At 67.1% G+C, this 54,150-nt stretch carries 64 protein-coding genes and 1 rRNA gene (1 of these 65 only partly in view); 46 read left to right on the top strand and 19 right to left on the bottom strand.

What is annotated here, in order from left to right:
* The 27 genes from AACX88_RS11865 to map form a co-directional block, all read left to right on the top strand.
* Positions 1–107 carry the end of an extracellular solute-binding protein gene (locus AACX88_RS11865; RefSeq protein ID WP_339393206.1) on the top strand. The gene continues 1,204 nt to the left of window position 1, outside the view, so 107 of the gene's 1,311 nt are visible here — the last part of the coding sequence; its start codon lies beyond the left edge, outside the window; its stop codon occupies positions 105–107.
* 8 nt (positions 108–115) lie between these two features.
* A complete protein-coding gene (locus tag AACX88_RS11860; RefSeq protein ID WP_422614439.1) occupies positions 116–997 on the top strand; it encodes a carbohydrate ABC transporter permease in 882 nt (293 codons plus the stop codon).
* 2 nt (positions 998–999) lie between these two features.
* Positions 1,000–1,836: a carbohydrate ABC transporter permease gene (locus AACX88_RS11855; RefSeq protein ID WP_339393205.1), complete on the top strand. Its 837-nt coding sequence runs from the start codon at positions 1,000–1,002 to the stop codon at positions 1,834–1,836.
* Between the two features lie 94 nt (positions 1,837–1,930).
* A complete protein-coding gene (locus AACX88_RS11850; RefSeq protein WP_339393204.1) occupies positions 1,931–3,313 on the top strand; it encodes an ABC transporter ATP-binding protein in 1,383 nt (460 codons plus the stop codon).
* A 1,042-nt stretch (positions 3,314–4,355) separates the two neighbouring features.
* Positions 4,356–4,664, top strand: coding sequence for a 30S ribosomal protein S10 (rpsJ, locus tag AACX88_RS11845; protein ID WP_009379191.1), 309 nt, complete (start codon positions 4,356–4,358; stop codon positions 4,662–4,664).
* Between the two features lie 11 nt (positions 4,665–4,675).
* Complete coding sequence (gene rplC, locus AACX88_RS11840; RefSeq protein WP_009379192.1) at positions 4,676–5,350, top strand: 50S ribosomal protein L3; 675 nt, start codon at positions 4,676–4,678, stop codon at positions 5,348–5,350.
* 5 nt (positions 5,351–5,355) lie between these two features.
* Positions 5,356–6,009 (top strand): 50S ribosomal protein L4, encoded by a 654-nt coding sequence (rplD, locus tag AACX88_RS11835; protein WP_131248318.1) that lies wholly within the window; start codon positions 5,356–5,358, stop codon positions 6,007–6,009.
* On the top strand, positions 6,006–6,305 hold the full coding sequence (gene rplW / locus AACX88_RS11830; RefSeq protein ID WP_009379194.1) for a 50S ribosomal protein L23: 300 nt from the start codon (positions 6,006–6,008) through the stop codon (positions 6,303–6,305). The genes rplD and rplW overlap by 4 nt, the downstream gene beginning before the upstream one ends.
* 30 nt (positions 6,306–6,335) lie before the next feature.
* Positions 6,336–7,172, top strand: a complete 837-nt coding sequence (gene rplB, locus AACX88_RS11825) for a 50S ribosomal protein L2 (RefSeq protein ID WP_131248317.1) — start codon at positions 6,336–6,338, stop codon at positions 7,170–7,172.
* Positions 7,173–7,187: 15 nt separating this feature from the next.
* Positions 7,188–7,469 carry a 30S ribosomal protein S19 gene (gene rpsS, locus AACX88_RS11820; RefSeq protein WP_009379196.1) on the top strand — a complete coding sequence of 94 codons (282 nt, stop codon included), beginning with the start codon at positions 7,188–7,190 and terminating at the stop codon, positions 7,467–7,469.
* A 40-nt stretch (positions 7,470–7,509) separates the two neighbouring features.
* Complete coding sequence (gene rplV / locus AACX88_RS11815; RefSeq protein ID WP_131248316.1) at positions 7,510–7,896, top strand: 50S ribosomal protein L22; 387 nt, start codon at positions 7,510–7,512, stop codon at positions 7,894–7,896.
* Entirely contained in the window at positions 7,896–8,711 is an 816-nt protein-coding gene (rpsC, locus tag AACX88_RS11810) for a 30S ribosomal protein S3 (protein WP_009379198.1), read from the top strand. Before rplV ends, rpsC begins: the two co-directional genes overlap by 1 nt.
* 3 nt (positions 8,712–8,714) lie before the next feature.
* Positions 8,715–9,131, top strand: a complete 417-nt coding sequence (gene rplP, locus AACX88_RS11805) for a 50S ribosomal protein L16 (RefSeq protein ID WP_009379199.1) — start codon at positions 8,715–8,717, stop codon at positions 9,129–9,131.
* A 2-nt stretch (positions 9,132–9,133) separates the two neighbouring features.
* Positions 9,134–9,385 (top strand): 50S ribosomal protein L29, encoded by a 252-nt coding sequence (rpmC, locus tag AACX88_RS11800; RefSeq protein ID WP_009379201.1) that lies wholly within the window; start codon positions 9,134–9,136, stop codon positions 9,383–9,385.
* A complete protein-coding gene (rpsQ, locus tag AACX88_RS11795) occupies positions 9,385–9,672 on the top strand; it encodes a 30S ribosomal protein S17 (protein ID WP_009379203.1) in 288 nt (95 codons plus the stop codon). Before rpmC ends, rpsQ begins: the two co-directional genes overlap by 1 nt.
* A 151-nt stretch (positions 9,673–9,823) precedes the next feature.
* Complete coding sequence (gene rplN / locus AACX88_RS11790) at positions 9,824–10,192, top strand: 50S ribosomal protein L14 (protein WP_009379205.1); 369 nt, start codon at positions 9,824–9,826, stop codon at positions 10,190–10,192.
* A 2-nt stretch (positions 10,193–10,194) separates the two neighbouring features.
* Positions 10,195–10,563, top strand: a complete 369-nt coding sequence (gene rplX / locus AACX88_RS11785; protein ID WP_009379207.1) for a 50S ribosomal protein L24 — start codon at positions 10,195–10,197, stop codon at positions 10,561–10,563.
* On the top strand, positions 10,563–11,132 hold the full coding sequence (gene rplE / locus AACX88_RS11780; protein ID WP_009379209.1) for a 50S ribosomal protein L5: 570 nt from the start codon (positions 10,563–10,565) through the stop codon (positions 11,130–11,132). Before rplX ends, rplE begins: the two co-directional genes overlap by 1 nt.
* A gap of 70 nt (positions 11,133–11,202) precedes the next feature.
* On the top strand, positions 11,203–11,601 hold the full coding sequence (gene rpsH, locus AACX88_RS11775) for a 30S ribosomal protein S8 (RefSeq protein WP_009379210.1): 399 nt from the start codon (positions 11,203–11,205) through the stop codon (positions 11,599–11,601).
* Positions 11,602–11,618: 17 nt separating this feature from the next.
* Positions 11,619–12,155, top strand: a complete 537-nt coding sequence (gene rplF, locus AACX88_RS11770; protein WP_339393203.1) for a 50S ribosomal protein L6 — start codon at positions 11,619–11,621, stop codon at positions 12,153–12,155.
* 2 nt (positions 12,156–12,157) lie between these two features.
* On the top strand, positions 12,158–12,538 hold the full coding sequence (gene rplR, locus AACX88_RS11765) for a 50S ribosomal protein L18 (protein WP_009379213.1): 381 nt from the start codon (positions 12,158–12,160) through the stop codon (positions 12,536–12,538).
* Complete coding sequence (gene rpsE, locus AACX88_RS11760; protein ID WP_339393201.1) at positions 12,535–13,203, top strand: 30S ribosomal protein S5; 669 nt, start codon at positions 12,535–12,537, stop codon at positions 13,201–13,203. Before rplR ends, rpsE begins: the two co-directional genes overlap by 4 nt.
* A complete protein-coding gene (gene rpmD, locus AACX88_RS11755; RefSeq protein ID WP_009379218.1) occupies positions 13,203–13,385 on the top strand; it encodes a 50S ribosomal protein L30 in 183 nt (60 codons plus the stop codon). Before rpsE ends, rpmD begins: the two co-directional genes overlap by 1 nt.
* A 1-nt stretch (position 13,386) precedes the next feature.
* Complete coding sequence (gene rplO / locus AACX88_RS11750; RefSeq protein ID WP_009379220.1) at positions 13,387–13,839, top strand: 50S ribosomal protein L15; 453 nt, start codon at positions 13,387–13,389, stop codon at positions 13,837–13,839.
* A 311-nt stretch (positions 13,840–14,150) separates the two neighbouring features.
* Positions 14,151–15,452, top strand: coding sequence for a preprotein translocase subunit SecY (gene secY, locus AACX88_RS11745; protein ID WP_339393200.1), 1,302 nt, complete (start codon positions 14,151–14,153; stop codon positions 15,450–15,452).
* Between the two features lie 31 nt (positions 15,453–15,483).
* Positions 15,484–16,050, top strand: coding sequence for an adenylate kinase (locus AACX88_RS11740; RefSeq protein ID WP_339393199.1), 567 nt, complete (start codon positions 15,484–15,486; stop codon positions 16,048–16,050).
* On the top strand, positions 16,047–16,883 hold the full coding sequence (gene map / locus AACX88_RS11735) for a type I methionyl aminopeptidase (RefSeq protein ID WP_339393198.1): 837 nt from the start codon (positions 16,047–16,049) through the stop codon (positions 16,881–16,883). Before AACX88_RS11740 ends, map begins: the two co-directional genes overlap by 4 nt.
* Positions 16,884–16,944: 61 nt before the next feature.
* Here the strand turns inward: map and AACX88_RS11730 are convergent, their stop codons facing one another.
* Entirely contained in the window at positions 16,945–17,190 is a 246-nt protein-coding gene (locus tag AACX88_RS11730; protein ID WP_339393197.1) for a hypothetical protein, read from the bottom strand.
* A 105-nt stretch (positions 17,191–17,295) separates the two neighbouring features.
* On the opposite strand from AACX88_RS11730, the gene AACX88_RS11725 reads away from it, so the two are divergent.
* A complete protein-coding gene (locus AACX88_RS11725; RefSeq protein ID WP_339393196.1) occupies positions 17,296–18,192 on the top strand; it encodes a PaaX family transcriptional regulator in 897 nt (298 codons plus the stop codon).
* Here AACX88_RS11725 and AACX88_RS11720 read toward each other — a convergent pair.
* Positions 18,155–19,333 carry a MalY/PatB family protein gene (locus tag AACX88_RS11720; protein WP_339393195.1) on the bottom strand — a complete coding sequence of 393 codons (1,179 nt, stop codon included), beginning with the start codon at positions 19,331–19,333 and terminating at the stop codon, positions 18,155–18,157. The two genes, AACX88_RS11725 and AACX88_RS11720, sit on opposite strands and share 38 nt — an antisense overlap.
* Positions 19,334–19,505: 172 nt before the next feature.
* Between AACX88_RS11720 and AACX88_RS11715 the strand changes: the two genes are divergently transcribed.
* The 8 genes from AACX88_RS11715 (at position 19,506) to rplQ (ending at position 27,283) form a co-directional block, all read left to right on the top strand.
* Entirely contained in the window at positions 19,506–22,466 is a 2,961-nt protein-coding gene (locus AACX88_RS11715) for an alpha/beta fold hydrolase (protein WP_339393193.1), read from the top strand.
* A 130-nt stretch (positions 22,467–22,596) separates the two neighbouring features.
* Positions 22,597–23,856, top strand: coding sequence for an MFS transporter (locus AACX88_RS11710; RefSeq protein WP_339393191.1), 1,260 nt, complete (start codon positions 22,597–22,599; stop codon positions 23,854–23,856).
* 277 nt (positions 23,857–24,133) lie between these two features.
* The gene (infA, locus tag AACX88_RS11705) at positions 24,134–24,355 is read left to right on the top strand and encodes a translation initiation factor IF-1 (protein WP_009379245.1); all 222 of its coding nucleotides are present in this window, start codon (positions 24,134–24,136) and stop codon (positions 24,353–24,355) included.
* A gap of 63 nt (positions 24,356–24,418) precedes the next feature.
* On the top strand, positions 24,419–24,532 hold the full coding sequence (gene rpmJ, locus AACX88_RS11700) for a 50S ribosomal protein L36 (protein ID WP_009379247.1): 114 nt from the start codon (positions 24,419–24,421) through the stop codon (positions 24,530–24,532).
* Between the two features lie 179 nt (positions 24,533–24,711).
* The gene (gene rpsM, locus AACX88_RS11695) at positions 24,712–25,080 is read left to right on the top strand and encodes a 30S ribosomal protein S13 (protein ID WP_009379249.1); all 369 of its coding nucleotides are present in this window, start codon (positions 24,712–24,714) and stop codon (positions 25,078–25,080) included.
* Between the two features lie 51 nt (positions 25,081–25,131).
* On the top strand, positions 25,132–25,536 hold the full coding sequence (gene rpsK, locus AACX88_RS11690; RefSeq protein ID WP_009379251.1) for a 30S ribosomal protein S11: 405 nt from the start codon (positions 25,132–25,134) through the stop codon (positions 25,534–25,536).
* Between the two features lie 155 nt (positions 25,537–25,691).
* Positions 25,692–26,690, top strand: coding sequence for a DNA-directed RNA polymerase subunit alpha (locus tag AACX88_RS11685; RefSeq protein WP_009379253.1), 999 nt, complete (start codon positions 25,692–25,694; stop codon positions 26,688–26,690).
* Positions 26,691–26,713: 23 nt separating this feature from the next.
* Complete coding sequence (gene rplQ, locus AACX88_RS11680; protein ID WP_339393190.1) at positions 26,714–27,283, top strand: 50S ribosomal protein L17; 570 nt, start codon at positions 26,714–26,716, stop codon at positions 27,281–27,283.
* Between the two features lie 785 nt (positions 27,284–28,068).
* Here the strand turns inward: rplQ and putP are convergent.
* The 5 genes from putP to purU all read right to left on the bottom strand — a co-directional run bounded on the left by putP (position 28,069) and on the right by purU (position 35,079).
* Entirely contained in the window at positions 28,069–29,589 is a 1,521-nt protein-coding gene (gene putP, locus AACX88_RS11675) for a sodium/proline symporter PutP (protein WP_339393189.1), read from the bottom strand.
* A 143-nt stretch (positions 29,590–29,732) separates the two neighbouring features.
* Complete coding sequence (locus AACX88_RS11670) at positions 29,733–32,075, bottom strand: nitroreductase family protein (protein ID WP_339393188.1); 2,343 nt, start codon at positions 32,073–32,075, stop codon at positions 29,733–29,735.
* Complete coding sequence (locus AACX88_RS11665) at positions 32,072–32,494, bottom strand: hypothetical protein (protein WP_339393187.1); 423 nt, start codon at positions 32,492–32,494, stop codon at positions 32,072–32,074. The genes AACX88_RS11670 and AACX88_RS11665 overlap by 4 nt, the downstream gene beginning before the upstream one ends.
* Positions 32,481–34,142 carry a phenylacetate--CoA ligase family protein gene (locus AACX88_RS11660; protein WP_339393186.1) on the bottom strand — a complete coding sequence of 554 codons (1,662 nt, stop codon included), beginning with the start codon at positions 34,140–34,142 and terminating at the stop codon, positions 32,481–32,483. The genes AACX88_RS11665 and AACX88_RS11660 overlap by 14 nt, the downstream gene beginning before the upstream one ends.
* Positions 34,143–34,227: 85 nt before the next feature.
* Positions 34,228–35,079, bottom strand: a complete 852-nt coding sequence (purU, locus tag AACX88_RS11655; RefSeq protein WP_339393185.1) for a formyltetrahydrofolate deformylase — start codon at positions 35,077–35,079, stop codon at positions 34,228–34,230.
* A 159-nt stretch (positions 35,080–35,238) separates the two neighbouring features.
* On the opposite strand from purU, the gene glyA reads away from it, so the two are divergent.
* Positions 35,239–36,513: a serine hydroxymethyltransferase gene (gene glyA, locus AACX88_RS11650; protein WP_339393183.1), complete on the top strand. Its 1,275-nt coding sequence runs from the start codon at positions 35,239–35,241 to the stop codon at positions 36,511–36,513.
* Complete coding sequence (locus AACX88_RS11645) at positions 36,513–37,394, top strand: bifunctional methylenetetrahydrofolate dehydrogenase/methenyltetrahydrofolate cyclohydrolase (protein WP_339393182.1); 882 nt, start codon at positions 36,513–36,515, stop codon at positions 37,392–37,394. Before glyA ends, AACX88_RS11645 begins: the two co-directional genes overlap by 1 nt.
* 57 nt (positions 37,395–37,451) lie before the next feature.
* On the opposite strand, the gene AACX88_RS11640 is transcribed toward AACX88_RS11645, so the two are convergent.
* Positions 37,452–38,384 (bottom strand): LysR substrate-binding domain-containing protein, encoded by a 933-nt coding sequence (locus AACX88_RS11640; RefSeq protein WP_339393181.1) that lies wholly within the window; start codon positions 38,382–38,384, stop codon positions 37,452–37,454.
* A gap of 72 nt (positions 38,385–38,456) precedes the next feature.
* On the opposite strand from AACX88_RS11640, the gene AACX88_RS11635 reads away from it, so the two are divergent.
* Positions 38,457–39,125 carry a LysE family transporter gene (locus tag AACX88_RS11635; RefSeq protein ID WP_339393180.1) on the top strand — a complete coding sequence of 223 codons (669 nt, stop codon included), beginning with the start codon at positions 38,457–38,459 and terminating at the stop codon, positions 39,123–39,125.
* A 63-nt stretch (positions 39,126–39,188) separates the two neighbouring features.
* On the opposite strand, the gene AACX88_RS11630 is transcribed toward AACX88_RS11635, so the two are convergent.
* Entirely contained in the window at positions 39,189–39,674 is a 486-nt protein-coding gene (locus AACX88_RS11630; protein ID WP_339393179.1) for a GNAT family N-acetyltransferase, read from the bottom strand.
* Between the two features lie 85 nt (positions 39,675–39,759).
* Between AACX88_RS11630 and AACX88_RS11625 the strand changes: the two genes are divergently transcribed.
* Positions 39,760–40,572 carry an exodeoxyribonuclease III gene (locus tag AACX88_RS11625; RefSeq protein WP_339393178.1) on the top strand — a complete coding sequence of 271 codons (813 nt, stop codon included), beginning with the start codon at positions 39,760–39,762 and terminating at the stop codon, positions 40,570–40,572.
* A gap of 85 nt (positions 40,573–40,657) precedes the next feature.
* Here the strand turns inward: AACX88_RS11625 and AACX88_RS11620 are convergent, their stop codons facing one another.
* The 4 genes from AACX88_RS11620 to AACX88_RS11605 are packed head-to-tail and all read right to left on the bottom strand — an operon-like array spanning position 40,658 to position 43,874.
* The gene (locus AACX88_RS11620) at positions 40,658–40,981 is read right to left on the bottom strand and encodes a DMT family transporter (protein ID WP_339393226.1); all 324 of its coding nucleotides are present in this window, start codon (positions 40,979–40,981) and stop codon (positions 40,658–40,660) included.
* Positions 40,981–41,361 (bottom strand): DMT family transporter, encoded by a 381-nt coding sequence (locus tag AACX88_RS11615; protein WP_339393177.1) that lies wholly within the window; start codon positions 41,359–41,361, stop codon positions 40,981–40,983. The genes AACX88_RS11620 and AACX88_RS11615 overlap by 1 nt, the downstream gene beginning before the upstream one ends.
* Positions 41,362–41,418: 57 nt before the next feature.
* The gene (locus AACX88_RS11610; RefSeq protein WP_339393176.1) at positions 41,419–41,658 is read right to left on the bottom strand and encodes a CstA-like transporter-associated (seleno)protein; all 240 of its coding nucleotides are present in this window, start codon (positions 41,656–41,658) and stop codon (positions 41,419–41,421) included.
* The gene (locus AACX88_RS11605) at positions 41,655–43,874 is read right to left on the bottom strand and encodes a carbon starvation CstA family protein (protein WP_339393175.1); all 2,220 of its coding nucleotides are present in this window, start codon (positions 43,872–43,874) and stop codon (positions 41,655–41,657) included. The genes AACX88_RS11610 and AACX88_RS11605 overlap by 4 nt, the downstream gene beginning before the upstream one ends.
* Before the next feature lie 222 nt (positions 43,875–44,096).
* On the opposite strand from AACX88_RS11605, the gene trpS reads away from it, so the two are divergent.
* Both trpS and AACX88_RS11595 read left to right on the top strand, forming a co-directional pair.
* Positions 44,097–45,095, top strand: coding sequence for a tryptophan--tRNA ligase (gene trpS, locus AACX88_RS11600; RefSeq protein ID WP_339393174.1), 999 nt, complete (start codon positions 44,097–44,099; stop codon positions 45,093–45,095).
* Positions 45,096–45,106: 11 nt separating this feature from the next.
* Positions 45,107–46,156 (top strand): App1 family protein, encoded by a 1,050-nt coding sequence (locus AACX88_RS11595; protein ID WP_339393173.1) that lies wholly within the window; start codon positions 45,107–45,109, stop codon positions 46,154–46,156.
* Here AACX88_RS11595 and AACX88_RS11590 read toward each other — a convergent pair.
* On the bottom strand, positions 46,140–47,102 hold the full coding sequence (locus tag AACX88_RS11590) for a DMT family transporter (RefSeq protein WP_339393172.1): 963 nt from the start codon (positions 47,100–47,102) through the stop codon (positions 46,140–46,142). The genes AACX88_RS11595 and AACX88_RS11590 overlap by 17 nt on opposite strands.
* Positions 47,103–47,167: 65 nt before the next feature.
* Here AACX88_RS11590 and AACX88_RS11585 point away from each other — a divergent pair, with 65 nt between their 5' ends.
* Entirely contained in the window at positions 47,168–47,923 is a 756-nt protein-coding gene (locus AACX88_RS11585) for an ArsR/SmtB family transcription factor (protein WP_339393171.1), read from the top strand.
* A gap of 21 nt (positions 47,924–47,944) precedes the next feature.
* On the opposite strand, the gene AACX88_RS11580 is transcribed toward AACX88_RS11585, so the two are convergent.
* Complete coding sequence (locus AACX88_RS11580) at positions 47,945–48,952, bottom strand: NAD(P)H-dependent flavin oxidoreductase (RefSeq protein ID WP_339393170.1); 1,008 nt, start codon at positions 48,950–48,952, stop codon at positions 47,945–47,947.
* Between the two features lie 61 nt (positions 48,953–49,013).
* Here AACX88_RS11580 and AACX88_RS11575 point away from each other — a divergent pair, with 61 nt between their 5' ends.
* The gene (locus AACX88_RS11575; RefSeq protein ID WP_339393169.1) at positions 49,014–49,232 is read left to right on the top strand and encodes a hypothetical protein; all 219 of its coding nucleotides are present in this window, start codon (positions 49,014–49,016) and stop codon (positions 49,230–49,232) included.
* Here AACX88_RS11575 and AACX88_RS11570 read toward each other — a convergent pair.
* The 4 genes from AACX88_RS11570 to AACX88_RS11555 form a co-directional block, all read right to left on the bottom strand.
* Positions 49,172–49,948, bottom strand: coding sequence for an enoyl-CoA hydratase (locus AACX88_RS11570; RefSeq protein WP_339393168.1), 777 nt, complete (start codon positions 49,946–49,948; stop codon positions 49,172–49,174). The two genes, AACX88_RS11575 and AACX88_RS11570, sit on opposite strands and share 61 nt — an antisense overlap.
* Complete coding sequence (locus AACX88_RS11565) at positions 49,945–50,985, bottom strand: enoyl-CoA hydratase/isomerase family protein (RefSeq protein WP_339393167.1); 1,041 nt, start codon at positions 50,983–50,985, stop codon at positions 49,945–49,947. Before AACX88_RS11565 ends, AACX88_RS11570 begins: the two co-directional genes overlap by 4 nt.
* 1 nt (position 50,986) lies before the next feature.
* Positions 50,987–52,153 (bottom strand): acyl-CoA dehydrogenase family protein, encoded by a 1,167-nt coding sequence (locus AACX88_RS11560; protein WP_339393166.1) that lies wholly within the window; start codon positions 52,151–52,153, stop codon positions 50,987–50,989.
* Between the two features lie 169 nt (positions 52,154–52,322).
* On the bottom strand, positions 52,323–52,826 hold the full coding sequence (locus AACX88_RS11555; protein WP_339393165.1) for a MarR family winged helix-turn-helix transcriptional regulator: 504 nt from the start codon (positions 52,824–52,826) through the stop codon (positions 52,323–52,325).
* A 34-nt stretch (positions 52,827–52,860) separates the two neighbouring features.
* Between AACX88_RS11555 and AACX88_RS11550 the strand changes: the two genes are divergently transcribed.
* Both AACX88_RS11550 and AACX88_RS11545 read left to right on the top strand, forming a co-directional pair.
* Positions 52,861–53,553, top strand: a complete 693-nt coding sequence (locus AACX88_RS11550; protein ID WP_339393164.1) for an SOS response-associated peptidase — start codon at positions 52,861–52,863, stop codon at positions 53,551–53,553.
* 501 nt (positions 53,554–54,054) lie between these two features.
* A 16S ribosomal RNA gene (locus AACX88_RS11545) occupies positions 54,055–54,150 on the top strand; the annotation flags it as partial.

The following is a 54,150-nucleotide window of genomic DNA, read 5'->3' as shown; positions in this document are numbered from 1 at the left end:
GCATCCAGAAGTCCTGGCATCCGCCGGGCAGCGTCGACCCCGAGTCGACGCCGGCACGATCTCAGGAGTTCATCCTCGAGATCCTCCAGGGGGAGAGGCTGCTGTGAAGGCGAGCGTGTCGAACCGGCAGAGAGGGGAGACGCGGCTGGGCTGGATGCTCTCGGCCCCCGCGGTCATCATCCTCCTCGCCGTCACCGGATATCCCATCCTCCAAGCGGTGTACTTCTCCTTCTTCAACTACCGGATGACGGACCCGGACAACCGCTACGTCAACTGGGGGCAGAACTACATCGTCATCCTCACCGACCCGCTGTGGTGGCAGACGGTCGGGGTGACCCTCCTGCTCACGGTGGTCACCGTCGCCGTCGAACTCGTCCTCGGGTTCGCCCTCGCGCTCGTCATGCTCAACGCACTCAAGGCGGTGCGGCCGTGGGTGCGCACCGCGATCCTCATCCCGTACGGCATCATCACCGTCGTCGCCGCCTTCTCGTGGAAGTACGCCTTCGACCTCGGCACCGGCTTCGTCGGGACGTGGCTCTCGATGCCCGAGTTCGACTGGTTCGGCGACTTCTGGTCGGCGTTCCTCGTCATCTGCGCCGCTGAGATCTGGAAGACGACCCCGTTCATCTCGCTCCTCCTCCTCTCCGGGCTGGCGCAGATCCCCGGCGACATGCTCGAGGCGGCGACCGTCGACGGCGCATCGTGGTGGCAGCGGATGTCGAAGGTGATCATCCCGAACATGAAGGCCGCGATCATGGTCGCCCTCCTCTTCCGCACCCTCGACGCCTTCCGCGTATTCGACTCGGTCTTCGTCATGACCGCCGGTGCGCAGAACACGGCGACGGTCTCCTTCCTCACGTACAACCAGTCGATCGGCCAGCTGCAGCTGGGGATGGGGTCGGCGCTGTCGGTCCTGCTCTTCCTCAGCGTCGCCCTCATCTGCTTCATCTTCATCAAGATCTTCAAGGTCGACTTGGCCCAGGCGAGGGGAGAGTGACGATGTCGGGTCGCAAGCACACAGTCTGGTGGATCGTCATCAGCCTCATCGTCGCCGTCTACGCGCTGTTCCCGGTGCTGTGGATCGTCTCCCTCTCGCTCAAGTCGCCCGGCGACATCGCGAACAAGCGGTTCTGGCCGTCGGCGATCGACTGGTCGAACTACGAGCTCATCTTCACCGGTTCCGCCAACGACCTCTTCCTCCCGGCGCTCGTCAACTCGATCGGCATCTGCCTCATCGCCACCGTCATCGCCGTGGTCCTCGCGACCCTGACGGCGTACGCGGTCGCCAGGCTCGACTTCCCTGGCAAGAAGTTCATCCTCACCATGGCGCTCGCCGTCTCGATCTTCCCCGTCATCTCGCTGGTCACCCCGCTGTTCCGGATCTGGTCGGCGATCGGCCTCTACGACACATGGGCGGGACTGATCATCCCCTACCTCTCGCTCACCCTGCCGATCTCGATCTGGACGCTCGCGGCCTTCTTCCGCCAGATCCCGTGGGAGCTCGAGCAGGCGGCCCAGGTCGACGGGGCGACGAGCTTCCAGGCGTTCCGCAAGGTCATCGTCCCCCTGGCCGCTCCCGGTGTGTTCACCACGGCAATCATCGCCTTCTTCATCGCCTGGAACGACTTCGTCTACGGCATCTCGCTGACCTCCACCTCGGCGGCGCGACCGGTGCCGGCGGCGCTCTCGTTCTTCACCGGAGCCAGCCAGTTCGAGGAGCCGGCCGGCGCGATCTCCGCAGCAGCGATCGTCGTCACCATTCCGATCATCATCATCGTCCTCCTCTTCCAGCGCCAGATCGTCTCCGGCCTGACCTCGGGAGCGGTGAAGGGATGATCCGCCCAGCAGCCACAGCCATCAGGCGCGGGAGCGCAGAGCCGAGCTCTGCGGACCCGCGCCTCGTGACCTCACAGATACGGAGCCCACGACCATGTCAGTGATCGAACTGCGCAACATCGTCAAGCGCTACGGCGACGGATTCCCCGCGATCAACGACGTCAGCCTCGACATCGCCGAGGGTGAGTTCGTCATCCTCGTCGGCCCTTCAGGTTCGGGCAAGTCGACCCTGCTGAGGATGATCGTCGGCCTCGAGGACATCACCGAGGGCGACCTGCGCATCGACGCCGAACGGGTCAACGACTCCGCGCCCCGGGAGCGGGACCTCGCGATGGTGTTCCAGAACTACGCCCTCTACCCGCACCTGACGGTGGCCGAGAACATCGCGTTCCCCCTCATCCTCGCCAAGGGGCAGTACAGCAGGCAGGAGATCGACGAGCGGGTGTCGAGGGCGGCGAAGCTCCTCGAACTCGGCGACCACCTCGATCGCAAGCCCGCGAACCTCTCCGGCGGTCAGCGCCAGCGGGTGGCGATGGGACGGGCCATCGTCCGCGATGCGAAGGCCTTCCTCTTCGACGAGCCGCTGTCGAACCTCGACGCGAAGCTGCGGATCCAGATGCGCACGGAGATCGCGCGGATGCAGCGCAACCTCGCGGTCACGACCGTCTACGTCACCCACGACCAGACCGAGGCGATGACGCTCGGGGACAAGGTCGCCGTGCTCAAGAAGGGCGTCCTCCAGCAGTACGCGAGCCCGCAGGAGCTCTACGACGAGCCTGTCAACCTCTTCGTCGCCGGCTTCATCGGCTCACCGCCGATGAACTTCCTGCCGGTGGAGAACGTCGACGGTGAGCTGCGCTCGCCCTTCGGCGTCTTTACCCTGCCCGAGGGGGAGAGGGAGAAGCTGCGCGACGCGCCCCAGTACCTCGTCGCAGGCATCCGACCCGAGGACTTCCACGACGCGGCGACCATCGACGAGGAGCGCCGTGGCCGCGGCGCCCAGCTCAGCGCCGAGGTCGACGTCACCGAATGGCTGGGCAACGAGGTCTACGCCTACCTGCCCTTCGAAGCCGCGCCCGCCGTGCGCGAAGCACTCGAAGAGCTCGACCGGGACCTCGACGGAGAGGGGACGCGCACCCAGGTCGTCGCCGTCCTCGACCCGTCGACGAACGTCCAGGAGGGCGACACCGTCGACCTCTGGTTCGACCCGGCCAAGGTCATGGTCTTCGACCCCGAGACAGGGGAGAACCTCACCCGCGACCCGGAGAACGCGAAGCGTCTCGCCGCCGAGTCCGAGGCCGCCCGGAAGCGGGCCCTCGACCGAGCCAAGGCCCAGCAGAACGGCAACGGCCACGCGCAGCAGAACGGCCAGGCTCAGTCCAATGGCCAGACGCAGCAGAACGGCGGCCAGACTCAACAGAGTGGGCAGACTCAGCAGAACGGCGGCCAGACTCGGCCCACCACCACCGAGGCGTAGCCCCCACACCCAGCTAACCTCCACTCACCACCCCAGTTGTGGTCGCAAAACCGAGGCGTTTCGGCGATTTTGGCCCATTCTCCTCGGTTCTTCGACCACAACAGAGCTGTCTTAACCCTGAGAGGCGTCGCTCGGTGCGTGCTAAGACCTGTGTCTGACTCTTCGGGCTCGACGCGGGAGGTTGCCTCGGCGGGGCGCTGCTGACGGACGACCACCTCGACGGGGCACTTGTGGCGGATGGCGGGAGACCACTTCGGCGGGGCGTTGCTGACGGGTGGTCGACCCCCTTGGCGACGTTGCCTTCGAAGATCCAACCTGGTTGTGGTCGCAAAACCGAGGCGTTTCGGCGATTTCGGCGCATTCTCCTCGGTTCTTCGACCACAAACGCGCTGTTTGGGCACTGAAGTGCGGCAGTCGAGGCTCCGGCTTGAGGCGGAGGCCGCCTCGGCGGGGCCTTGCTGGCGGGTGGTGAGCGACCGCCTCAGCGCCGCTGCTTTCGAAGATCCAGCCCGGTTGTGGTCGCAAAACCGAGGCGAATCAGCGATTTCGGCGCAAACGCCTCGGTTCTTCGACCGCAAACGCGAAATTTTGGGACCGAGAGTGTTCGGGTCTGGGGATGTTCGGGACTGGGGATGTTCGGGGGTGAGACCCTTCTCACTCGTGAGGGGTCGGCGGCGGGGGAGTCGGAGGGGTTCGCTGAGACTTCTCTCACAAGCGAGAACCCCGGAATTGCGCGGAACACCGGGACTGTGACAAGATGGTCAGGTTGCGTTCTGGGTGTTGACCCCTGCACTGCGGCCCCGGCCGCGAACAGCCCGGAACACTATCGGATCGATGAATCTGCTTCACTGCGGGTTCGGACCGAGCAGCCAATGAGTAGAAGCGCCGTCGGACCGCGCGAGGAAATCTGAGGATTTCTCCGCAAGGAACAGCCGACACGCCCGACCGCGGGGGCCGGTCATAGTCAGCCGGCACAGACCACGCCCGAGCATTCTCGGGGGATGGTTGATGGCCGGAAGGAACTGAAGAAAGAGACGACGCCATGGCGGGACAGAAGATCCGCATCCGGCTCAAGTCGTACGACCACGCTGTGATCGACAGTGCTGCACGCAAGATCGTGGACACCGTCACTCGCGCTGGCGCGACTGTTGTGGGCCCCGTGCCGTTGCCGACGGAGAAGAACGTGTACTGCGTCATCCGTTCGCCGCACAAGTACAAGGACAGCCGTGAGCACTTCGAGATGCGCACGCACAAGCGTCTGATCGACATCGTCGATCCGACGCCGAAGGCAGTCGATTCGCTCATGCGTCTCGACCTCGCTGACGACGTCAACATCGAGATCAAGCTCTAAGGGAGGGAAAAATGGCGAACACTCGTTCCTCAGCTCTCCCGACCACCCGCAAGGTCAAGGGCCTTCTGGGTACCAAGCTGGGCATGACCCAGGTTTGGGATGAGCAGAACAAGCTCGTGCCGGTGACCGTTGTGGCCACCGGAAACAACGTTGTCACCCAGATCCGCGACGAGGAGACCGATGGTTACCCCGCCGTGCAGATCGCATTCGGCGAGATCGACCCGCGCAAGGTCAACAAGCCGACCGCAGGTCACTTCGAGAAGGCCGGCGTGACCCCGCGTCGCCACCTCGTCGAGCTGCGCACCGCTGACGCCGGCGAGTACTCGCTCGGCCAGGAGCTCGGTGTCGACACGTTCGAGGCCGGAGTCAAGGTCGACGTCACCGCGAAGACCAAGGGCAAGGGCACCGCCGGTGTCATGAAGCGCCACGGCTTCGCCGGTGTCGGCGCCTCGCACGGTGCTCACCGCAATCACCGCAAGCCCGGTTCGATCGGTGGAGCGGCTACGCCTGGTCGCGTGTTCAAGGGCATGCGCATGGCCGGCCGTATGGGTGCCGTCAAGCACACCACCCAGAACCTCACGATCCACGCCGTGGACCCCGAGAACAACTTCCTGCTCATCAAGGGCGCCGTTCCCGGCCCCAAGGGCGCCGTCGTTCTCGTTCGCTCGGCCGCGAAGGAGGCCTGAACGATATGACTGATGTCAAGACAGTCGACGTCGTCGATGCCACCGGTGCGAAGACCGGCTCGGTCGACCTGCCTGCCGAGGTCTTCGGCGTGCAGACGAACGTGCCGCTCATCCACCAGGTCGTCGTCGCCCAGCTCGCTGCTGCCCGTCAGGGTACGCACAAGACCAAGACCCGCTCCGAAGTTCGCGGCGGCGGTCGCAAGCCCTACCGTCAGAAGGGAACCGGCAACGCCCGTCAGGGTTCGATCCGCGCTCCCCAGTACAACGGCGGTGGAATCGTGCACGGTCCGGTCCCGCGCGACTACTCGCAGCGGACGCCGAAGAAGATGAAGGCCGCCGCTCTCCGCGGTGCCCTCTCCGACCGCGCGCGTCTCGACCAGGTCTTCGTCGTGAAGAACCTCGTCACCGGCGACGCCCCGTCGACCAAGCAGGCGAAGCTCGCGCTCGCAGGCCTCTCCGACCGGAAGAACACCCTCGTGGTGCTCGACCGCGACGACGAGATCACCTACCTCAGCGTGCGCAACCTGCCCCACGTCCACGTGCTCACCTCCGATCAGCTCAACACCTACGATGTGCTGATCGCCGATGACATCGTGTTCACCGAGGCAGCTCTTGCCGCGTTCCTGGGCGGAAACCGCAATTCGGAGGACGCATCATGAGTCTCAACTTCAAGGATCCGCGCGACATCATCATCGCGCCGGTCGTCTCGGAAAAGACCTACAGCCTGATGGACGAAGGCAAGTACACCTTCATCGTCGATCAGCGCTCGAACAAGACCGAGATCAAGAACGCCATTGAATCGATCTTCGATGTGCAGGTCGCCAAGGTGAACACCCTGAACCGTCAGGGCAAGCGCCGTCGCACCCGCACCGGCTGGGGGAAGCGCAAGGACACCAAGCGTGCCATCGTCGCCCTCAAGGACGGATCGATCGACATCTTCGGTGGATCGCTCTAAGCGATCCTTCGCCAGAGAAGGACAAGACTCATGGGAATCCGCAAGCACAAGCCGACGACCCCGGGCCGCCGTGGCTCTTCGGTCGCCGACTTCGTCGAAGTGACCCGGTCGACGCCGGAGAAGTCGCTTCTGCGCCCGCTGCCCAAGCGCGGCGGCCGCAACAACCAGGGACGCGTGACCACCCGCCACCAGGGCGGCGGACACAAGCGCCAGTACCGTGTCATCGACTTCCGTCGCCATGACAAGGACGGCGTGCCCGCCAAGGTCGCACACATCGAATACGACCCGAACCGCACCGCGCGCATCGCCCTCCTGCACTACGCAGACGGTGAGAAGCGCTACATCATCGCCCCGCAGAACCTCAAGCAGGGCGCGCAGGTGGAAGCGGGACCGGGCGCCGACATCAAGCCGGGCAACAACCTCGCCCTGCGCAACATCCCGGTCGGCACCGTCGTCCACGCCGTCGAGCTCCGCCCCGGTGGCGGCGCGAAGATCGCCCGCTCTGCCGGTTCGTCCGTGCAGCTCGTCGCGAAGTACGGCCGTTTCGCTCAGCTGCGGATGCCTTCGGGCGAGATCCGCAACGTCGACGCCCGCTGCCGTGCCACGGTCGGCGAGGTCGGCAACGCCGAGCAGTCGAACATCAACTGGGGCAAGGCAGGCCGCATGCGCTGGAAGGGCAAGCGCCCCTCCGTCCGCGGTGTTGTGATGAACCCGGTCGACCACCCGCACGGCGGTGGCGAGGGCAAGACCTCGGGTGGTCGTCACCCGGTCAGCCCTTGGGGTCAGCCAGAAGGCCGCACTCGCCGGCCGAAGAAAGAGAGCGACAAGTACATCGTGCGCCGTCGCCGGACCGGCAAGAAGCGCTGATTGGAGTACTGACTTATGCCTCGTAGCCTCAAGAAGGGTCCTTTCGTCGATGAGCACCTGTACCAGAAGGTCGCTCGTCAGAACGAAAAGGGCACCAAGAACGTAATCAAGACATGGTCGCGTCGCTCGATGATCATCCCGGACTTCCTGGGACACACCATCGCCGTTCACGACGGACGCAAGCACGTGCCGGTCTTCATCACTGAAGCGATGGTCGGGCACAAGCTCGGCGAGTTCGCACCCACACGGACGTTCCGTGGCCACGAAAAGGACGATCGCAAGGGTCGCCGCCGCTGAGGCGGGGGACTCTCGATCTTAGACAAGAGAGAAGGAAGCGATGGAAGCCAAGGCTAAGGCGCGTTACCTGCGCGTCACGCCTCGCAAGGCTCGGCGCGTCATCGACCTCATTCGTGGTCAGCAGGCGACCGAAGCACTTGCAGTGTTGAAGTTTGCAGAACAGTCCGCATCCGATCCGATTTACAAGCTCGTCGCCTCGGGCATCGCCAACGCGCGTGTCAAGGCCGACGAGGAGGGCGTTGCGTTCGACGAGAACGACCTGGTCATCTCGGAAGCATTCGTGGATGAGGGACCGACCATGAAGCGGTTCCGCCCGCGTGCCCAGGGACGTGCGTTCCGCATCGAGAAGCGCACCAGCCACGTCACCGTGGTCCTGGCCAGTGGCGACGACCTGCCGCAGCGCAAGAGCCGGAAGGGGAACCGCTAATGGGCCAGAAGATCAATCCGAACGGATTCCGACTCGGAATCACCACGGACCACAAGTCGAAGTGGTTCGCTGACTCGACCAAGCCGGGGCAGCGCTACAGCGACTACGTGCTCGAAGACGTCAAGATCCGTCAGATGATGACCAAGGGCCTCGAGCGGGCCGGCATCTCGAAGGTCAACATCGAGCGCACCCGTGACCGTGTCCGCGTCGACATCCACACCGCCCGTCCGGGCATCGTCATCGGACGTCGCGGCGCCGAAGCCGACCGCATCCGCGGTCAGCTCGAGAAGCTCACCGGCAAGCAGATCCAGCTCAACATCCTCGAGGTGAAGAACCCCGAGATCGACGCCCAGCTCGTCGCTCAGGGTGTTGCCGAGCAGCTCGCGTCCCGCGTGGCGTTCCGCCGTGCGATGCGCAAGGCCATCCAGTCCGCGCAGCGCGCCGGTGCCAAGGGCATCCGCGTGCAGTGCTCGGGTCGTCTCGGCGGCGCCGAGATGAGCCGGTCGGAGTTCTACCGCGAAGGCCGTGTGCCCCTGCACACCCTGCGCGCGAACATCGACTACGGATTCCACGAGGCGCACACCACCTTCGGACGCATCGGCGTCAAGGTGTGGATCTACAAGGGCGACATGACCGATAAGGAGCTTGCCGCCGAGCAGGCGAAGGCTCCTGCTGCTCGCGGCCCCCGTGGTCGCGGACGCGGTCGTGGCGGCCGTGGTCGCGGTCAGGAAGGCGGAGCACGCCGGAACGACTCGGCCCGTACCACTGAGAACAGCGCCGAGGCCCCCGCGGCCGAGGCCGGAACGGAGGGCTGAGACATGTTGATCCCTCGTCGAGTGAAGTACCGCAAGCAGCACCACCCCAAGCGGGGCGGCGCCGCCAAGGGTGGCACGACGGTGGCCTTCGGTGACTACGGCATCCAGGCCCTCGAGCCGGCCTACGTCACCAACAGGCAGATCGAAGCCGCACGTATTGCCATGACGCGCTACATCAAGCGCGGTGGCAAGGTGTGGATCAACATCTACCCTGACCGACCGCTGACGAAGAAGCCCGCCGAGACCCGCATGGGTTCCGGTAAGGGCTCTCCCGAGTGGTGGGTCGCCAATGTCAAGCCGGGTCGGGTCATGTTCGAACTCGCCGGCGTGTCCGAGGAAGTTGCTCGCGAGGCCCTGCGCCTGGCGATCCACAAGCTTCCGCTCAAGGCCCGCATCGTGGCCCGCGAAGGTGGTGAGTGAGCATGGCAATCGGTTCGAAGAACCTGTCCATGGACGCGCTTGACGGTTTCGACAACGAGCGTCTGGCAGAGGAGCTCAAGAAGGCCAAGGCCGAGCTGTTCAATCTGCGTTTCCAGTCGGCCACCGGCCAGCTGGAGAGCCACGGCCGCCTCAAGGCTGTGCGTCGCGACATCGCTCGTATCTACACCGTGCTCAACGAGCGGGAGCTGGACATCCGTCCCAACCCCGCTGATGCGAAGGAAGAGGACAAGTGATGGCGGAGACCACCAAGCCCGAGGCGACGACCCCCGAGCGCAACTCCCGCAAGACTGCGCGTGGCTACGTCGTGTCCGACAAGATGGACAAGACCATCGTCGTCGAGGTCGAGGAGCGCATGAAGCACCGCCTCTACGGCAAGGTCATGCGCAAGTCGGTCAAGATCAAGGCTCATGACGAAGAGAACACCGCCGGCATCGGCGACCTCGTCGTCGTGGCCGAAACGCGTCCGGTCTCGGCCGCGAAGCGCTGGCGGCTCGTCGAGATCGTCGAACGAGCCAAGTAAGGCCGGCGTCGCCCCTCCCTCCTGGTCCCGCCCATGGTCTCGTCCGCGAGGCCATGGGCGGCTACCGGGAACGGGGTGAGTATGTCAATGAATCCGTTCCGCAAGGCTCGCAGCACCATCGTGAGAACCAGCGCGACGACAGGAGAAAACAGTGATTCAGCAAGAGTCGCGACTCAAAGTCGCCGACAACACCGGAGCCAAGGAGATCCTGGCCATCAGGATCCTCGGCGGTTCCGGTCGGCGCTACGCCTCGATCGGTGACACCATCGTGGCCACCGTCAAAGACGCAATCCCCGGCGGCAATGTGAAGAAGGGTGACGTCGTCAAGGCCGTCATCGTCCGCACCGCCAAGGAACGCCGTCGTCCGGACGGCTCCTACATCAAGTTCGACGAGAATGCAGCAGTCATCCTCAAGAACGATGGGGAACCGCGCGGCACCCGCATCTTCGGACCCGTGGGACGCGAATTGCGTGACAAGAAGTTCATGAAGATCGTCTCCCTGGCACCGGAGGTGTTGTGAGCATGGCGAACAAGCTCAAGATCAAGAAGGGCGACCTCGTCCAGGTGATCGCAGGTGCCCGTCAGTCGCGCGGCGGCGATCGTGGGAAGCAGGGCAAGGTCCTTGCCGTCTACCCCGAGCGCAACCGCGTCCTCGTCGAGGGCGTCAACCGCGTGATCAAGCACAAGAAGGCAACCCAGACTCAGGCCGGCGGCACCGCCGGTGGCCGTGAGACTCACGAAGCCCCCATCCATGTGTCCAACGTGGCGCTCGTTGATCCCAAGGACAACAAGCCGACCCGCGTGGGATACCGCGAGGAGAAGGTGGAGCGCGACGGCCGCACCAAGACCGTTCGCGTCCGCTACTCGCGTCGCACCGGGGAGGAGATCTGATGACGGAGACAAGCACGAACCGTCCGGCGCCGCGCCTCAAGCAGGTCTACCGCGATGAGATCGTCGGTAAGCTCCAGGACGAATTCGACTACGCGAACCCGATGCAGGTTCCCGGCCTGACCAAGGTCGTCGTGAACATGGGTGTGGGTGACGCTGCGCGTGACTCGAAGCTCATCGAAGGTGCGATCAACGACCTCACCCTCATCACCGGCCAGAAGCCGGTCGTGACGCGGGCGAAGAAGTCGATCGCCCAGTTCAAGCTGCGCGAGGGCCAGCCCATCGGTGCGCACGTCACCATGCGCGGCGCCCGGATGTGGGAGTTCGTCGACCGTGTCATCTCCCTGGCGCTTCCGCGCATCCGCGACTTCCGCGGACTCTCGGACCGTCAGTTCGATGGCAACGGCAACTACACCTTCGGTCTCACGGAGCAGTCGATGTTCCACGAGATCGATCAGGATCGCATCGATCGCGTCCGCGGTATGGACATCACCGTCGTCACCACCGCCAAGACCGACGATGAGGGACGGGCGCTGCTGCGTCACCTCGGGTTCCCGTTCAAGACAAAATGATCTCTACGTTGCAGGTCCAAGCGCGCACGTCGCGGGCGGAAACCGTAACGAGGAAGGGCATGAGCCCACAATGACAATGACTGATCCAGTCGCAGACATGCTCACGCGTCTGCGCAACGCCAACTCGGCTTACCACGAGGACGTCAGCATGCCGTTCTCGAAGCTGAAGTCGAACATCGCCGAGATCCTCAAGGAGGAAGGCTACATCACCGGGTGGAGCGTCGAAGACGCGACGGTCGGGAAGACCCTTCGCCTCGATCTCAAGTTCGGCCCCAACCGTGAGCGTTCGATCGCCGGCCTCCGCCGTGTGTCGAAGCCCGGGCTGCGCGTCTACGCGAAGTCGACCAACCTGCCGAAGGTCCTCGGTGGACTCGGCATCGCCATCCTGTCGACGTCCTCAGGTCTCCTGACCGACCGACAGGCCGCCAAGAAGGGTGTGGGTGGGGAAGTCCTCGCCTACGTCTGGTAAGGAAAGGAGAGAAGAGCATGTCACGCATTGGCAAGAACCCGATCTCCGTTCCCTCTGGTGTCGAGGTGAAGATCGACGGCCAGGATGTCGCCGTCAAGGGACCCAAGGGCGAACTGTCCGTGACCATCGCCGAGCCGATCACCGTGTCGCTCGAAGATGGCGTCGTGACCGTGGCCCGTCCTGACGACGAGCGCGAATCGCGTTCGCTCCACGGACTGTCCCGCACCCTGATCAACAACATGATCATCGGTGTCACCGAAGGCTACTCGAAGGGCCTCGAGATCGTCGGCACCGGTTACCGTGTGCAGGCGAAGGGATCGAACCTCGAGTTCGCTCTCGGCTACAGCCACTCGATCACCGTCGAACCGCCCGAGGGCATCTCGTTCACCGTCGACGGACAGAACAAGGTGGCCGTCCACGGCATCGACAAGCAGCTGGTCGGCGAGACCGCTGCGAACATCCGGAAGCTGCGCAAGCCCGAGCCGTACAAGGGCAAGGGTGTGCGCTACGCCGGCGAGAACGTCCGTCGCAAGGTCGGAAAGGCTGGTAAGTAGAGATGGCCTTTGGCAAGAAGGAAAGCTACGGCAAGGGCAGGGCAGCTGCTCGCAAGCGTCGTCACGCTCGTCTGCGCAAGCACGTCAGCGGTACGGCCGAGCGCCCTCGTCTCTCAGTGACCCGTTCCACGCGCCACGTCTTCGTCCAGGTCATCGACGACACCGTCGGCAAGACCCTGGCATCGGCGTCCACCATGGAAGCCGAGCTGCGCGCACTCGAAGCAGACAAGACCGGCAAGGCCCGCAAGGTCGGCGAGCTGGTTGCTCAGCGCGCCAAGGAAGCCGGCGTCGAGGCTGTCGTGTTCGACCGTGGTGGCAACGCCTACCACGGCCGAGTGCAGGCCATCGCCGAAGGTGCCCGTGAAGGAGGATTGGCCCTATGAGCACTGAAGAGAACAAGGAATCGCAGGAGACTGCGGAGAACCGCGGCGGCGACAACCGCGGCGGTGACAACCGCGGCGGACGCGGCCAGGGTCGCGGACGCGGCGAAGGCCGTGGACGCGGCGGTCGCGGAGACCGCGAGGAGAAGAGCCAGTTCATCGAGCACGTCGTCACGATCAACCGCGTGTCGAAGGTCGTCAAGGGTGGACGTCGGTTCTCCTTCACCGCCCTCGTCGTCGTCGGTGACGGTGACGGCATGGTCGGCATGGGCTACGGCAAGGCGAAGGAAGTCCCCGCCGCGATCGCGAAGGGTGTCGAGGAGGCGAAGAAGAACTTCTTCCGCGTCCCCCGCATCCAGAAGACGATCCCGCACCCCGTCCAGGGTGAGGAAGCGGCAGGCGTCGTCCTGCTCCGTCCGGCCGCTCCGGGTACCGGCGTCATCGCCGGTGGTCCGGTCCGCGCCGTGCTCGATGCCGCCGGCGTCCAGGACATCCTGTCCAAGTCGCTCGGTTCGTCGAACGCGATCAACATCGTCCACGCTGCGATCAAGGCTCTGCAGAACCTCGAGCGTCCCGAGGAAGTCGCGGCCCGCCGCGGTCTCCCCGTCGACGAGGTCGCACCCCACGCTCTCCTGCGTGCGGCCGCCGAAAGCGGGGCGAAGTCCTGATGGCGAAGCTCAAGGTTACTCAGAAGAAGTCCGAGATCGGCGGCAAGCAGAACCAGCGTGACTCGCTGCGTTCGCTCGGCCTCAAGCGGATCAACGATGTGGTGGTGCACGAGGATCGTCCGGAGATCCGGGGAATGATCAACGTCGTGCGTCACCTTGTGACTGTGGAAGAGGTGGACTGATATGGCGAACAACGACGCACTCAAGCTCCACGATCTCCGTCCGGCCCCGGGCGCCAAGACCGCGAAGACCCGCGTGGGTCGCGGTGAGGGCTCGAAGGGCAAGACCGCCGGACGCGGAACCAAGGGCACGAAGGCCCGCTACCAGGTTCCGCACGGCTTCGAGGGCGGCCAGACGCCGATGCACATGCGTCTGCCGAAGCTGCGTGGGTTCAAGAACCCCGCGAAGGTGACCTTCCAGGTCGTCAACCTCGACAAGCTGTCGGCACTGTTCCCGGAAGGCGGCGACGTCACCGTCGCCGATCTGGTCGCCAAGGGCGCTGTGCGCCCGAAGCAGCCGGTCAAGGTTCTGGGCACGGGCGAGATCACTGTGGCGATCAACATCACCGCAGACAAGTTCTCGGGCTCCGCGCTCGAGAAGATCAAGGCTGCGGGCGGAAACGCCACCGAGGCCTGATCCGCTCGGCGCCTCGCGCTGAGTCGGACCACGGCTGAGAGGGGACGGTCACTCCGGTGACCGTCCCCTTCGTCGTCCCCGCACACCCAGCCACCGCCTCGGCGGGGATGGGGCACACGACCGCCGAGGCGGCCCCACCTCGGCGGCGAGACGCCGGTCACGGCGGGGCGGGGAGAACGGCGAGAAACCGGGGGAGAGGGGCCCGCTCGGTTTCGGTTCGGGGTGGAGACCCTGGTAGTCTTTTGCAGGTATTTGTCTCATTCGCCAGGTCGTGACAGCGACCCTGATATCCATCCCCACGAGGAGGACGCTTGATCGGCGCAATTCGGAGGGCCTTCAGCACGCCTGACCTGAGGAACAAACTCCTCTTCACCCTGGGCATCATCGTCATCTTCCGACTGGGCTCGTTCATCCCCTCGCCCGGCATCGACTATGAGAAGGTCCAGCAGTGCGTGGCCTCCCCGCAGCTCAATGAGGGCGGGTTCGCGATGATCAACCTCTTCAGCGGCGGCGCCCTGCTGCAGCTGTCGATCTTCGCCCTCGGCATCATGCCCTACATCACGGCGAGCATCATCGTCCAGCTGCTGCGCGTGGTCATCCCGCGCTTCGAGTCCCTCCACAAGGAGGGCGCCTCCGGGCAGGCGAAGCTCACCCAGTACACGCGCTACCTCACGATCGGCCTCGCCGTCCTGAACTCGACGACGCTCGTGGCCACCGTCGAATCCGGTGCGCTGTTCGGCAATATCCAGGGCTGCACCGACCTCATCGTCAACAACACGTGGTGGGGCCTGACGGTCATCGTCCTCACCCTCACCGCGGGCACCGGTCTGATCATGTGGCTCGGCGAGCAGATCACCGAGCACGGCGTCGGCAACGGCATGTCGATCCTCATCTTCACCTCCGTCGCCTCGGCGTTCCCGTCCTCCCTCGGCGCGATCCTCCGCGAGCAGGGCGTCGACGTCTTCCTCATCGTCATCGCCGTCGGCCTCGTCCTCGTCGCCCTCGTCGTCTTCGTCGAGCAGTCCCAGCGCCGCATCCCCGTCCAGTACGCCAAGCGCATGGTCGGACGCCGGATGTTCGGCGGCACCTCGACCTACATCCCGATCAAGGTCAACATGGCCGGCGTCATCCCGGTCATCTTCGCCTCCTCGGTGCTCTACCTGCCGAGCCTCATCGCGCAGTTCTTCGACCCGCAGTCGAAGTGGGTCGAGTGGATCAACACGTACTTCACGCGCGGCGACCACCCGATTTACATCGCCTGCTACGCCGTGCTCGTCATCTTCTTCTCCTACTTCTACGTCGCGATCACCTTCAACCCGGAGGAAGTCGCGGACAACATGAAGAAGTACGGCGGCTTCATCCCCGGCATCCGGGCCGGCCGTCCCACCGCGGACTACCTGAGCTACGTGCTCAGCCGGATCAACTTCCCGGGATCGCTCTACCTCGCCTTCATCGCGCTCGTCCCGCTCATCGCCCTCGTGCTGATCAACGCGAACCAGAACTTCCCGTTCGGCGGCACCTCGCTGCTCATCATCGTGGGAGTCGGCCTCGAGACGGTCAAGCAGATCGACGCGCAGATGCAGCAGCGCCACTACGAGGGCCTGCTGCGCTGATCCCGCGCAGACAGGTCTTGGAAGGACAACTATGAGTTCACGCATCATCCTCATCGGCCCGCCCGGAGCGGGAAAGGGCACGCAGGCCGCGCGCCTGGCCGAAGCCCTGAACATCCCGGCGATCTCGACCGGCGACATCTTCCGCGCCAACGTCAAGGGCGAGACCGAGCTCGGCACGCTCGCCAAGCGCTACATGGACGCCGGTGAGTACGTCCCCGACGAGGTGACGAACAAGATGGTCGCCGACCGGCTCGACCAGGACGACGCCCGTGAGGGCTTCCTCCTCGACGGCTACCCGCGCACCGCCGCCCAGGTCGCCGAACTCGACCGGATGCTCGAGGGATCCGGACACGAGCTCTCCGCGGTCGTCGAGCTCACCGCCGACACCGACGAGGTCGTCGCCCGGCTGCTCGCCCGCGCGCAGACCGAGGGCCGCACCGACGACAGCGAGGACGTCATCCGTCACCGCCTCGACGTCTACGCCGAGCAGACCCAGCCGCTGACCGACATCTACCGCGAACGCGGACTGCTGCGTGAGGTCGACGGCCTCGGCGAGGTCGCCGAGATCACCGACCGCATCCTTTCCTCCCTGCGATGATCTTCGGTCCCCGGATCGAGCTGAAGACTCCGGCGGAGCTTGCGACCATGCGCCGAGCCGGGCTCGTCACCCGGGCAGCGCTCGACGCAGCCAGGGATGCCGCGGTTCCGGGGGCGACGACCGCTGAGGTCGACGCGGCCGCCGAGGCGGCGATCCTCGCAGCCGGAGCCACGTCGAACTTCAAGGGCTACCAGGGCTTCCCGGCCGTCCTGTGCATCTCCGTCAACGACGAGATCGTCCACGGGATCCCCGGAGACCGGGTGCTCGCGGCAGGCGACCTCGTCTCGATCGACGGCGGGGCGATCGTCGAGGGCTTCCACGGGGATTCGGCGTTCACGATGATCGTCGGCGGCGATGAGGCCGGCACCGAGGCCGACCGCGCGCTCTCGGCGGCGACCGAGGCCGCCATGTGGGCGGGCATCGCCGCCTTCGCCACAGGCGCGAAGGTCAGCGACATCGGGGACGCCATCGACGACTGCGTCACCGAGATCGCCCCGGATCTCGGCCTCGTCGAGGAGTTCACCGGGCACGGCATCGGCACCGCGATGCACATGGCCCCCGAGGTGCTCAACTACCGGGCGAAGTCCAACGGTCCGAAGATCCGCTCGGGCATGTGCCTGGCGATCGAACCGATGCTCACCGCAGGCAACCCGGAGACCCGCACACTCGCCGATGACTGGACGGTCGTCACCGCCGACGGCTCCCGGGCCAGCCATTGGGAGCACAGCGTCGCCAGGCATGACGGCGGCGTGTGGGTGCTCACCGCCGCCGACGGGGGAGCGGCCGGGCTCGCGCCGTACGGGATCGTGCCCGTGCCTCCTGTGGCCGGGTAGTCCCGCAGCCGGACGATTGGCCGACCGGCGCGCGAAGAAGGGGAGTGGGGCGAGGACCGGGTCAGGCGGTCTGGCCGACCACCGAGCGTTTGGCCGCCGCCGCATAGCCGATGTAGCAGGCGACGAAGGTGCCGGAGAACGTCATCGCTCCGAGCGCGAACATCCACGCCGCGGTCTCGAGGATCCCGGCGCCGACGATCTGGAAGATCGCGAAGGCGACGAAGGTCGCGATCCCTCCGGCGATCATCGCGCTCGTCCGCGCCATCTGGTAGGAGCGCAGGCTCTGGGTGTGCTTCTCATCGTCCATGACTGACCTCTCTTCTCATCGTCGCAGGTGGGGAAGGGTCACCACCCCCAGATCCGCGGGGCCTGAGCAGTCGGGGACTGCCTGGTCCCAAGGTACGATCGGGCCATGGGCGAAATCCACGATCTCACGAAACGTGGCTCAGATGTGGGCGATCGCTACCGGCTGACCCGCATCGCCTTCGACGTCGTCTCCGTGTTCGGGTGCCTGCGCGCCGGCGCCGTCCCCGGGCCCATCATCGTCCGGGTCCTCGCCGATCACGGGTATTCGGCCTCGAGTGTGCGCAATCAGCTCACGCGCATGGTCCAACGCGGGCTCATCTCTTCCGAACGGCGCGGACGGGTGACGCAATATCGGCTGAGCGAGCGCATCCTCTCCCAGTTCCGGGACATCAGCGGCGAACGCACCCCTCCGAGCTACGACGGTCGCTTCCATGCCGCGATCTACACGATCCCCGAATCCTCGCGGCAGCTGCGCGATCGCGTCCAGTACGTCGCACGCATGCTCGGCTACCGACAGCTGCGCCCCGGTGTGCTCATCGGCTTCGCCGACCGCAGCGGTGACCTGTGCGCCCAACTGCCCGACACCGTCGACGGCGGCTGGTACGAGTGCACCGAGATCGTGCCGGACAGCCTCGAGACGGCGAAGCGGATGACGGCGGTCGCGTTCGGCCTCGCCGACGCCCACCGACAGGTCGAGGAGTTCGAGGACGCACTCGCCGTGCTCGCCGGCCCGCACGGTGTGCCGGGCTCGGGTGAACCCGATCTGCCGATCGGGCGCTTCTTCGACCTCTACTTCCGCATCGGCCGCGCCGTCCTCGAACACCCTCTGCTGCCCGCCGAGATCGTCGGCGACTGCCAGCCCTCACAGCACTTCCGCACCGCGATGGACCGCTGCAATCTCGAGTACTATGTGCGCTACGACGAGCAGGTGAGACAGGCCGCAGCCGAGAGCTCCGTCGTCGACCTCATCGAGTGGCTCCCCGAAGGCGGGTACCAGCCCTGACTGCGGGGACGAGCCGCTCGAGCGTCTGACGCAGCAGCGGGCGAGGGAGAGCGAAGTTGAGGCGCACATGCCCCGCCCCGACCTCCCCGCACAGGCGCCCCTCGGTCAGTGCGACCTTCGCGGTGTCGGCGAAGTGCTCGGTGAGACCTGTACCGAAGCCGTAGCCGCGCAGATCGAGCCACGCCAGATACGTGCCCTCGGGCGGGATGAAGGGCACGTTCGGCAGTTCCGTGCTGAGCACCTCGGTGAGCAGATCCCGGTTGCCCCGCAGGTAGGCGGTGATCTCCGTCAGCCACTCGCCGCCGCGCGTGTACGCGGCAGTGGTCGCGAGGATCCCCGGATTCGATGCGGCCCCGGAGACGAAATGCCCGCGCCGCTTCCACACGTTCCGGTCCTCAGGGTTCGACAGGATGAGCTGGGCGCATTTGAGGCCGGGGATGTTGAAGGCCTTCGATGCCGCGGTGGCCGTGGCCGTGTGCCCCGCGGTGAGATCGTTCAGGCTCGCATAGGGCACGTGTCGGGCGGGGTCGTAGACGAGCGGGGCGTGGATCTCATCGGAGAACACGCGGGCCCCGTTCGCCTCGACCACCTCGGCGAGGGCGAGGAGCTCACCGGAGTCGTAGACCTTCCCGATCGGGTTGTGCGGATTGCACAGCACGAGGGTCGCACCCGGGCTCAGGGCGTCGTCGATCGCCTCGAGATCGAGCGTCCACTCGGTCTCCGTGCGCAGCATCGGCACTTCGATCAGCTGCCGACCGGTGACCCGGGCGACGTCGAAGAACGGCATGTACGCGGGAGTGGGCAGGACGATCGGGGTGTCGGGCTCGGTGAGGAACTCGAGGACCCCGAGGAACGCGGCGAGGACGTCACTGGCGGGTTCGACGTGGGATGCCGGGAACCGCCAGCCGTAGCGGCCGGCACAGAACTCCGCGGTCGCGACTCTGAGGTCGGCGACCATCTGCGTCGGGGCGTAGCCGTAGAGGTCGCGTTCGTCGATCTCGGCCAGCGCGTCCCGGATGACGGGGGCGACGCCGAAGTCCATCTCCGCGATGAAGGCGCCGAGGCTGCCGGGATACGAGGACCATTTGCGGCCGCCCTTGGCGACGAGCGACTCCTCGGTGATGGCGTCCAGATCGTGCATGCTCAGCTCTCCTCAGGCGACGGTGACCCGAGACACGCTAGCAGGGGAGCACGCGGCCGGGCAGGGGCATCCGACATCGGAGGTCACAGCCCGGACGAACGCGATGGTCACGAAACGATAACGAAGATCTTGAAAGATTCCTGACCGTTATCTGTGCGTTACTATGGCGATTATGACCCGAATCACATTCAGAGGGTCTTCGCGTGTCCTGGGAGCGTCGATCATCGGCGCTTCACTGCTGTTCGCGGGGGCTCTGCCCGCTGCGGCCACCGGTCCCGCGGAGTCGCCCGCACAGTCCACCCAGCAGACAACGACCTCGGACGTCGACGAACTCGAGATCGTCCTCGGCATCGACGCCGAGGTGGCCGCCTCGTCCTCGCTCGTCATCCCCGTCACCGTCCGCGCCGCCGAGGCAGCGACGACGCTGCGCATCGTGCGCGCGACGAACAACGAAGCCGTGCCCGGCACCGACACCGAGGTGGCCGCCGGCTCCGGCGCTGTCGAGACCGAACTCGACGGCTCGGGCCTCGAACCCGGCACCTACATCGTCAAGTCCGCCGACGGACTGAAGACGAGCGAGGACTTCACGGTCTCACCCGCAGAGGGCACCGCCCCCGGGCAGACTCCCTCCGAGACCCCGAGCGGGACCCCCACGGATGCCCCCACACCCACCGAAGCACCGACCGAGACTCCCACTGACGAGGCGAGCTCAGCACCGGCGGCCGGTGAGCTCGATGAGTACTACCCGCAGCTGGCCAAGGAGCTCTTCCGGCAGGACGACGGCACCTACCGGATCCCCGACCCGAAGAGCGGCGGCAAGGGCGCCGGCAACATCCCCGCCGGACTGGGGGCGTACTACAACCAGAAGGTCGACCTCAGCGCGGAGAACTGCGCCAAGCTCGGCTACCCCGACTACACGGAGCGGATCGGCCGCACCCCGGTCTGCGGGTACCTCATCGCCCCGATCGATGCGAAGAACCCCGCCGCCGGCAACGTCGCGATCGCGATGATGAAGGTCCCGGCCGGCAAGGTCGTCGGCGGGAAGTTCCAGCCGACGAAGCCCCAGGGCACCGTGGCCTGGAACCCGGGCGGACCGGGCGGGTCGGGCATGACGCTCGGCGTCGCCGGCGCCCTCTACGAACCCGACCTCGCCGCGAACTTCGACCTCGTCGGCTTCGACCCGCGCGGCACCGGCGGCTCGATGCCCTTCTCCCAGTGCTCGACGGACGAGCAGATCGATGCCGACCGGGCCGAAGACGCCTGGGCCGGGGACCGCGACGATGCCGAGGACATCCTCAACAAGCAGTCCGAGCGCTTCGCCGCCGACTGCATCGAGAACACCGGCAAGCTCTTCGACCTCGGCGAGGGCGGCCAGGAGAACCTCATGAAGCACCTGGGGACCTGGGACGCCGTGGGCGACCTCGACCTCATCCGGGCCACGAGCGGAGACGACAAGCTCGACTTCATCGGCTTCTCCTACGGCACCCGGCTCGGCTACGTCTACGCGCAGAAGTTCGGCGACAGCGTCGGCCGACTCGTCCTCGACGGCGCCGTCGACCCCGGCAACGTCTCGGCGTACAAGGCGCTCAAGGACATCAACAAGGACCCGCAGGCCTACCTCGACCCCAACGGCAAACTCGTCTCTGCCGCCGAGGCGGATGAGGACGCCGACGACTCCGTCAACCAGATCGCCGGCTTCCAGGGCACCTTCGAACAGTTCGCCCTCGACTGCTCGGCGAAGGGTGATGCGGGCAGGACCTGGGCGCAGACGTACCCGGATCTCGAGTTCCCCGCTCGGCTCGCCGACCTCAAGGATCAGCCCTTCACGTGCGCCCTCGGCGACGGCATCACCGACCGCAAGGCGCTGACCACCGCGGTGCAGGGCATCCTCCGTTCCCTCGAGGGCAAGCCCCTGCCGACCGGGGCCGAGGGCGACGACCGCGACGTCACCTTCGGCGATGCCCGCACCGGCGTCATCCAGGCCCTGTACTCGGAGACCCTGTGGCCGCAGCTGGCCCTGGGGCTGACCGAGCTCAAGGCGGGGGAGACCTCCGGTGTGCTCATGGCGCTCGCCGACGACTACAACTCCCGGGATTCGACCGGCCACTACGATCCGATGCTCCAGGCGTTCACGAACATCCGCTGCACGGACGAGAACAACTCCGGGAACAAGCCCGATCTCAACGCCCTGCGCGATCTCGCGAAGCGCTACGACGAGGCCGGACCGTTCCAGGCGGCATCGGTCTCCCCGGGCGTCTACGACTACTGCGACTTCTGGAAGTTCAAGGGCACCCTGCCCAAACCGCAGAAGCTCACGGCCGTGCCGAACATCCTCGTCGTCTCGACCTCGCACGACTCGGCGACCCCGTACGCCTCGGGCGTCAAGCTCGCCCGCACGATCGACGGCAGCCTGCTCTCGGTCTCGGGTGCCTCGCACACCTCGTACATGTCACGGGACGAGAACAAGGCGTGCACGGACGAGACGGTCAACGCGTTCCTGGCGAAGGGCACCCTGCCCAAGGTAGGGGACTTCGGACCGAAGCTGCCGAGCCCCGACACCGCCGTCGACGACCGCGGTGAGACGATCCAGCTGCCCAACCGGTGCCGGATGGACACGTTCCGGGCCGACGACTTCTCCCTGGACAAGGAGACGGTCAAGGCGGGCGAGAGCGTGCTCGCCAGCGTCAAGCACCAGGCCTCGGAGGCCGACTACACCGTCGCCTTCGAGACCGGAGGCACCCTGGGGCGCCTGACGACGGACAACGGCGGCAACGCCGCGGCGAAGCTCGTCGTGCCGAAGGACGCGAAGCCGGGCACCTACGTCGTCCAGCTCCTCGACGAGACGGGCAAGACGACGGCGAACACGACGCTGACCGTCACCGGCGACGACGGCGGAGGCTCCGTCGGTTCCGATGGCGGTTCCGGCGGCGATGACGGCTCCGGCGGCGGCGATGACGAGGATCCGAAGGGCGGCGGTGACGTGCCCGGGGGCGGTGGCTCCGGCGGCGGATCGGGCGGCAGTCTGCCGCGCACCGGTGCCGACATCTGGCCTCTGCTCGCCGGGGCGCTCGTGCTCCTCGGCGCCGGCGGGCTCGTCTACCGCGCCACCCGCGGCAGGGGCGCGAAGCACTGAGCGCCTGAGCAGAGCCGAGGCGGTCGGACGCGGATCTCAGATCTGCGCCCGGCCGCCTCGGCGTCTGCCGGGGTCGACTAGCATCGGAGCCGACTGAGCAGAGACGATGCGGACAAAGGAGGGGACCGACGTGGCGAGCACATTCGCACGCAACCAATGGGCGCTGTGCGCAGCGCAGCTCTTCGCCGGCATCGGCGTGGCCACCGGGTTCGCCGTCGGCGGCATCCTCGCCGAGGACCTCACCGGCCGCACCGAGCTCGCCGGCTTCGCGCAGACCGCCTCGATCCTCGGTGCCGGCCTCCTCGCGCTGCCGCTGGCCAGGCTCGCCGAGGTGCGGAACCGGAGGTGGGCGCTCGGTCTCGGCTACGGCCTCGCGCTCACCGGGGCCCTGCTCATCGTCGCAGCCATCCTCGCCGGCCTCGCCCCGCTCTTCTTCATCGGCATGGGGTTCTTCGGCGCGGCCACCGCCGCTGGACTCCAGAGCCGGTACGCCGCCACGGACTCAGCCCCTGAGCGGCTGCGGGCCCGGGCGATGTCGATCGTCGTGTGGGCGACGACCGTCGGCTCGGTGCTCGGACCCAACCTCGCCCAACCCGGCGCCCGCCTCGGCGAGGCACTGGGCATCGACCCCTTCGCCGGGCCCTTCCTCATCGCCGTCGGCGGCTACCTCCTCTCCTTCGTCTGCGTGCTCTTCCTCCGCACCCCGCCTCCCACCACAACAGGGTCTGAGGCAGTCGACGCCGATGATGGCGAGCCCGATTCCACGGCAGAACGGCCGCTCCCCGCTTCCCGCCGAGGCGGCACCTGGACGGCCGTGCGCCGCAGCCCCGGCGCGATGCTCGGGCTGCTCTCGGTCGTCAGCGGCCACATGATCATGGTCGCCACAATGGTCATGACCCCGGTCCACATGGACCACCACGGGTTCGGCCTCGGCCTCATCGGGGTGACGATCGCCGGGCACATCTTCGGCATGTACGGACTCTCACCGGTCTTCGGATACCTCACCGACCGGTTCTCGCCCGGCCGGGTCATCCTCGCAGGCCAGGTCCTCTTCGCCGCGGCGCTCGTCCTCGGGTTCATCGACGCGGTGGGCCAGTCGTCGTTCCTCCGGCTCTCGATCGCCCTCTTCCTCCTCGGCCTCGGATGGTCCGCGTGCCTCATCGCCGGCTCCACCCTGCTCACCCAGGAGATCGACCCGGCCCACCGGATCCCCGTGCAGGGACTCTCCGATGCGGGGATGAACCTCGGTGCCGCCGCTGTCGCAGCTCTGGCGGGCCCACTGCTCGCGATCGGCGGGTTCGCGTGGATCACCGTGCTCGGCTTCGTCGTCCTCTCCCTCAGCGTTCTCGCGGGCATCCGCACCGGATACGGGGCGCGCGGACCACGGTGAGGTCGGCCGCCTCGGCGGGGGAACGGTGATTGTAGGGGAAGTCACGCCGGGAATCCAGGACCGCCTGGAAGATCCTCGACTCGTGGTGTAGAGTAGATGATTGGTCTGTTCTCACTCAACTCATCCTCTGACGGTTGTGGGCGGCGTCACGCCATCCACAGCCTTTCATGTGATGGGGGAGAGCAGGAGCAGTCCGTGGGGATCGCCGGTGCCGACCGGCGATCGACGATTACGTCGAACGCGAAGGTTTCGCGGGAATACGAGGTTAGCGAACGATATGGCCAAAAAAGAAGGGGTCATTGAGATCGAGGGCACCGTTGTCGAAGCTCTCCCGAACGCATCGTTCCGGGTCGAGCTGAGCAACGGGCACAAGGTGCTTGCGCACATCTCAGGGAAGATGCGGCAGCACTACATCCGAATCCTGCCCGAGGACCGAGTCATCGTGGAGCTGTCTCCTTACGATCTCTCGCGTGGACGAATCGTTTACCGCTACAAGTAAGGATCTTCGATCATTCGCGCCGGACTCCCTGGGAAGGGAGACCGGCCGAGAGAAGGAAAAACGATGAAGGTTAAGCCCAGCGTCAAGAAGATCTGCGAGAAGTGCCAGGTGACCCGCCGCCACGGTCGAGTCATGGTGATCTGCTCCAACCCGCGCCACAAGCAGCGTCAGGGCTGAGCAGCTCTTCGAGCAGACGGAGTCCCCGATCGGGGACTCTTCGCAGCACCACACCCACGCAGACCTCGCCCCCTGCGCTCAAGCGCAGGACGATACCTTCGGTCGGGGGCCGAGGACCTCAGGTCACTGAGGACAGGTCTGCATCAGCACCTCCGAAACAACAACAGGAGTAAGAACCTATGGCACGTCTTGCCGGAGTCGACATCCCGCGCGAAAAGCGCGTGGAGGTCGCCCTGACATACATCTATGGTGTGGGCCGCACCCGTGCGCGCCAGACCCTGACGGAGACCGGGATCAACCCCGACACCCGTGTGAAGGACCTGAGCGACGCCGAGCTCGTTCAGCTGCGTGACTACATCGAGGGCACGTTCCAGGTCGAAGGCGACCTCCGCCGTGAGGTTGCCGCCGACATCCGCCGCAAGGTGGAGATCGGCAGCTACGAAGGCCTGCGCCACCGCCGCGGTCTCCCGGTTCGCGGTCAGCGGACCAAGACCAATGCGCGCACCCGCAAGGGACCCAAGCGCACCGTGGCCGGTAAGAAGAAGTAACATGCTCACCCGGTTGACCGGCGTCAACCACCTCGATCAGGAGTAAAACATATGCCTCCCAAGTCACGCGCCGCTTCAGCGCGCAAGCCTCGCCGCAAGATCAAGAAGAATATCGTTGCCGGCCAGGCCCACATCAAGTCCACCTTCAACAACACCATCGTGTCGATCACCGATCCGACCGGTGCTGTCATCTCCTGGGCCTCCTCCGGTGAGGTCGGCTTCAAGGGTTCGCGCAAGTCGACTCCCTACGCCGCTCAGATGGCTGCGGAGTCCGCTGCCCGCCGCGCACAGGAACACGGCCTGAAGAAGGTCGACGTGTTCGTCAAGGGACCGGGCTCGGGCCGCGAAACCGCGATCCGCTCCCTGCAGGCCGCCGGCCTGGAACTGGGCACCATCCAGGATGTCACCCCGGTTCCGTTCAACGGCTGCCGTCCGCCCAAGCGCCGCCGCGGCTGACCCTTTCCGTGACACCGCCGCAGGTGACGGGCCGCTCGGCCCGCCGCCTTCGGCGATGCGGATTCTTTGCATAAACCGAACCGTTCTTCATGGCCTGCGGCCATGACGTGCAGTGCGAACGTCATATAGCGGATGTTCGCTGAAAGGAAGCCCACGTGCTCATTGCACAGCGCCCAACACTCACGGAAGAAGTCGTCTCCGACAACCGCTCCAGGTTCGCCATCGAGCCCCTCGAGCCCGGATTCGGCTACACCCTCGGCAACTCGCTTCGTCGCACCCTGCTGTCGTCGATTCCGGGAGCCGCCGTCACCTCGATCCGGATCGACGGCGTCCTCCACGAGTTCAGCACCGTCCCCGGCGTGAAGGAGGATGTCACCGAATTCATCCTCAACCTCAAGTCGCTGGTCGTGTCGTCTGAATTCGACGAGCCTGTCGTTGCGTACCTGCGCAAGCAGGGCCCTGGCACCGTGACCGCTGCCGATGTCTCCGCTCCCGCCGGAGTCGAGATCCACAACCCGGACCTGCACATCGCCACGCTCAATGGCGAAGGCCGTCTGGACATGGAGCTCACCATCGAACGCGGACGCGGCTACGTGTCGAGCGCCCAGAACAAGAACGCCGATGCCGAGATCGGCCGGATCCCGGTCGACTCGATCTACTCGCCCGTTCTCAAGGTCACCTACAAGGTCGAGGCCACTCGTGTCGAGCAGCGCACCGACTTCGATCGTCTCGTCCTCGATGTCGAGACCAAGCCGTCGATGACTCCGCGCGACGCCATCGCGTCCGCGGGCAAGACGCTCGTCGAGCTCTTCGGCCTCGCCCGTGAGCTCAACGTCGAAGCCGAAGGCATCGAGATCGGCCCGTCGCCGGTCGACGCCGCTCTCGCCGCCGATCTGGCTCTGGCGATCGAAGACCTCGATCTGACCGTGCGCTCCTACAACTGCCTCAAGCGTGAGGGCATCCACACCGTCGGCGAGCTCGTTGCCCGCAGCGAAGCCGACCTCATGGATATCCGCAACTTTGGTTCGAAGTCGATCGACGAGGTCAAGGCCAAGCTCAACGAGCTGGGTCTGAGCCTCAAGGACAGTCCTGCCGGGTTCGAATCCGGTCTCGCGGAAGAGGACCAGTCCTACGTCGAAGACGAACAGTACTGATCAAGACCTAGGAGTTTTCCACTATGCCTACCCCAACGAAGGGTCCCCGCCTCGGCGGATCGCCCACCCACGAGCGTCTCATGCTCAACAACCTGGCAGCCCAGCTGTTCGAGCACAAGCGCATCACGACGACCGTGACGAAGGCCAAGCGCCTCCGCCCGGTGGCCGAGCGCCTCATCACCGCTGCGAAGAAGGGCGACCTCGCCGCCCGTCGTCGCGTGCTCGCGCAGATCAACGACAAGTCGATCGTCCACGAGCTCTTCACGACGATCGCCGAGACCATGGCCGAGCGTCCCGGCGGCTACACCCGCATCACGAAGATCGGGCCCCGCAACGGCGACAACGCGCCGATGGCCGTCATCGAGCTCGTCCTCGAGCCGTACTCGCCGAAGCAGGCCACGGTGAAGGAGGCCGAGCAGGCCACCGCCGCCGCTGCCGACGAGACCGTCGTCTCCGATGACGTCACCGTCACCGAGGATGCCGACGGCGACGTCGTCGTCGACGAGGTCGAGGTCACCGAGGACGCCGAAGGCAACATCGAGGTCGACGAGACCGTCGAGACCGTCGACCCCGAGGCCGGCAAGGACAAGTGACTCTGATCTAGAGTCGGACTGTTCCGACACCGCAGGCGGGCACCCACTGGGTGTCCGCCTGCGGTGCATTCACGGGGCTGCGCGCCCGTGGCTGCTCGATCCACGCGTGGCTCGGTTTCCGCGTCGCCCAAGACGCGGATTTCCGCGCAAGTGTGGATCGAGCGAAAGGGGCTCCGCCAGACCGTGCTCGATCCACGCCTGGCTGGGTTTCCGCGGGTTCGACGAACCGGCCCTCTCTCGATCCACGCGGGGTACGAAATCCGCGTCGCCAGGGACGCGGATCTCCGCGCAACTGTGGATCGAGCAGGGGGAGGGCGAGACCTCGTCCGTTCCACGCATGGCCGTGCTCGATCCACGCGTGGCCGGGTTTCCGCGGGTTCGACGAACCGCGCCGTACTCGATCCACGCGGGGCTCGATTTCCGCGTCGCGCCCGACGCGGATTTCCGCGCAACTGTGGATCGAGCAGGGGGAGGGCGAGACGTCGTCCGTTCCACGCATGGCCGGGCTTGATCCACGCGGGGCTGGGTTTCCGCGGGTTCGACGAACCGCGCTGTACTCGATCCACGCGAGGCTTGAATTCCGCGTCGCCCGGGACGCGGATTTCCGTGCAGCTGTGGATCGAGCGAAAGGGGCTCCTCCAGACCGTACTCGATCCACGCGTGGCCCGGTTTCCGCGGGTTCGCCGAACCGCGCCGTACTCGGTTTCCGCGGGGTCGGGAAGAGAAGCGGCCCGCCACCCCGGTGAGGGGGAGGCGGGCCGATCAGTTCGGGAGCGCCGAGGTGATCACCTGACCTTCGAGAGCTCCACGCCTTCGTCGAACTCGGCGTCGATCTCCGGGTTCGGCTTGTAGGTGGCGAGGCTGACGACGATCGCGACGATGAGGTTGATCGCGAAGCCGGGGATGATCTCGTAGATCGAATCGGTCAGCTGCGTGTTGAGCTGACCCCACACGAAGGCGACGACGGCGCCGGAGATCAGCCCGAAGAGCGCGCCCCAGTTCGTCAGCTTCTTCCAGAACAGGGTGAGCAGGACGATCGGTCCGAACGAGGCGCCGAAGCCCGCCCACGCGAAGGCGACGAGGTCGAGGATGCTGTTCGACGGCGAGACCGCGAGCAGCACCGCGATGACGGCGACGACGAGGACGCCGAGGCGGCCGAGGAGCACATAGGTCTTGTCCGCGAGCGTCCGCGTCGACCCGGCCCGCTTCGCGACGATCTTGAAGAGGTCCTCGACGAGCGCCGAGGAGGTGACGACGAGCTGCGAGGAGATCGTCGACATGATCGCGGCGAGCACCGCGGCGAGCACGAGACCGGCGATGAAGGGGTGGAAGAGGATCTGCGCGAGGTCGAGGAAGACCGTCTCCGGGTCCGTGGGCGCCTGATCCTTGTGCTGGGAGAAGTACGAGATGCCGACGATGGCCGTGGCGATCGCGCCGGCCGCCGAGATCGCCATCCAGCCCACGCCGATGCGCCTGGCGACGGTGGCGTCGGCCGGGGTGCGCAGCGCCATGAAGCGGACGATGATGTGGGGCTGACCGAAGTAGCCGAGCCCCCACGCGAGCGAGGAGATGACCGCGAGGTAGGTGCCGCCGGCCCAGAACGGACCGGAGCCGAAGAGGCTGAGCAGGCTCGGGTCGATGTCGCGGACGTTGGCGATGACCTCGGCCGGGCCCCCGGCGTTGATGACGGCGACGATGGGCACAGCGATGAGGGCGGCGAACATGAGCAGACCCTGCGCGACGTCGGTCAGGGTCGCGCCGAGGAAGCCGCCGAAGAGCGTGTAGACCATGGTGATCGCTGCGACGATGAGCATGCCCGCGAGGTAGTTGAGGCCGAAGCTCGACTCGAAGAACTTGCCGGCCGCGACCATGCCGGAGGAGACGTAGAAGGTGAAGAACACGAGGATGATGAGCCCGCAGACGATGCGCAGCAGATGCGTGCGGTCCTGGAGACGCTGTTCGAAGAAGCTGGGGATGGTGATCGAGTCACCCGCGGTCTCCGTGAACGCGCGCAGCCGGGGGGCGACGAACTTCCAGTTCACCCAGGCCCCGACGGTCAGACCGATCGCGATCCACGCCTCGACGAGGCCGGAGAGGTAGATGGCGCCGGGCAGGCCCATGAGCAGCCAGCCCGACATGTCGGAGGCGCCGGCGCTCAGCGCTGCGACGCTCGGTCGCAGACCGCGGCCCGCGAGCATGTAATCGTCGAGGTTGTCCTTGGTCTTCCGGTACGCGAACCAGCCGATCGCGAGCATCCCCGCGAAGTAGAGGATGATGGCGATGGTGCGGAACGTTGTCTCCGACATGATGTTTCGTCTCCTTTGATCAGCACCGGAGACTTTACAGTAAAGCAAGCGCAAGGTGTGAATACCTTGGGAGAACCGTTAGAACACTGGAATGAAGTCACGATCGTGCCGTATAGCGGGTGACCTCGGTCCGGTGATCGGCCTCAGGTCCTCCGCCGAGGTGAGCGGGGCACCCGTGTCGTCGACCGACCCACCGAGAACGTCGCAAGCGGACGCCGATGCTCACCCTCGCCGAGGTGGTCGCGGAGGAGCGCGTGCGTGTCCGGGCAGTCCTTGATCTCCGAATGGACGTCGACACGCAGACCTGCCCGATCGAGCAGCAGCCACGTGCGCAGCAGTGCGCGACCGAGGTCGAGTTCACGGGCGGCGTCGGGCTCCCCGGTCTCGGTGACGGCGAGGACGAGATGGTGTGGCGCCCCGGTGGGCAGGTCCGCGTCAGCAGTGTCGGGGCCCGGTCGCATGCGGTGCAGCCATCCTGCCGGTGCCAGTGCCGCCGAGAGCACTCGGGCGATGCCGGGTCGCAGACGTCTGCGGTTGAGCAGGGCGGCAGCACGAGCCGCCGCGGGAGGGATCCGCAGGCATTCGGCATTGAGGCCGTCCTCCCGATAGGCAGGATCGGCCGGGTCGAAGCGCAGCCAGTCCAGAGTCTCGGCGAAGACCGGCGCGGTCGACAGCGACCAGTGCTCGGCCGCCCGGAGCAGCCCTGTCCACCTGCCGTCGGGGATCTCGACGAGTCGGGCACCGGAGGCCGCGAGTGCCGTGTTCGCCGTCTTCAGAGCGTCGGCGAACGCGGTCTCGTCTCGGGCCAGCGGCCCGCGGTCGACCTGCCGGTGCTCGAGATCGGCGACCGTGAACTGAGGCTGCCCGGGTGAACCTCGGCCCGCCTCCAGTCGGCCCACGTGCAGTCCGACCCGGAGATCCGGCCCCCAGCCGTCGACGGCAGCGACCTCGACGGTCAGTCCCTCCTCGGCGGCGGCGATCGAGAGCGCCTCGACCCAGCAGCCGAGCGAGAGGTGGAGGTCCTCGGACCGTGGGTCGCCGACGGGCAGGGTGCGGTCGGGGTCGACGGTGAGGACCACCTCGGCGCGGGCGGCATCCTCGGCGATCACGGTGACAGTGGGCACCCACGGCTGAGTGTTGTGGGCCGAGGGCGCCCGCCCAGCCGTTCGGAAAAGGGAGGCGAGGCGCTCGGTGTCGACGGTCACCGGTGAGGCCTGTGCCACCGGACCACCTGCCGTCGTTCGCGCCACCGGAGCACCTGCCGTCGTCTGGGCGGGCGCGGGCTCGTCCTCGCCGAGGCGGCGGTCGAGGAAGCACAATCCGTGCAGCGGTGTGCCCCCGGCCTTTGAGAAGACCGCAGCCGAGGCTGGGTTGTCCTCGGCGATGAACGTCACCCGCAGCCGCCGGTAGCCTCCCGCCGCGAGCGCCGAGTACACCTCGCGGGTGACCAGCGAGAGCAGACCCTGGCCTTGGAAGCGCGGCTCCGTGCCCTGGATGATGAGCACCGCGTCGCGCAGCCGTGACCGGTGGCGCAGGAGATCCCCGATCGCCGCAGGCCCGAGGCGGCCGCCGTGACGGCGCAGCACCGGCACGGGATCGGGGATGACGAGGGCGAAGCAGCGGGTGGGAGCGTCGTCGTCCTCATCGGCGCCGACGACGTCGACGATGAGGGACGGATCGGCCAGTGCCGAGAGTCCTGCCATCTGCGCGTGCAGCTGCGCGGGGGAGATCTGCGTGAAGTAGGGCAGGGCGGCGAAGGAGGAGTTGAGCGTCGGCAGCAGACGGGCGGCGAAGGCCCGCATGCGCAGCCGGGACACGGGACGGCGGCGCAGACCCCGTTCGGCCCATTCGGCAGGGCTGACCGCGGTCGCGCGGGCGTGGGGGATCCGGTCGACGCGCACCTCCCACGTCTGCGCCGGACCCCACGGTGAGAAGCCGGCGTCGGCGAAGCCGCTGGCGACGAACGCCGGGTTCCACGCAGTGTCGAAGAACCCGGGGTGCTCGAAGCCCGCCGTGACGAGGCCGCCGGTGACATTGGGCAGAGGGGAGACCGGACCGAAGACCCGGGTGGCGCCGAGCGCTTGGGCCCGGGAGAGGATGAGGGCGATGATCTCCTCGAGCACAGAGCCGTCGAGGGCTTCGAGAGCACCGAAGAAGAGAGTCTGCGGTGCCTGCGCTCCCGGACCGTCGCACAGCCGCTCGGCGAGGAGACGCGAACGGTGGCACATCACCCGGCCCACGGCCGCACCGGAGTCGTCGGTGAGGAGCCAGAGTTCGACCTCCTCGGCGAACCAGCCGGACCCCGAGGACCAGTCGGCGATGTCGGAGGCGAAGAGGGGAACGACCTGGTCGGACTCCCCGCGGAGGTCTGCGATGCGGGCGGTGAGGCGGATGAAGTCACGCAGTTCGGGCTTCGTCGTGACCCGGTAAGTCCTCAGGCGCGCCCGGGAGGTCGGATCCTCGGGACGCGCCTCCTGCCCGCTCACTCCTCGCTCGTCGGGGTGAAGTTCTCGATCATGCCCAGCCGGCCGTCCTCGGCGCGGAACTCGCCGTTCGTGTATCCCCACTCGTCGGCGGTGAGGATGCGGATGAACCCGCCGCGGGCCGGGGAGGACTCACCGTCACCAATGAGCCAGCGCATGATCGTCACGTGTTCGGGGGTGCGGGCGAAGCGCATGAGGTCGTCGCGGGTGGCGAAGGCGACGAAGAGGCCGATCCGGTCGGGGAACTCAAAGTAGCTGCGATGCCACAGGTATCCGGGTGCCCGGCGCAGCGCCTTGGCCAGCGGCGGCCAGCGGCGCAGCTGGCCGAGCATGTGGAGGGGAGACCGGTAGCGGTTGGCGCCGAGGAAGTACGCGCCGGCCTGAGCCTGCGGCGGGGCGAGTGAGAAGTCATTCGATCGCATGGGTCTCCTCTTTCGATGCGGCGGGATCCGACGGTGCGGCGGTCTCTGACGGTGCGGCGGGTCTGGTCTGGAGGTAGACGTTCTTGATCTTCGTCGACGCCTCGGCGAAGGGCCCGGTCCCGAAGTCGTGGACTTCGATCTCGAGTTCCGCGGTCGTCGGATCCTCCTTCATGCTCTGCGCGAAGTCACGCGAGACCGAGGCGAGGTGGCCGAGCACCCCGGCCCGGATCGTCTCGGCGAGCTCGGCCCGGTCGGCGTCGTCGAGCGCCGGCGCGGTCTCGCGCAGCTGGATGTGCAGGGCCGGCCGGTGCTCGTGGTCGGGGAGTTCGCGCAGCTCGATCCGGAAGGACTCGATGAGGTGGGCGCGCGGGTTGTCCCGGTAGAGGCCGTTCTCGATGTCGAGGGGGTAGATGTTCGCGCCCATGTACGAGATCGTCGAATCGGCGCGTCCGAAGAGGAGGACGAAGGGCAGCTTCATCCCGTTGCCGGCGAACGCCCGGGAGCACTCGCGGGCCAGCTCCGGATGCCGGCGGGTGAGGCCGACCATCGTCGGGAAGTCGATGAGCTTCGCCTCGTCGCCGATGTTGTAGCGCAGCCGGGGGCTCATCACCGCGGCCGAGTTGATCGTCGCGACGAGCTCGCCGTCCTCGGTCGTCTCGAGGTACGTCTCGAGCGGGTTGTACTGGAAGACCATGGGCACACGGGACTCGTCGGGTCCGAGCACCTCGGCGCGGAAGTCGAGATCATGAGCGAGCGCCCGGCGGATGACGACGGAGAGGTCGGACTCCCCGGCCATGCCGATCGTCAGGTCGGAGGCTCCGTAGCCGGAGTAGACCCGGTCGAAGCGCTGCTCGAGGTAGTCGCGCAGACCCTCCGTCATCGCCTCCCCGCCGACGAAGCCGTTGAGCCGGTAGTCGTCCCACACCCCGGGCTCTGAGTCCATGCGGTCGACGAGGTGTTTGAGGAACGGGGGATAGGCGCTGATGAGGTACGTGTGGCCGGGTCCGAAATGACGCATCGTGTCGAGGATCTTCTCGAGGTCGGGTCCGGTGTTCTTGACCATCGCGACCTTCGCCATCGCCAGGCCCGTGTTCGTCCCCGTCGCCCATGCGCCCATCGAGAAGGCGTTGATGCAGAAGAGGTCGGCGTCGCCGAAGAGCATCGTCACGTAGCCGGCGACGTTCTTGTGGACGGTGTCGAGCTCCCGCTTCGAGCGCATCCAGTTGAACGGGGTGCCCGAGGAGCCCGAGGATTCGTCGACGACCGTGCCGACGCGGTCGATCCGCCCGCCCCAGCAGCGGTGCTCCTCCGAGTACTTCCGGACGAAGTCGTCCTTCGACGTCGGCGTGTACGCCTCCAAGTCCCACCACGTGAACGTGTAGCCGGTGCGGGCGAGGTAGTCCTGGTAGGCGGGGACGTCGAGGGAGGCCTGCTGGCAGATCATCCACGCGTTCAGCCGGGCGAAGGGTTCGAGCTTCGGTGAGTAGCGGCGGGCCGTGAAGCGCCAGATCGCCGGGTGCATCCGGTAGGTGCCGTAGGCGGCGGTGAGCCCGAGGTTCGCGGTGCGCAGCAGCGCCTGCCGGGCGAGGTTGATGGGTCCGCGCGGGATCGGCAGGCGGCGCAGGCCTGTGGGCTGAGTCTCACTCATAGTGCGACAGTAGCCCAGCCTCGGCCCGGGCGTGAGAGTTCTGCGGGTTTTGTGCCAGAACCGCATCAGAGCGCCGAGGTGGTTGTCAGTCGAAGACGACCGTGCGGTGGCCGTCCATGAGGACCCGGCCCTCGGCGTGCCAGCGCACGGCCCGGGCGAGCACCGCGGCCTCGACGTCCTGTCCTTGGGCGACGTAGTCGGCGGTGCTGTGGTTGTGATCGACCCGGATCGTGTCCTGTTCGATGATCGGACCCTCGTCGAGGTCGGAGGTGACGTAGTGGGCGGTGGCTCCGATGATCTTCACACCCCGGGCGTGGGCCTGATGGTAAGGGCGGGCGCCCTTGAAGCTCGGGAGGAACGAATGGTGGATGTTGATGACCCGACCTTCGAGGGCCGCGCAGAGGTCGGGGGAGAGGATCTGCATGTAGCGGGCGAGGACGATGAGCTCGACGTCCAAGTCGGTGACCAGCGAACGCAGCTGCGCCTCGGCGGTCTCCTTCGTCTCCGGGGTGATGGGGATGTGGTGGAAGTCGTGGCCGTGGAACTCCGCGAGCGGCCGCAACACCTCGTGGTTGCCCGCCACCCCGACGATGTCGATGGGCAGGCGGCCGGTGCTCTGCTGGAAGAGCAGCGTGTTGAGGCAGTGCGCGGCCGTCGAGACGAGGACGAGGGTGCGTGTGCGGGACTCAGCGGGCTGGAGGCGCAGCTCGATGGCGAACCGGTCGACCGCCTCGGCGAGGGAGGAGCCGAGGTCGTCCGGGCCCACCGAATCCGGGGCGGTGAGTTCGAGGCGGAGGAAGAACTGGTGCGAATCGGGCGAGGAGAACTGCTGGGATCCGGTGATGTTCGCCCCGATCCCGGCCAGCGCGCCGGTCACGGCGTAGACGATTCCGGTCGCATCGGGGCAGGTCACTGACAGTATCCAGTCTCGGGTCATGACCGCGATCCTAGCGGGGTGGGCCCGCAGCGCCCCACCGGTGTCCGGGATCCGGCAGGCGGGCGGCCTGCCTCGACCCTGGACAACGCTGTTAGCATTGCCTCGGAATGCGCGTGGGCTGGATCCGCGCCGCCGGTCCTCGACGCCACAGGAGTGCACATGTCCGACACCTCGCTGCAGGCTTCGCTTGCAGACATCGACCCGCAGATCGCCGAAGTCCTCGACCTCGAGTTGGGCAGGCAGCGTTCGACGCTGGAGATGATCGCCTCGGAGAACTTCGTTCCCCGTGCGGTCCTCGAAGCGCAGGGGTCGGTGCTGACGAACAAGTACGCGGAAGGGTACCCGGGCAAGCGCTACTACGGCGGCTGCGAGTTCGTCGACATCGCCGAGAACCTGGCGATCGACCGGGCCAAGAGCCTCTTCGGCGCCGAGTACGCGAACGTCCAGCCGCACTCGGGCGCCTCGGCCAATGCCGCGGTCATGCATGCGCTCGCCCGCGCCGGGGACAAGATGCTCGGGCTCTCGCTCGCCCACGGCGGTCACCTCACCCACGGGATGAAGATCAACTTCTCCGGCCGTCTCTACGACGTCGCCTCCTACGAGGTGGACCCTGATTCGTACCGCATCGACATGGATCAGGTGCGTGAGCGGGCGCTGACGCACCGTCCCGAGGTCATCGTCGCCGGCTGGTCGGCCTACCCGCGTCAGCTCGACTTCCAGGCCTTCCGCGAGATCGCCGACGAGGTCGGGGCGAAGCTGTGGGTCGACATGGCCCACTTCGCCGGTCTCGTCGCCGCCGGCCTCCACCCCAACCCGGTTCCGTTCGCCGACGTCGTCTCCTCGACGGTGCACAAGACGATCGGCGGCCCCCGGTCGGGCTTCATCCTCGGCAAGGAGGAGTACGCGAAGAAGCTCAACTCCGCGGTCTTCCCCGGTCAGCAGGGCGGCCCGCTCATGCATGTCATCGCGGCGAAGGCCGTGGCGTTCAAGCTCGCGGCCACCGCGGAGTTCAAGGACCGTCAGGAGCGCACCCTGCGCGGTGCGCAGATCCTGGCCGGCCGTCTCCTCGAAGCCGATGTCGCCGAGGCGGGAGCCACCGTGCTCACCGGCGGCACCGACGTCCACCTCGTCCTCGTCGACCTGCGCAACTCCGCCCTCGACGGACAGCAGGCCGAGGACCTCCTCCACGAGGTCGGCATCACCGTCAACCGCAACGCCGTGCCCTTCGACCCGCGCCCGCCCATGGTCACCTCGGGTCTGCGCATCGGCACCCCGGCGCTGGCGACCCGCGGCTTCGGCGACACCGAGTTCACCGAGGTCGCCGATGTCATCGCCGAGGCGCTCAAGCCGGGTGCGAACGTCGAGGCCCTCGCCGCTCGGGTGAAGAAGCTCAGCGACGACTTCCCGCTCTACGAAGGGCTGGAGCAGTACTGATGAGCGCACAGATCCTCGACGGCCGGGCTGCGGCTGCGGCGATGAAGGACGAGATGCGCGCCCAGGTGGCTGATCTCGCCTCCCGGGGGATCGTGCCGGGCCTCGGCACCGTCCTCGTCGGTGACGATCCCGGGTCGAAGTGGTACGTCGCCGGCAAGCACCGCGACTGCGCCGAGGTGGGGATCGAGTCGATCCGCCGCGACCTGCCCGAATCGGTGACGCAGGACGAGCTCGAAGCGGTCATCGACGAGCTCAACGCCGACGATGCGTGCACCGGCTACATCGTGCAGCTGCCGCTGCCGAAGCATATCGACACCGATGCGATCCTCGAGCGGATCGATCCGGCCAAGGACGCCGACGGGCTCCACCCGACGAACCTCGGCCGGCTTATGCTCAACGTCAACCGACCGATCACGACGCCTCTGCCGTGCACCCCGCGCGGGGTCATCGAGCTCATGCTGCGCAACGGCATCGAGTTGGACGGCAAGCATGTCGTCGTCATCGGCCGCGGGGTCACTGTCGGCCGGTCGATCGGCTCCCTGCTCACGCGCCGGGAGTACAACGCGACGGTCACCCTCACCCACACGGGCACGACGAACCTGCCCGAGCTGCTGCGGCAGGCCGATGTCATCGTCGCCGCCGCCGGTGCCCCGCGCATCGTGCGGCCCGAGGACGTCAAACCGGGTGCGATCGTCCTCGACGTCGGCGTCTCCCGGGAGGAGGACCCGGAGACGGGGAAGTCGAGGATCGTCGGCGACGTCGATCCCGGTGTCGCCGAGGTGGCCGCCTGGATCTCACCCAACCCCGGCGGGGTGGGTCCGATGACCCGGGCGCTGCTGCTGCGCAACGTCGTCGATACCGCACAGCGCTCCGCCCAGTGACACGCTGATCGGCAACGCTCAACGGCCCGGTCACACTGACCGGGCCGCGGTCGTCGGTCAGTCCACCATCGCGCCGGTGAGGATCCTGCCCTGCTCCTGCAGGGCCGCGAGTCCGGCGGCGATGACGGGATGGTCGGCGCTGCCGCGGCGGACGTAGGCGCGCAGAAGCCGATGGGGCACGGCAGGGGTGTCGGGCCACGTCACCGGGACCCTCGACACGGCGGCGCCGGCAGGCAGTGCAACGGTGCGTGGGAACAGGGCGATGCCGTGGCCGCCGCCGACGAGCGCCGCGACCGCCGACCAGTCGAGGGCGTCATGGCGCACTCGCGGGCGGAAGCCCGCCTGCGCGCAGAGCTCGGCGAACACCACCTGCTGGTCCCGGATGTCACCGGCCCCGATCCACGTCTCCTCGGCAAGCTCCGCAAGTCCGACGGACATCGCCCCGGCACGGGGATGGTCGGCGCTGACGAGGACGTCGAGCGGATCGACGAGGAGGTCGTGCGCCTCGCCGATCGGCTCCTCTGCCGCCGCGAGCGGGTGAGAGCCCGTGACGGTCACGACAATGTCGGTCTCCGCGTCCGCGAGCATCCGGAATCGGTCCCGGGCCGCGTCCTCGCCGATCTCCACAGTGACCCGCGGAGACTGGTCGCGGAGTCGGTCGACGGCGGGGCAGATGAGGGAGACGATCGCCGAGGCGACCCCGGAGATGCGGAGCCGCGCGCCCTCGTCCTCTCGCAGGCCCGCAAGGTCCGAGAGCGTGCGCTCCCACTCAGCATCGAGCGCCGCGGCGTGGGAGAGGACGATCTCCGCCGCCTCGGTGAGTCGGACGTTGCGGCCGACGGGTTCGACGAGTTCGGCGCCGACGAGGCGGGAGAGCTGCTTGAGGTGCTGGGACACCGTCGACGGGGTTATATGGAGGACGGCCGCGGCGGCAGTCACGGTCCCGGCCCCGCGGACAGCTCGGAGGGTGCGCAGACGCGGATCGATCATAGTCGAACACTACACAATGACTTCGGAATTCTTCGATAGACGCGAACGGTTCGGGTGCGTCATCGTGATCGTATGTGGCAGGCATTCGGACTCGGACTCTGGGCCGGCTACGGACTGGCGATTCCCGTCGGTGCCGTCGCCGTCCTTCTCATCCACCGCAGCGCGACCTCGACGCCGGGGCGCGGACTCGCAGCGGTCCTCGGGGCCGTGAGCGCCGATGCGCTCTACGCCGTGGCCGCGGTCCTCGGCGGAGCGGCCGCCGCCCGTGTCATCGCACCGTGGCAGGGAGCGGTCACCGTCGTCGGTGCCGGTGTCCTCCTCGTCATGGCCGCTCGCATCGCGATCGACGCCTTCGGTCGAGCACCGAGACAGGGGACCGGCGCCGGCCACCGGCGGGAAGAGGCTCACGCCGAGGCGGCACCCGAGTCCTCATCCCGGCAGGCCCTCCTCTGGCGGGAGGCGCTCCTCTTCTTCTTCCTCACCGCGCTCAACCCGTGGCCGCTGCTCTACTTCGCCTCGGTCGTCGTCTCCGGGGGACTGCTCGACACGGGCACGGGATCCGAGGCCGTCGCGCTCCTCGTCGGCATCGTCCTCGCCTCGGCCTCATGGCACTGCGTGCTCGTGATCATCGGCCGCAGCGCCGGGCGCAGGCTCCTGTCCGGGCAGGGGCGCCGCATCACAGCGATCGTCTCCGCGGTGATCATCACCGCTCTGGCGCTGCGTCTGCTCGCCTCGGTGTGAGCGATGACGACGGCCCGGTCACCTAGAGGTGACCGGGCCGTTTCCGTGTCGGAGCCGGGAGGCTCAGTCCTGGTCGAGCTTGAGTTCGAAGAACACGCGCGGGTTGCCGGGACCGGCGTAGTCCTCGACGAGTTCCCCGCTGAAGCCCATCGACGAGTGGAACGAGATCGCCCCGGTCTGCTCCGGCATCGTCGTCGCCTGCACGGAGTCGCCGCCGAGCTTGCGGACGTGGTCGATGAAATCGCGGTAGAGCTCACGGCCGATGCCGAGGTGACGGAAGTCCGAGCGGGCCGCGACGAGGTGGATGTAGGCGGGGCCCTGCGCCGGGATCTCGCCGAGCAGGTAGCCGACGATGTCCGAGCGGAAACGGGCGACGAGGCCGGAGGCGACGAACTGGCGGAACCAGTAGGCGTCGTGGTCGGCGCGCAGGTCGCGGTCTCCCCAGAAGTTCTCCTGTGCACTGAGCAGGAACTCGCGCATCTCCCGGGCGTCGACCTCGTCGAGCGGACTGATGCTCAGCTCTTCCAGGTCGAATTTCTCATCAGCCATTGCGCCTCCTCAGGTGCTTCGTTCTTGCTCTCACTCTATAACGCTCAGGCGCGGAAGAGTACTTCGCTCTGCCATGATAGTGGACATGATCCGCATAGCCTCAGTCAACGTCAACGGAGTCCGCGCAGCCTGGCGAAAGGGGATGCCCACCTGGGTCGATGCCTCTGCGCCCGACTTCATCACCCTCCAGGAGGTCAGGGCCGCGAACGACATCGCGCTCGGTGTCCTCGAGGGTGCCGGGTACACGACGATCAGCCACGACGCCGAGGCGAAGGGCCGGGCCGGGGTCGCCGTCATGGCCAAGGCGCAGCCGGTGGCGTCCCGGGAGGGCATCGGCGACGACGGCTACTTCGACCGGGCGGGCCGGTGGCTCGAGACGGACTTCCGCCTCGGCGACGACAGCGTGCTCACGCTCGTCTCCGCCTACGTCCACTCGGGCGAGGCGGGCACCCCGAAGCAGGATGACAAGTACCGGTTCCTCGACCGGATGATCGAACGCATGCCGCAGCTCGCGGAGACCTCCGACCATGTCCTCATCACCGGCGACCTCAACGTCTGCCACACCGAACGCGACCTGAAGAACTGGAAGGCGAACCGGAAGAAGGCCGGCTTCCTGCCCGAGGAGCGGGCGTACTTCGACCGGTTCTTCGGCGAGGTCGGCTACGTCGACGTCCACCGGCAGCTGGCCGGCGACGTCGACGGACCGTACACGTGGTGGTCGATGCGCGGGCAGGCCTTCGACAACGACGCCGGGTGGCGCATCGACTACCAGATGGCCACACCCGCTTTCGCTGCGGCAGCCACGGCCGCGAGCGTCGACCGCGCAGCCAGCTGGGGCGAACGCTGGTCGGACCATGCCCCGCTCGTCATCGACTACGAGGTCCCCGCCCCGCAGTGAGGCCGCAGGCGACCGGGTTGTGCGTTCGCCGTGCGCGGCGTCTCATTGCAGTGCCCCGGTGCACAGCGCCTCAGGGCACAGGGCCTCAGTGCGCGGCGCCGAGTTCGATGAGGAGGACGCCTGCGATGATGAGCGCGATGCCCGCGACCATCGTGCGGGTCAGCCGCTCCCGGAAGAGGACCCGCCCGGCAAGCGCGGTGAGCGCCACCCCGGTGGCCGCCCAGATCCCGTAGGCCACCCCGAGCGGGAAGCCGGTGCGCAGGGTGAGGCTGAGCAGGCTGAAGGAGACGATGTAGCCGGCCGCGACACCCGCGTACCACTTCTTCGAGCCTCCGACTGAGGCCATGCGCAGGCAGATGGTCGCTAAGACCTCGAGGAGGATCGCGCCGATGAGGAGGAGCCAGCCGATCATGCCTCACCCTCCTCCCGCCGAGGCGGCAGCTCGATCTGCGCGGCCGTGTCCTTCCCGCTGCTGCGGTGACCGAGTTCGACGAGGACGACCCCGGCCATGATCGCCAGAATCCCGACGGTCATGACCGGGGTGATCGTCTCACCGAAGAGCAGCGCCGAGGCGGCGGCGGTGAGCGCGACCCCGGCCGCACCCCAGATGCCGTAGGCGATGCCCAGCGGCATCCCGGATCTCAGGGTGAGGCTGAGGAACACGAACGCACACGCGTACCCGAGTCCCATGAGCACGTAGAGCCACGGCTGCGTCAGTGCCGCTTTCATCGACAGCGTCCCTGTCACCTCGGCGAGGATCGCCCCCGCCAGAAACACCCATGTCCGCATGCCCCCATCTTCGACGATGGGGGCAGGGGGCGGCAATCCGTCTCAGCGGCGGGCGTCTCAGCAGCAGCGGACCTTCGGGTTGCGGTCCTGCTCGTCGGTGAGGTCGCGCCAGAACTCCTTCTCACCCATCGCGCCCTCGGTGGTGCCGTGGCGGCGCTCGTAGGACTCGAGGTAGTGTATGTAGGCGTTCTCGCCCATGATCTCCTTGAGATACCACAGCAGCCAGGCCCCGCCTCGGCGCAGAGACCCCCACGGATCCTTCACCAGGCGGGACAGCGGTGCGAGGGTCTCGCTCATGATCGCCTCGGTCCTGAGCGCTCGTCCCACTGAGCCTGGACCTCGCGCTCGGCCTTACGGGCGATGAGACCGGCCGGGGCGAAGAGTTTCGACTCGGTGAACGGCTCCTCGCTCGTGGGCATCGAGCCCTTGCGGATGGCTTCGATCGACTTCCACATCGCCATGATGACGACCATGGCGACGAGGGCGGCGAAGATGATCGACAGGGTGCCCTGGACGAAGGTGTTGCGCACGACCGCGCTCATCGCCTCGACGCCCTGCGTGTTGCCCACCGAGGTCTCCCCGGCGGCGAGGGCGTCACGGTAGGTGAAGTGCTGGGCCCAGTAGCCGAGCTTCGGATCGGAGGAGAAGATCTTCTGCCACGACGCCGTCATCGTCACCACGAGGTCCCAGGCCAGGGGGATGCCGGGGATCCACGCATAGCGGGCAAGACCCATCTTGCACACGATCGCGAAGATCACGGCCAGGGCGATCGCGGCGAGCAGCTGGTTGGAGATGCCGAAGAGCGGGAACAGGGTGTTGATGCCGCCGAGCGGATCGGTGACGCCCATGAGCAGGATCGACCCCCACGCTCCGACCATGATCGCCGTCGTCAGCCATGCGCCCGGCGTCCACGAGGGATCGCGGAAGCGCTTGGAGAAGTTGCCGAGGGCGTCGCTGAGCATGAAGCGGGCGACCCGGGTGCCGGCGTCGATCGTGGTGAGGATGAAGAGCGCTTCGAACATCACCGCGAAGTGGTACCAGAACGACATCCACGCCGGACCCCCGAAGACGCTGTGGAGGATCTGGGCCATGCCCATCGCGAGCGTCGGGGCGCCGCCGGTGCGGGAGACGATGCTCTCCTCACCGACGTTCTCAGCCGCCTGCTGGAGGAACTCCGGGGAGGTCTGGACCCCGGACATGCCGAGGGAGTTGTTGATGAAGTCCGCGGCCCCCTGGACGGTGCCTCCGGTCAGCGGCTCGGCGGCGTTCATCGCGAAGTAGAGGCCCTTGTCGAGGCAGATCGCTGCGACGAGCGCCATGATCGCGACGAAGGACTCCATGAGCATGCCGCCGTAGCCGATGAGGCGGGCCTGCGATTCCTTCTCGATGAGCTTCGGGGTCGTGCCCGAGGAGATGAGCGCGTGGAAGCCGGAGAGCGCACCGCAGGCGATCGTGATGAAGAGGAACGGGAAGAGGGCACCGGCGAACGCCGGACCTGCGGTGTTGAAGGCGAATTCGGTGAACGCCGGCATCTGCACGGTCGGGTTGACGATGAGGATGCCCACGGCTAGGAGGACGATGGTGCCGATCTTCATGAACGTCGAGAGGTAGTCGCGCGGGGCGAGCAGCACCCACACGGGCAGGACCGCGGCGAGGAAGCCGTAGATCATCAGGCACCATGCGAGCGTGACCTTGTCGAGGGTGAAGAGCTCCGACCAGTAGGCCGAGGAGTTGACCCAGCCGCCGGCGACGATCGCCGCGACGAGGAGGACGATGCCGATGACCGAGGTCTCGACGACCTTGCCGGGGCGCAGGTAGCGCATGTAGACGCCCATGAAGATCGCGATCGGGATCGTCATGGCGATCGAGAAGACGCCCCACGGGCTCTCGGCGAGCGCGTTGATGATGACGACGCCGAGGACGGCGATGAGGATGACCATGATGAGGATGATGCCGATCGAGGCGATGATGCCGCCGGTGCGGCCGAGCTCGTCACGGGTCATCTGCCCCAGGGACCGGCCGTTGCGCCGCATCGAGAAGAAGAGCACGAGGTAGTCCTGGACGCCGCCGGCGAGGATGACGCCGAAGACGATCCACAGGGTGCCGGGCAGGTAGCCCATCTGCGCGGCGAGGATCGGGCCGACGAGCGGGCCGGCACCGGAGATCGCCGCGAAGTGGTGACCGAAGAGCACCCGACGATCCGTCGGGGCGAAGTCGCGGCCGTTGTCGTTGAGCTCGGCCGGGGTGGCCCGCCTCGGGTCGGGGCGGGCGATCTTCCATTCGATGAACTTCGCGTAGAAGCGGAAGGCGATGAGGTAGCTGCCGACCGCGGCGGCGACGAACCAGCTCGCCGACATCTGCTCGCCGCGGACGAAGGCGACCATCGTCCACCCGGCGCCGGCGATGAGGGCGATGGCCACCCACAGCACGATCTTGGCCGGCGTCCAGCGCGGCCGCTCCACCACCGCGACGGGCGGCAGATCCTCTTCGGTTCTCACGTACTCGACCGACACTGAGTCCTCCTCGTTGAGCTGGGTGCGATGATGACCCTCCGACCCGGGGACGGTGCCCGTCTGCCGGTCTGACCTCCCACAACATGTGAGCAGCCTTGGCGAATCATGTGTTCTGCATCGTAACTATACTCGCCGAGGTGTGCGCAAGCTCACGTGCCCAGGGTCCTTGCCGCGATGGCTGCACGGGCTCGGGCCGCGGGCCGAAGATGGCATCATTGAGCTATGACCTCGACTTCTCTGCCTCGCACTGTGTCCGGAATCCAGGCCACCTCGGATTCCCTCCATCTCGGCAACTACATCGGGGCGCTGCAGCAGTTCGTCACGCACCAGGAGTCCCACGACGCGTTCTACTTCATCGCGAACATGCACGCGATCACGGTCGAGCAGGATCCGCACGAGCTGCGGGAGCGCACTCTGCGCACCGCCGCCCAGTTCATCGCCGCCGGACTCGACCCGGAGAAGTCGACGATCTTCGTCCAGTCGCAGGTCCCCGCCCACCCCCGCCTGAGCTGGGTGCTCGAATGCACGACCTCGATGGGCGAGGCCACCCGGATGACGCAGTTCAAGGACAAGTCGGCCAAACAGGGCCACGTCTCCCTCGGCCTGCTCACGTACCCGGCGCTCATGGCCGCCGACATCCTCCTCTACAACCCGCAGATGGTCCCCGTCGGCGAGGACCAGCGCCAGCACCTCGAACTCACCCGCAACCTCGCCGAGCGGTTCAACCACCGGTTCGGGCAGACCTTCGTCGTCCCCGAAGCGCAGATCCTGAAGACGACGGCGAAGATCTACGACCTGCAGAACCCCGAGGCGAAGATGTCGAAGTCCCTGCCCAGCCCGGCCGGACGCATCGACCTCCTCGACGAACCGAAGGCGCTGACGAAGAAGATCAAGTCCGCCGTCACCGACGACGGCACGGAGATCCGCTACGACCCCGAGGAGAAGCCGGGGGTCTCGAACCTGCTCACCGTCTACTCGTCCCTGACCGGGCGGCCCATCGACGACATCGTCGCCGACTACGAGGGGAAGATGTACGGCCACCTCAAGGTCGACCTCGCCGAGGTGGTCGTCGAGACGCTCGCCCCGATCCGCGAACGCACCCTCGAACTCCTCGAGGACCGGGCACAGCTGCAGGCGATCCTCGACCGTGCCGCGGAGAAGGCGAACGGCATCGCCGAGGTGACACTGCGCGAAGTCTATGACAAGGTCGGTTTCATCTGAAAGGAGCTTCTGTGACGAAGAGGAAGCCTGACGAGGGACCGCTCAACCTCACTCCGGACATGCTGCACACCGCGGCCCGGCTCGAGGACCGCTTCAACGGCTGGATCCAGAATCGGGCGACCGATCACAGCTACCAGCGCACCGTGCTCGCCTACGACACGTACGGCGGCACCGACTGGGTGCGCGTGCTCGCCCGGCTCGTGCTCACCCCGGACGGCCATCCTTCGGCCGACGCGCAGTCGAGCGTGCGGGGGTGGCGTTCGTTCGTCAGCGTGCCGCTGCCCAACGACACCGCCTGGGTGCGCATCAACGACGAAGAGCACATGGTCACCTCCGACCGGGGCGGCATCATCGACACCGTCATCCCCGGCGACTTCACCCCCGGTGAGACGGAGATCGAGCTGTGGACCGACGGTTCGCTCGTCGATTCGGCGGCGGTGCGGATCATCGGGGAGGATTCGACCTTCGGGATCATCTCCGACATCGACGACACGGTCATGGTCACCTCCCTGCCCAGGCCCTTCCTCGCCGCATGGAACACTTTCGTCCTCTCCGAGCACGCCCGTTCCCCGGTGGCCGGCATGTCGGTCCTCTACGACCGGATCACCTACATGCGGCCGAACACCCCGATCCTCTACCTCTCCACGGGGGCGTGGAACTCCGCGATCACGCTCAAGCGGTTCCTCTCCCGCAACCTCTATCCCATCGGTCCGCTCCTGCTCACCGATTGGGGTCCGACGACGACGCGGGTGTTCCGGTCGGGCAAGGAGCACAAGCGCAACAGCTTGGAGCGCCTGGCCCGGGACTTCCCGTGGATGAAGTGGCTGCTCATCGGCGATGACGGTCAGAACGACGAGGAGATCTACGGCGAGTTCGTCGAGAACCACCCGAACAACGTCGCCGCCGTCGCGATCCGCCAGCTCACCGTCGGCGAGGCCGTGTGGGCAGGTGGTCGCTCGAAGCGCCACGGCCGCGGCCAGGGAGTGCCGTGGATCTACGCACCCGACGGCGCGGGCCTGGCCTCCCGGCTGACCGAGCGCGGGATCATCTCGACGGTCTGAGGTCCTTCTCCGGCGGACTGCCCTGCGGGACGAGGACGACGAGTCCCACCCCGACGAGGGTGAGCACCGTGCCCGTCCACTGGACGAAGCTCAGCCGCTCCCCGAAGAGCAGCGCCGCCTCGAGCGCGGCCAGGGGAGGGGCGCCGAGGACGAGCGCGGAGACGTAGCTCGCCGAGCGCACCCGCACGAGGTGGACCATGATGAGCATCGCGACGACCGAGATGCCGAGCACCGACCAGACGAGGCCTGCGACGAACGCCGGTCCGAAGTCCGCACCCGCCTCATCGGCGAGCATCGCCGCGACGAAGGCCACCCCGGCGGCGCCGAGCGACTGCCACGCGAGCGTCGGCAGCAGGGGATGAGCGGCCACGTGCTTCTGCGCGATCGTGCCCAGGCTCAGACACGTCACCGCGGTGAACGCGAGAAGGACGTGGGCGACAGAGACGTCACCGGTCGTGCCCACCAGCCCGGGAACGAGGACGAAGGCGATGCCGATGAGGGAGACGCCGACGCCGAGGAGGACCGAGCGGTTCGGGCCGCGGCGGACGAGCAGGGCGGTGAGCACAAGCGTGAGCACCGGCTGCCACCCGCCGACGAGCGCCATGATCCCGGCCGGGAAGCCGTCGACGACGGCGAAGTAGGACAGGCACAGGTACGCGCCGTTGACCAGGGCGCCGATGAGCAGCATCGTCCACACCGTCCGGACGCCGGCTCCGGGCTCGGTCGTCGACTCCCCGACGAGAGCTGCCGCCGGCTTCCACAGGCGCGCCCGGTGGGGGAGACGGGTGACGACGATGCGCAGTCCCACGCAGGCCAGACCGAGGATGATCGCGGCGCCGAGGAAGCGGCAGAAGAGAAAAGTCTGCGGGGCGTCGCCGATCGCCCGGGCGACGATGAACCCGGTCGACCAGATGAGGACGAAGACGAGTGAGGCGATGATCTGCATGCTCGAAGCCTAGGGCGAGAACACTTCGGCCCTGACCGAAGTGTCAGCGGCGTAGACTGCCGGTCATGAGCACAACACGGACCGTGCCCGTCGTGGTCCCGCCGTTCTGGGAGCTCGCGAAGCTGCTGGCCGATCCGACGCGGGCAAAGGCACTCGACCTCCTCCTCGACCGGTCCCGCACCCCCGTGTCCTATCTGGCCGGCTACTGCGGAGTGAGCGCGCAGACGATGACGGGACATCTCGCGGTGCTGCGGGACGCCGGCTGGGTCACGGTGCGCCGCAGCGGCCGCTACCGCTACGTCGAGATCGAGCCGAGCGTGCACGCCGACATCGCCGCCGTCATCGAGCACCTCGGCGCGCTCTGCGCCCCACCGGAGGCGTCGTCGCTGAACAGCCACCGCGAACTCGCCGCACTCCCCCGGGCCCGCACCTGCTACGACCATCTGGCCGGTCGCCTCGGCGTCGACCTCCTCCGCGTGCTCATCGACCGCAGGGGAATCGAATGCGAGGACATCGACCCGGACGACCCCGACCGCGTCACCGGCGCCGACTGTCCGCTGCACCTGACACCCGAGGTCGACGACGTCGTCGCGGAGATGTTCGGCAGCCGGTTCGAGCTGCCGCCTGGGCGCGGGCGCGGCATCGGGGCGTGCATGGACTGGTCGCAGCGCGAGATCCACGCCTCGGGCCGGTTCGGGCGGAGCCTGCTCACGGTCGTCGAAGGCCTGGGGCTCGTGCGACGACGCCCAGCCGGACGATCCTTGGAGATCACCCCGCTGGGCGTCGAGAGATTCTCAGGCCTCGGCATCGACTGCACGTAGGCGCAGGCCAGGGCGTCGAGGTCAGAGTGCGGCGGCCGGAGCAGACCGGGTGCGCGCGACCCTGGCCTCGAGCTGTCGCTGCGCTGCGTCGTATTCGGCGACGAGAGAGTCGACGAGCTCGGCGGTCGAGCGCTGGAGGCCGAGCGCCCCGATGCCCTGACCCGAACCCCAGATGTCCTTCCACGCCTTCGCGCTCGTTCCCGACTCCGGGTCGGTGCCGAAGTCCATCTTCGTCGGATCGGCCTCGGGCAGGTCGTCGGGGTCGAGGCCGGCGGCGACGATCGACCCGCGCAGGTAGTTGCCCTTGACCCCGGTGAAGTAGTTCGAGTAGACGACGTCGTCGGCGGCGGAGTCGACGATCATCTGCCGATACGCGTCGACGACGTTGGCCTCATGGGTCGAGAGGAACGCGGAACCGACGTAGGCGAAGTCCGCTCCGGCCGCGAGCGCGGCGAGGATCGACTGCCCGTGGGCGATGGCCCCGGAGAGCAGCAGCGGGCCGTCGAACCAGCTGCGGATCTCCTGGGTCAGGGCGAAGGGGGAGAGGGCTCCCGCATGGCCGCCGGCACCGGCGGCGACGGCGATGATGCCGTCGGCGCCCTTGTCGATCGCCTTGTGGGCGAAGCGATTGTTGATGACGTCGTGGAGGACGACCCCGCCGTAGGAGTGCACGGCCTCGTTGACCTCCTCCCGGGCGCCGAGGGAGGTGATGACGATGGGCACCTCATGGCGGACGACCTCGGCGAGGTCGGCCTCGAGACGGTTGTTCGAGCGGTGGACGATGAGGTTCGCGGCGAACGGCGCGGCGGGCCGGTCGGGGTGGGCGGCGGTCCAGTTCGCGTTCGACTCCGTGATCTCGTCGAACCAGTCGGCCAGCTGCGCTGCCGGGCGCGCGTTGAGCGTGGGGAAGGCGCCGATGATGCCGGACTGGCATTGGGCGGTGACGAGCTCCGGGCCCGATGCGATGAACATCGGGGAGCCGACGACGGGGAGCCGCAGGCGCAGATCGAGCGTCTCGAACAGGTTCACAATGCCTCCTTGGATGAGCGAACAGCACCACTCTAACTGAACGAATGTTAAATTGCGGCGCGTGTCCGGGAACTGCTCGGATCGCGGACGGTCGACGACCGGGACGCCGACGGCTGCAGGCGCCGACGGCTGCAGCCGCCGACGGCAGCGGGCGCCGACGGCAACGGGCGCGGACGAGATCGCTCTCGTCCGCGCCCGCAGCGCCGTTGTCGGCCTCGGTCACGAGTCCGTGAAGTTCGGCTCCCGCTTCTCGACGAAGGCGGCCATGCCCTCGGTCTGATCGTTCGTCGCGAGGACTGAGTGGAAGAGGCGGCGTTCGTAGCGCAGTCCCTGCTCGAGGGTGGTCTCGAAGGCGACGTTGATCGCCTCCTTGACCATCGCCGAGGCGATGAGCGACTTCGCGGCGATCGTCGCGGCGATCTCGTTCGCCGTGGTGAGCAGGTCCTCGGGGGCCACGACCCGGGCAACGAGACCCGACCGTTCGGCCTCCTCGGCGTCCATCATCCGCCCGGTCAGGCACATGTCCATGGCCTTCGCTTTGCCCACGGCACGGGTGAGACGCTGGGATCCGCCCATGCCCGGAAGCACGCCGAGGTTGATCTCCGGCTGGCCGAACTTCGCTGTGGTCGCGGCGATGAGGATGTCGCCCATCATCGCGAGTTCGCAGCCGCCGCCGAGGGCGTACCCGCCGACAGCGGTGATGACCGGTTTGCGGACGTTCGTCAGCCGCTCCCAGCCGGCGAACCAGTCCGCCCGGTACGCGGTCGCGAAGTCGAGGTCGGCCATCTCCTTGATGTCGGCGCCCGCGGCGAAGGCCTTCTCGCTGCCGGTGATGATGATCGCGCGCACCGCGTCGTCGGCGTCGAAGGCGGTCGCCGCATCGGTGATGTCGGTGAGCACCTGGAGGTTGAGCGCGTTGAGGGCCTTCGGGCGGTCGATCGTGATCGTCGCGACCCCGTCGGCCGTGTTTGTCAGGATCGTGGCAAAGTCGCTCATGAGAACACCTTCTCTGTCTGTTCGGCGGTGAGGATCCCTGCGACGGTGGCGGCATCGACCGCCTCGAGCGTCGCAGGCGACCACTGGGGGTTGCGGTCCTTGTCGATGACCTGGGCGCGGATGCCCTCCTTGAGGTCGGGGCGCCCGGTCATCTCGACGGCGATGCGGTAGTCCTGCTCGAGCACCTCCGGCAGGGTCTTCGTCGCGGCGCTGCGCAGGGCCGCCAGGGTCACCTTCACCGAGGTGGGAGCCTTGGTGAGGATGAGCTCGGCGGCGGCGTTGGCCTCGGGACTGTCATGGGCGGCCAGGGCTGCGACGATCGCCTCGGCGTCGTCGCCCCGGTAGCACTCGTCGATCCAGGCGGCCGCCTCGGCGAGTTCGTTCTCCGGGGGCTCAGCCGCGTAGCGGGCGATGACGGTCTCGAGGTCGCCGCCGGACTCGAGGTCGGTGATGAGGTCGGCGATGTCGTCCTCGGGCACATAGTGGTCGGCCAGGCCCAGGGCGATGGCCGCTCCCGGTCCGACCGCGGTGCCGGTGAGCGCAAGATGGGTGCCCAGTTCGCCGGGGGCGCGGGCGAGCAGGTAGGTGCCGCCGACGTCGGGGAAGAGGCCGATGCCGGTCTCGGGCATGCCGACCTTCGTCGAATCCGTGACGATGCGGTGGGAGCCATGGGCGGAGATGCCCACACCGCCGCCCATCGTGATCCCGTTCATGACGACGACGTAGGGCTTCGGGTATTCGGCGATCGCCGCATTCATCCGGTACTCGCGGTTCCAGAACCGCGCGTTCTCGTCGCTGCCGTCGACGATGTCGGTGTAGACCGCCTTGATGTCGCCGCCGGCACACAGACCACGGTCGCCGCGGCCGGTGACGAGGACGAAGGCGACCCCGTCATCGTCGTACCAGCCGCGCAGGGCGTCGTCGATGCCTGCGACCATGTCGAGGCTGAGCGCGTTGATCAGCTTCGGCCGGTTGAGTTCGATCCGCCCGAGACCACCCGCGTCCGAGGTGAGGATGGTCGAGGTGTCTGTCGTCATATCAGCCCACTCCTGTGCTCTTGCGCGAGATGATCACGCGCATGATCTCATTGGTGCCTTCCAGAATCTGGTGGACCCGCAGGTCACGGACCAGCTTCTCAATCCCATACTCTGTCAGATACCCGTAGCCGCCGTGGAGCTGGAGGGCGCGATTGGCGACGTCGAAGCCGGAGTCGGTGGCGGTGAGCTTGGCCATCGCCGAGAGCAGCGAGGTGTTCGGATCGCCTGCATCGTAGGCGTTCGCGGCACGCCACAGCAGCGAGCGGGCCGCCTCGAGCTTCGTCTGCATCTCGGCGACCTCGAAGCGCAGGGCCTGGAAACCGGTGAGCTCGGTGCCGAAGGCCTGGCGCTCGCCCATGTACTCGATCGCCTTCTCCAGGGCCGACTGTCCGCCGCCGAGCGAGCACGCCCCGATGTTGAGGCGACCGCCGTCGAGGCCGGACATCGCGATCTTGAAGCCCTGCCCGGGTTCGCCGAGCAGGTTCTCCTTCGGCACCCGGACGTTCTCCATGATCACCTGGCGCGTGGGCTGGGCCCGCCAGCCCATCTTCTGCTCGTTGGCACCGAAGCTCAGACCGTCCATGCCCTTCTCGAGGATGAAGGCGGAGATGCCGCGGGCGCCCTCCTGGCCGGTGCGGGCCATGACGAGGTAGGTGTCGGTCGAACCGGCGCCGGAGATGAACTGCTTGACGCCGTTGAGGACGAAGTGGTCGCCGTCCTCGCGGGCCGTGGTGCGCAGCGCCCCGGCATCGGAGCCGGCGTTGGGCTCGGTGAGGCAGTAGCTGCCGAGGTGCTCCATCGAGACGAGGGGGAGGAGGTACTTCTCCCGCTGCTCCTCGTTGCCGTACTTGTCGATCATCCACGCGACCATGTTGTGGATGGAGATGTAGGCGGCCACCGAGGGGCAGCCTGTCGACATCGCCTCGAAGATGAGGGCGGCGTCCATCCGGCCCATCCCGGTGCCCCCGGACTCCTCGCGGACGTAGATGCCGCCCATGCCGAGTTCGGCGCTCTTGCGGATGACGTCGATGGGGAAGTGGTGCTGCTGGTCCCATTCGAGGGCGTGAGGCGCGATCTCGGTGTCGGCGAAGTCGCGGACCATCGCCGAGACGGTCTGCTGCTCCTCGGTGAGGCCGAACGGCAGGGCGGTCGCTGTGCTGCGGGACATGGTTCCTCCAGGCGGGTGGGCGTGGGAATGCACGTGGTCGAGGTGACGGTGGTCACCGTTGGCTCCAGGATACGGAGAATTTACTTGGACGTCCAACTAAATGGGCGATCGGGCCGTTAGGGGAGATCCGGGAGGTGTGTCGGCGAGGTCGGTCGTCCGCCTCGGCGCGTTAGGGGCGTGGCTCGAGGCTGGTGCGCAGCGCTTCGAGGTGGGGGAGGAGTTCGCCGAGGTCGGTGCCGGCGAAGGCGGGAGAGGTGAAGACCTCGTCGTTGAGCGCCGAGGTGGCTCTGGCGGCGAGCTCCCGGCCTGCGTCGGTGAGATCGACGAGTGTCGTGCGGCGATCGTCGGGGTGGCTGCGGCGCTGCACGAGGCCCGCCTTCTCTAGGCGATCGACGGAGTTCGTCGTCGAGGTCGCATGGACTTGGAGGCGCGCGGAGATCTTCGACATCGGCAGGGTGCCGGCGCGCGTGAAGGAGAGGAGGGTGAGGACCTCGTAGCGGGAGAAGGTGAGGGAGAACGGCTTGAGCGCAGAATCGACCATCGCGAGGAAGAGCTGGTGGACGCGCATGACCGAGATGACCGTATTCATGCCGTCGGTCGCCTCATCCCACCCGTGGGCCAGCCACTGCTTCCGAGACTCAACGATGGGATCGACCGCGCTCTTCTCCGCCATTGTCGACAGTGTAGTGAAGTGAGAGGATTGGCGCATGTGCGGCCGACTCAACCTGTCATCCGATCCGGCGGACCTCGCCGATGAGCTCCGACTCGACGTCGTCTCCTACGACTTCACGCCGCGCTACAACGTGCCCCCGGGGGCCGACGTCCCGATCGTCGTCGAGCGCCTCAACGAGGCAGGCGAGTTGACCAGAAGGCTCGAGACCGCGCACTGGGGACTCGTGCCTTCGTGGGCGAAGGATCCGAAGATCGGCTTCAAGGCCTTCAACGCACGCTCCGAGACCGTGCTGGAGAAGCCGATGTTCCGGCAGGCGATCCGGCGCCGGCGCGCTGCCCTGCCGATCCCCGGCTACTACGAGTGGGAGGTCACCGAGGACGGCAAGCAGCCGTGGATGATGTCGGCGGCCGGGCAGGGACCGCTGTTCATGGCCGGTGTCTTCGAGTTCTGGAAGCAGCCCGACGAGCAGTGGCTCGTCTCGACCTCGATCCTCACGATGGCATCGGCGGGACATCTGCGCGAGGTCCACGACCGGATGCCCGTGTTCCTCTCCCGTGAACACATCGACGAGTGGACCGATCCCGCACTGGCCACCGCCGAGGTGCCTCAGCTGCTGTCGGCAACGCTTGATCAGGTCGATCCGGCGTCGGTGACGAAGCACAGAGTGGGCAGGGCCGTGGGCAATGTCCGCAACGATTCCCCTCAGCTCGCCGAACCGGTGGCCTGAGCTTCGCCCGGTACAGGGCGGTAAAGGCCTGTCGCCTGCACGGACAGTCGGTCTCGAGGGTTCGGCGGACTGGTGACGGAGGTCACGTGCCTACGGGCTTGTTCGACTGGTTCGACTTGGTGTAGAGTAGATCGAGCTGCCGGCCCCTCGGGGAGGCGGCGAACGCTTCAGATGGATACGGATCCGGGTGACGTGGAGATGAACTCCGGGTTGCACGCATCGGAAAGACACTGTAGAGTAGACATCCGCTGGTACGGCGGGCCGCAAGGCGAAAAGTGCAAATCTGTGGATGCCCCCACCGAGTGCATGACTTCTGGTTGTGTGTGGTGTGGGTGTGTGTTTGTGGTTTGAGAATCCAATAGCGTGTTTGTTTGAACAATGTGATGCCAGAAATTTTTTCTGGTAAGACAACCAAAAACCCACGACCCTTGGTGGTTGTGGTGGGGTCGCTGTCCACCCCCGTGGATAGTTGACTGTCTTGCCGGGATCATCGAAATATTTTTTATGGAGAGTTTGATCCTGGCTCAGGACGAACGCTGGCTGCGTGCTTAACACATGCAAGTCGAACGCTGAAGCCCCAGCTTGCTGGGGTGGATG

Origin of the sequence: Brevibacterium metallidurans, assembly GCF_037101285.1 — a bacterium.
Lineage (GTDB): Bacteria > Actinomycetota > Actinomycetes > Actinomycetales > Brevibacteriaceae > Brevibacterium > Brevibacterium metallidurans.
This window is presented reverse-complemented; position numbering and strand designations above follow the sequence as displayed.

Bases quoted from the DNA above. Each gene is read 5' to 3' on its own strand.
- AACX88_RS11855 (WP_339393205.1), top strand. From the start codon at position 1,000: ATGTCGGGTCGCAAGCACACAGTCTGGTGGATCGTCATCAGCCTCATC.
- AACX88_RS11850 (WP_339393204.1), top strand. From the start codon at position 1,931: ATGTCAGTGATCGAACTGCGCAACATCGTCAAGCGCTACGGCGACGGA.
- rpsJ (WP_009379191.1), top strand. From the start codon at position 4,356: ATGGCGGGACAGAAGATCCGCATCCGGCTCAAGTCGTACGACCACGCT.
- rplC (WP_009379192.1), top strand. From the start codon at position 4,676: ATGGCGAACACTCGTTCCTCAGCTCTCCCGACCACCCGCAAGGTCAAG.
- rplD (WP_131248318.1), top strand. From the start codon at position 5,356: ATGACTGATGTCAAGACAGTCGACGTCGTCGATGCCACCGGTGCGAAG.
- rplW (WP_009379194.1), top strand. From the start codon at position 6,006: ATGAGTCTCAACTTCAAGGATCCGCGCGACATCATCATCGCGCCGGTC.
- rplB (WP_131248317.1), top strand. From the start codon at position 6,336: ATGGGAATCCGCAAGCACAAGCCGACGACCCCGGGCCGCCGTGGCTCT.
- rpsS (WP_009379196.1), top strand. From the start codon at position 7,188: ATGCCTCGTAGCCTCAAGAAGGGTCCTTTCGTCGATGAGCACCTGTAC.
- rplV (WP_131248316.1), top strand. From the start codon at position 7,510: ATGGAAGCCAAGGCTAAGGCGCGTTACCTGCGCGTCACGCCTCGCAAG.
- rpsC (WP_009379198.1), top strand. From the start codon at position 7,896: ATGGGCCAGAAGATCAATCCGAACGGATTCCGACTCGGAATCACCACG.
- rplP (WP_009379199.1), top strand. From the start codon at position 8,715: ATGTTGATCCCTCGTCGAGTGAAGTACCGCAAGCAGCACCACCCCAAG.
- rpmC (WP_009379201.1), top strand. From the start codon at position 9,134: ATGGCAATCGGTTCGAAGAACCTGTCCATGGACGCGCTTGACGGTTTC.
- rpsQ (WP_009379203.1), top strand. From the start codon at position 9,385: ATGGCGGAGACCACCAAGCCCGAGGCGACGACCCCCGAGCGCAACTCC.
- rplX (WP_009379207.1), top strand. From the start codon at position 10,195: ATGGCGAACAAGCTCAAGATCAAGAAGGGCGACCTCGTCCAGGTGATC.
- rplE (WP_009379209.1), top strand. From the start codon at position 10,563: ATGACGGAGACAAGCACGAACCGTCCGGCGCCGCGCCTCAAGCAGGTC.
- rpsH (WP_009379210.1), top strand. From the start codon at position 11,203: ATGACAATGACTGATCCAGTCGCAGACATGCTCACGCGTCTGCGCAAC.
- rplF (WP_339393203.1), top strand. From the start codon at position 11,619: ATGTCACGCATTGGCAAGAACCCGATCTCCGTTCCCTCTGGTGTCGAG.
- rplR (WP_009379213.1), top strand. From the start codon at position 12,158: ATGGCCTTTGGCAAGAAGGAAAGCTACGGCAAGGGCAGGGCAGCTGCT.
- rpsE (WP_339393201.1), top strand. From the start codon at position 12,535: ATGAGCACTGAAGAGAACAAGGAATCGCAGGAGACTGCGGAGAACCGC.
- rpmD (WP_009379218.1), top strand. From the start codon at position 13,203: ATGGCGAAGCTCAAGGTTACTCAGAAGAAGTCCGAGATCGGCGGCAAG.
- rplO (WP_009379220.1), top strand. From the start codon at position 13,387: ATGGCGAACAACGACGCACTCAAGCTCCACGATCTCCGTCCGGCCCCG.
- AACX88_RS11740 (WP_339393199.1), top strand. From the start codon at position 15,484: ATGAGTTCACGCATCATCCTCATCGGCCCGCCCGGAGCGGGAAAGGGC.
- map (WP_339393198.1), top strand. From the start codon at position 16,047: ATGATCTTCGGTCCCCGGATCGAGCTGAAGACTCCGGCGGAGCTTGCG.
- AACX88_RS11730 (WP_339393197.1), bottom strand. From the start codon at position 17,190: ATGGACGATGAGAAGCACACCCAGAGCCTGCGCTCCTACCAGATGGCG.
- AACX88_RS11725 (WP_339393196.1), top strand. From the start codon at position 17,296: ATGGGCGAAATCCACGATCTCACGAAACGTGGCTCAGATGTGGGCGAT.
- AACX88_RS11720 (WP_339393195.1), bottom strand. From the start codon at position 19,333: ATGCACGATCTGGACGCCATCACCGAGGAGTCGCTCGTCGCCAAGGGC.
- AACX88_RS11715 (WP_339393193.1), top strand. From the start codon at position 19,506: ATGACCCGAATCACATTCAGAGGGTCTTCGCGTGTCCTGGGAGCGTCG.
- infA (WP_009379245.1), top strand. From the start codon at position 24,134: ATGGCCAAAAAAGAAGGGGTCATTGAGATCGAGGGCACCGTTGTCGAA.
- rpmJ (WP_009379247.1), top strand. From the start codon at position 24,419: ATGAAGGTTAAGCCCAGCGTCAAGAAGATCTGCGAGAAGTGCCAGGTG.
- rpsM (WP_009379249.1), top strand. From the start codon at position 24,712: ATGGCACGTCTTGCCGGAGTCGACATCCCGCGCGAAAAGCGCGTGGAG.
- rpsK (WP_009379251.1), top strand. From the start codon at position 25,132: ATGCCTCCCAAGTCACGCGCCGCTTCAGCGCGCAAGCCTCGCCGCAAG.
- rplQ (WP_339393190.1), top strand. From the start codon at position 26,714: ATGCCTACCCCAACGAAGGGTCCCCGCCTCGGCGGATCGCCCACCCAC.
- putP (WP_339393189.1), bottom strand. From the start codon at position 29,589: ATGTCGGAGACAACGTTCCGCACCATCGCCATCATCCTCTACTTCGCG.
- AACX88_RS11665 (WP_339393187.1), bottom strand. From the start codon at position 32,494: ATGCGATCGAATGACTTCTCACTCGCCCCGCCGCAGGCTCAGGCCGGC.
- AACX88_RS11660 (WP_339393186.1), bottom strand. From the start codon at position 34,142: ATGAGTGAGACTCAGCCCACAGGCCTGCGCCGCCTGCCGATCCCGCGC.
- purU (WP_339393185.1), bottom strand. From the start codon at position 35,079: ATGACCCGAGACTGGATACTGTCAGTGACCTGCCCCGATGCGACCGGA.
- glyA (WP_339393183.1), top strand. From the start codon at position 35,239: ATGTCCGACACCTCGCTGCAGGCTTCGCTTGCAGACATCGACCCGCAG.
- AACX88_RS11645 (WP_339393182.1), top strand. From the start codon at position 36,513: ATGAGCGCACAGATCCTCGACGGCCGGGCTGCGGCTGCGGCGATGAAG.
- AACX88_RS11640 (WP_339393181.1), bottom strand. From the start codon at position 38,384: ATGATCGATCCGCGTCTGCGCACCCTCCGAGCTGTCCGCGGGGCCGGG.
- AACX88_RS11635 (WP_339393180.1), top strand. From the start codon at position 38,457: ATGTGGCAGGCATTCGGACTCGGACTCTGGGCCGGCTACGGACTGGCG.
- AACX88_RS11630 (WP_339393179.1), bottom strand. From the start codon at position 39,674: ATGGCTGATGAGAAATTCGACCTGGAAGAGCTGAGCATCAGTCCGCTC.
- AACX88_RS11625 (WP_339393178.1), top strand. From the start codon at position 39,760: ATGATCCGCATAGCCTCAGTCAACGTCAACGGAGTCCGCGCAGCCTGG.
- AACX88_RS11615 (WP_339393177.1), bottom strand. From the start codon at position 41,361: ATGCGGACATGGGTGTTTCTGGCGGGGGCGATCCTCGCCGAGGTGACA.
- AACX88_RS11610 (WP_339393176.1), bottom strand. From the start codon at position 41,658: ATGAGCGAGACCCTCGCACCGCTGTCCCGCCTGGTGAAGGATCCGTGG.
- trpS (WP_339393174.1), top strand. From the start codon at position 44,097: ATGACCTCGACTTCTCTGCCTCGCACTGTGTCCGGAATCCAGGCCACC.
- AACX88_RS11590 (WP_339393172.1), bottom strand. From the start codon at position 47,102: ATGCAGATCATCGCCTCACTCGTCTTCGTCCTCATCTGGTCGACCGGG.
- AACX88_RS11585 (WP_339393171.1), top strand. From the start codon at position 47,168: ATGAGCACAACACGGACCGTGCCCGTCGTGGTCCCGCCGTTCTGGGAG.
- AACX88_RS11570 (WP_339393168.1), bottom strand. From the start codon at position 49,948: ATGAGCGACTTTGCCACGATCCTGACAAACACGGCCGACGGGGTCGCG.
- AACX88_RS11565 (WP_339393167.1), bottom strand. From the start codon at position 50,985: ATGACGACAGACACCTCGACCATCCTCACCTCGGACGCGGGTGGTCTC.
- AACX88_RS11560 (WP_339393166.1), bottom strand. From the start codon at position 52,153: ATGTCCCGCAGCACAGCGACCGCCCTGCCGTTCGGCCTCACCGAGGAG.
- AACX88_RS11555 (WP_339393165.1), bottom strand. From the start codon at position 52,826: ATGGCGGAGAAGAGCGCGGTCGATCCCATCGTTGAGTCTCGGAAGCAG.
- AACX88_RS11550 (WP_339393164.1), top strand. From the start codon at position 52,861: ATGTGCGGCCGACTCAACCTGTCATCCGATCCGGCGGACCTCGCCGAT.